The sequence below is a fragment of the Pseudomonas turukhanskensis genome, from assembly GCF_027922365.1.
GTDB classification, from domain to species: domain Bacteria; phylum Pseudomonadota; class Gammaproteobacteria; order Pseudomonadales; family Pseudomonadaceae; genus Aquipseudomonas; species Aquipseudomonas turukhanskensis.
This window is the reverse complement of the sequence record NZ_BSFN01000018.1, coordinates 1-57,671: the sequence shown is the minus strand read 5'-3', so window position 1 is coordinate 57,671 and position 57,671 is coordinate 1. Positions and strand designations below refer to the sequence as shown.

General features: G+C 62.3%; 44 protein-coding genes (1 of these 44 running past the window's edge). 23 read left to right on the top strand and 21 right to left on the bottom strand.

The genetic code is table 11. The features are described 5' to 3' along the window. Positions 1-3,150, bottom strand: partial view of an NAD-glutamate dehydrogenase gene (locus PKE98_RS21640; protein ID WP_271197469.1) — the 5' portion only. The gene continues 1,692 nt to the left of window position 1, outside the view; the window shows 3,150 of its 4,842 coding nt (coding positions 1-3,150); the start codon lies at positions 3,148-3,150; its stop codon lies beyond the left edge, outside the window. Between the two features lie 858 nt (positions 3,151-4,008). Between PKE98_RS21640 and PKE98_RS21635 the strand changes: the two genes are divergently transcribed. From PKE98_RS21635 to PKE98_RS21610, 6 genes are read left to right on the top strand one after another with little or no spacing between them, the layout of a single operon-like run. Continuing rightward, on the top strand, positions 4,009-4,968 hold the full coding sequence (locus tag PKE98_RS21635; RefSeq protein ID WP_108097801.1) for an AAA family ATPase: 960 nt from the start codon (positions 4,009-4,011) through the stop codon (positions 4,966-4,968). 5 nt (positions 4,969-4,973) lie between these two features. Further along, on the top strand, positions 4,974-5,918 hold the full coding sequence (locus tag PKE98_RS21630) for a DUF58 domain-containing protein (RefSeq protein ID WP_271197467.1): 945 nt from the start codon (positions 4,974-4,976) through the stop codon (positions 5,916-5,918). Continuing rightward, entirely contained in the window at positions 5,915-6,409 is a 495-nt protein-coding gene (locus PKE98_RS21625) for a DUF4381 domain-containing protein (RefSeq protein ID WP_271197466.1), read from the top strand. The genes PKE98_RS21630 and PKE98_RS21625 overlap by 4 nt, the downstream gene beginning before the upstream one ends. Continuing rightward, positions 6,402-7,451, top strand: a complete 1,050-nt coding sequence (locus PKE98_RS21620) for a vWA domain-containing protein (RefSeq protein ID WP_271197465.1) — start codon at positions 6,402-6,404, stop codon at positions 7,449-7,451. Before PKE98_RS21625 ends, PKE98_RS21620 begins: the two co-directional genes overlap by 8 nt. Next, on the top strand, positions 7,448-9,256 hold the full coding sequence (locus tag PKE98_RS21615) for a VWA domain-containing protein (RefSeq protein ID WP_271197464.1): 1,809 nt from the start codon (positions 7,448-7,450) through the stop codon (positions 9,254-9,256). Before PKE98_RS21620 ends, PKE98_RS21615 begins: the two co-directional genes overlap by 4 nt. Positions 9,257-9,259: 3 nt before the next feature. Beyond that, positions 9,260-10,900 (top strand): BatD family protein, encoded by a 1,641-nt coding sequence (locus PKE98_RS21610; protein WP_271197462.1) that lies wholly within the window; start codon positions 9,260-9,262, stop codon positions 10,898-10,900. Positions 10,901-11,359: 459 nt separating this feature from the next. Here PKE98_RS21610 and PKE98_RS21605 read toward each other — a convergent pair whose 3' ends face one another. The 13 genes from PKE98_RS21605 to PKE98_RS21545 all read right to left on the bottom strand — a co-directional run bounded on the left by PKE98_RS21605 (position 11,360) and on the right by PKE98_RS21545 (position 26,413). Further along, a complete protein-coding gene (locus tag PKE98_RS21605) occupies positions 11,360-12,181 on the bottom strand; it encodes a cache domain-containing protein (RefSeq protein ID WP_271197461.1) in 822 nt (273 codons plus the stop codon). Between the two features lie 7 nt (positions 12,182-12,188). Continuing rightward, positions 12,189-12,980 carry a cyclase family protein gene (locus tag PKE98_RS21600; RefSeq protein ID WP_271197460.1) on the bottom strand — a complete coding sequence of 264 codons (792 nt, stop codon included), beginning with the start codon at positions 12,978-12,980 and terminating at the stop codon, positions 12,189-12,191. Next, on the bottom strand, positions 12,967-13,962 hold the full coding sequence (locus PKE98_RS21595; protein WP_271197459.1) for an NAD-dependent epimerase/dehydratase family protein: 996 nt from the start codon (positions 13,960-13,962) through the stop codon (positions 12,967-12,969). Before PKE98_RS21595 ends, PKE98_RS21600 begins: the two co-directional genes overlap by 14 nt. A gap of 10 nt (positions 13,963-13,972) precedes the next feature. Next, positions 13,973-14,956, bottom strand: coding sequence for a fumarylacetoacetate hydrolase family protein (locus tag PKE98_RS21590; RefSeq protein ID WP_271197458.1), 984 nt, complete (start codon positions 14,954-14,956; stop codon positions 13,973-13,975). After that, on the bottom strand, positions 14,953-15,522 hold the full coding sequence (locus PKE98_RS21585) for a cupin domain-containing protein (protein WP_271197457.1): 570 nt from the start codon (positions 15,520-15,522) through the stop codon (positions 14,953-14,955). Before PKE98_RS21585 ends, PKE98_RS21590 begins: the two co-directional genes overlap by 4 nt. Positions 15,523-15,535: 13 nt before the next feature. Next, positions 15,536-16,720: an MFS transporter gene (locus tag PKE98_RS21580; protein ID WP_271197456.1), complete on the bottom strand. Its 1,185-nt coding sequence runs from the start codon at positions 16,718-16,720 to the stop codon at positions 15,536-15,538. A 137-nt stretch (positions 16,721-16,857) separates the two neighbouring features. After that, the gene (locus tag PKE98_RS21575) at positions 16,858-19,326 is read right to left on the bottom strand and encodes an efflux RND transporter permease subunit (RefSeq protein ID WP_271197455.1); all 2,469 of its coding nucleotides are present in this window, start codon (positions 19,324-19,326) and stop codon (positions 16,858-16,860) included. A gap of 4 nt (positions 19,327-19,330) precedes the next feature. Further along, the gene (locus PKE98_RS21570) at positions 19,331-20,401 is read right to left on the bottom strand and encodes a WD40/YVTN/BNR-like repeat-containing protein (RefSeq protein WP_373877896.1); all 1,071 of its coding nucleotides are present in this window, start codon (positions 20,399-20,401) and stop codon (positions 19,331-19,333) included. 67 nt (positions 20,402-20,468) lie between these two features. After that, positions 20,469-21,824 carry a DUF1329 domain-containing protein gene (locus PKE98_RS21565; RefSeq protein ID WP_271197454.1) on the bottom strand — a complete coding sequence of 452 codons (1,356 nt, stop codon included), beginning with the start codon at positions 21,822-21,824 and terminating at the stop codon, positions 20,469-20,471. Between the two features lie 10 nt (positions 21,825-21,834). Next, on the bottom strand, positions 21,835-23,505 hold the full coding sequence (locus PKE98_RS21560) for a DUF1302 domain-containing protein (protein WP_271197453.1): 1,671 nt from the start codon (positions 23,503-23,505) through the stop codon (positions 21,835-21,837). Between the two features lie 147 nt (positions 23,506-23,652). Further along, on the bottom strand, positions 23,653-24,792 hold the full coding sequence (locus tag PKE98_RS21555; protein WP_271197452.1) for an FAD-dependent oxidoreductase: 1,140 nt from the start codon (positions 24,790-24,792) through the stop codon (positions 23,653-23,655). A gap of 307 nt (positions 24,793-25,099) precedes the next feature. Further along, complete coding sequence (locus PKE98_RS21550; protein ID WP_373877897.1) at positions 25,100-25,468, bottom strand: Rieske (2Fe-2S) protein; 369 nt, start codon at positions 25,466-25,468, stop codon at positions 25,100-25,102. A 3-nt stretch (positions 25,469-25,471) separates the two neighbouring features. Continuing rightward, positions 25,472-26,413, bottom strand: a complete 942-nt coding sequence (locus PKE98_RS21545) for a VOC family protein (protein WP_271197450.1) — start codon at positions 26,411-26,413, stop codon at positions 25,472-25,474. A 278-nt stretch (positions 26,414-26,691) separates the two neighbouring features. Here PKE98_RS21545 and PKE98_RS21540 point away from each other — a divergent pair, with 278 nt between their 5' ends. Further along, positions 26,692-27,615, top strand: a complete 924-nt coding sequence (locus PKE98_RS21540) for a LysR family transcriptional regulator (RefSeq protein ID WP_271197449.1) — start codon at positions 26,692-26,694, stop codon at positions 27,613-27,615. A 7-nt stretch (positions 27,616-27,622) separates the two neighbouring features. Here the strand turns inward: PKE98_RS21540 and PKE98_RS21535 are convergent, their stop codons facing one another. After that, positions 27,623-28,855 (bottom strand): FAD-dependent oxidoreductase, encoded by a 1,233-nt coding sequence (locus PKE98_RS21535; RefSeq protein WP_271197448.1) that lies wholly within the window; start codon positions 28,853-28,855, stop codon positions 27,623-27,625. Between the two features lie 324 nt (positions 28,856-29,179). Between PKE98_RS21535 and PKE98_RS21530 the strand changes: the two genes are divergently transcribed. Next, on the top strand, positions 29,180-30,337 hold the full coding sequence (locus tag PKE98_RS21530; RefSeq protein WP_271197447.1) for an alpha/beta hydrolase family protein: 1,158 nt from the start codon (positions 29,180-29,182) through the stop codon (positions 30,335-30,337). A gap of 71 nt (positions 30,338-30,408) precedes the next feature. On the opposite strand, the gene PKE98_RS21525 is transcribed toward PKE98_RS21530, so the two are convergent. Further along, positions 30,409-30,786: a nuclear transport factor 2 family protein gene (locus PKE98_RS21525; RefSeq protein WP_271197446.1), complete on the bottom strand. Its 378-nt coding sequence runs from the start codon at positions 30,784-30,786 to the stop codon at positions 30,409-30,411. A gap of 256 nt (positions 30,787-31,042) precedes the next feature. Here PKE98_RS21525 and PKE98_RS21520 point away from each other — a divergent pair, with 256 nt between their 5' ends. Both PKE98_RS21520 and PKE98_RS21515 read left to right on the top strand, forming a co-directional pair. Beyond that, complete coding sequence (locus tag PKE98_RS21520; RefSeq protein ID WP_271197445.1) at positions 31,043-32,392, top strand: metal-dependent hydrolase family protein; 1,350 nt, start codon at positions 31,043-31,045, stop codon at positions 32,390-32,392. A gap of 2 nt (positions 32,393-32,394) precedes the next feature. Then, the gene (locus PKE98_RS21515; protein WP_271197444.1) at positions 32,395-32,841 is read left to right on the top strand and encodes a GlcG/HbpS family heme-binding protein; all 447 of its coding nucleotides are present in this window, start codon (positions 32,395-32,397) and stop codon (positions 32,839-32,841) included. 116 nt (positions 32,842-32,957) lie between these two features. On the opposite strand, the gene PKE98_RS21510 is transcribed toward PKE98_RS21515, so the two are convergent. Further along, a complete protein-coding gene (locus PKE98_RS21510; protein ID WP_271197443.1) occupies positions 32,958-33,938 on the bottom strand; it encodes a LysR family transcriptional regulator in 981 nt (326 codons plus the stop codon). 219 nt (positions 33,939-34,157) lie between these two features. Between PKE98_RS21510 and PKE98_RS21505 the strand changes: the two genes are divergently transcribed. Then, on the top strand, positions 34,158-34,634 hold the full coding sequence (locus PKE98_RS21505; protein WP_271197442.1) for a VOC family protein: 477 nt from the start codon (positions 34,158-34,160) through the stop codon (positions 34,632-34,634). Continuing rightward, positions 34,627-35,490, top strand: a complete 864-nt coding sequence (locus PKE98_RS21500; RefSeq protein WP_271197441.1) for a glycine betaine ABC transporter substrate-binding protein — start codon at positions 34,627-34,629, stop codon at positions 35,488-35,490. The genes PKE98_RS21505 and PKE98_RS21500 overlap by 8 nt, the downstream gene beginning before the upstream one ends. Before the next feature lie 47 nt (positions 35,491-35,537). Here PKE98_RS21500 and PKE98_RS21495 read toward each other — a convergent pair whose 3' ends face one another. Beyond that, positions 35,538-36,758, bottom strand: a complete 1,221-nt coding sequence (locus PKE98_RS21495; RefSeq protein WP_271197440.1) for an MFS transporter — start codon at positions 36,756-36,758, stop codon at positions 35,538-35,540. Positions 36,759-36,924: 166 nt separating this feature from the next. Here PKE98_RS21495 and PKE98_RS21490 point away from each other — a divergent pair, with 166 nt between their 5' ends. Then, the gene (locus tag PKE98_RS21490) at positions 36,925-37,698 is read left to right on the top strand and encodes an AraC family transcriptional regulator (protein WP_271197439.1); all 774 of its coding nucleotides are present in this window, start codon (positions 36,925-36,927) and stop codon (positions 37,696-37,698) included. Between the two features lie 244 nt (positions 37,699-37,942). On the opposite strand, the gene PKE98_RS21485 is transcribed toward PKE98_RS21490, so the two are convergent. From PKE98_RS21485 to nirB, 3 genes are all read right to left on the bottom strand, one after another. Beyond that, on the bottom strand, positions 37,943-38,629 hold the full coding sequence (locus PKE98_RS21485; RefSeq protein ID WP_271197438.1) for a substrate-binding periplasmic protein: 687 nt from the start codon (positions 38,627-38,629) through the stop codon (positions 37,943-37,945). A 253-nt stretch (positions 38,630-38,882) separates the two neighbouring features. Next, positions 38,883-39,236, bottom strand: coding sequence for a nitrite reductase small subunit NirD (gene nirD, locus PKE98_RS21480; protein WP_271197437.1), 354 nt, complete (start codon positions 39,234-39,236; stop codon positions 38,883-38,885). Continuing rightward, a complete protein-coding gene (gene nirB, locus PKE98_RS21475; protein ID WP_271197436.1) occupies positions 39,236-41,800 on the bottom strand; it encodes a nitrite reductase large subunit NirB in 2,565 nt (854 codons plus the stop codon). Before nirB ends, nirD begins: the two co-directional genes overlap by 1 nt. 615 nt (positions 41,801-42,415) lie before the next feature. Here nirB and PKE98_RS21470 point away from each other — a divergent pair. The 10 genes from PKE98_RS21470 to PKE98_RS21425 all read left to right on the top strand — a co-directional run bounded on the left by PKE98_RS21470 (position 42,416) and on the right by PKE98_RS21425 (position 57,063). After that, a complete protein-coding gene (locus PKE98_RS21470; RefSeq protein WP_271197435.1) occupies positions 42,416-46,447 on the top strand; it encodes a bifunctional nitrate reductase/sulfite reductase flavoprotein subunit alpha in 4,032 nt (1,343 codons plus the stop codon). 259 nt (positions 46,448-46,706) lie between these two features. Beyond that, positions 46,707-47,906, top strand: coding sequence for a CmpA/NrtA family ABC transporter substrate-binding protein (locus PKE98_RS21465; RefSeq protein WP_271197434.1), 1,200 nt, complete (start codon positions 46,707-46,709; stop codon positions 47,904-47,906). 13 nt (positions 47,907-47,919) lie between these two features. After that, positions 47,920-48,495, top strand: a complete 576-nt coding sequence (locus PKE98_RS21460) for an ANTAR domain-containing response regulator (protein WP_271197433.1) — start codon at positions 47,920-47,922, stop codon at positions 48,493-48,495. Between the two features lie 694 nt (positions 48,496-49,189). Further along, positions 49,190-50,404: a nitrate/nitrite transporter gene (locus PKE98_RS21455; RefSeq protein ID WP_271197432.1), complete on the top strand. Its 1,215-nt coding sequence runs from the start codon at positions 49,190-49,192 to the stop codon at positions 50,402-50,404. Between the two features lie 9 nt (positions 50,405-50,413). Continuing rightward, complete coding sequence (locus PKE98_RS21450; RefSeq protein ID WP_271197431.1) at positions 50,414-52,081, top strand: bifunctional protein-serine/threonine kinase/phosphatase; 1,668 nt, start codon at positions 50,414-50,416, stop codon at positions 52,079-52,081. Positions 52,082-52,211: 130 nt separating this feature from the next. After that, entirely contained in the window at positions 52,212-52,955 is a 744-nt protein-coding gene (gene cobA / locus PKE98_RS21445) for a uroporphyrinogen-III C-methyltransferase (protein ID WP_271197430.1), read from the top strand. 196 nt (positions 52,956-53,151) lie between these two features. Beyond that, positions 53,152-54,072 carry a DUF72 domain-containing protein gene (locus tag PKE98_RS21440; protein WP_271197429.1) on the top strand — a complete coding sequence of 307 codons (921 nt, stop codon included), beginning with the start codon at positions 53,152-53,154 and terminating at the stop codon, positions 54,070-54,072. Further along, positions 54,069-54,857 carry an endonuclease/exonuclease/phosphatase family protein gene (locus PKE98_RS21435; RefSeq protein ID WP_271197428.1) on the top strand — a complete coding sequence of 263 codons (789 nt, stop codon included), beginning with the start codon at positions 54,069-54,071 and terminating at the stop codon, positions 54,855-54,857. Before PKE98_RS21440 ends, PKE98_RS21435 begins: the two co-directional genes overlap by 4 nt. Continuing rightward, complete coding sequence (gene clsB, locus PKE98_RS21430) at positions 54,854-56,089, top strand: cardiolipin synthase ClsB (RefSeq protein WP_271197427.1); 1,236 nt, start codon at positions 54,854-54,856, stop codon at positions 56,087-56,089. The genes PKE98_RS21435 and clsB overlap by 4 nt, the downstream gene beginning before the upstream one ends. Then, positions 56,086-57,063 (top strand): lysylphosphatidylglycerol synthase domain-containing protein, encoded by a 978-nt coding sequence (locus tag PKE98_RS21425; protein WP_271197426.1) that lies wholly within the window; start codon positions 56,086-56,088, stop codon positions 57,061-57,063. The genes clsB and PKE98_RS21425 overlap by 4 nt, the downstream gene beginning before the upstream one ends. Positions 57,064-57,671 lie beyond the last annotated feature (608 nt).

The following is a 57,671-nucleotide window of genomic DNA, read 5'->3' as shown; positions in this document are numbered from 1 at the left end:
GGAAATCAGCGATGCGTCGTAGTCGGCCCAGCTGGAGCGCGGCAGGTCGAACAGGCGCTTGCGCTCGACAAAGCTGCTCGCTGCATCGGGGTTGGGGTCGATAAAAATATGCAGGTGGTTAAAGGCGGCCACCATTTGCAGTTTGTCCGACAGCAGCAGACCGTTGCCGAAGACGTCGCCGGCCATGTCGCCGATGCCGATCACGGTTGTCAGGTCTTTTTGCACGTCAATGCCGCGTTCGCGGAAGTGGCGCTGCACCGAAACCCAGCCGCCCTTGGCGGTGATGCCCATGCCTTTGTGGTCATAACCGGCCGAGCCGCCGGAGGCGAAGGCGTCGCCCAGCCAGAAGCCGTATTCGCCGGCAATACCATTGGCGATATCGGAGAAGGTGGCGGTGCCTTTGTCGGCGGCCACTACCAGGTACGGGTCGTCTTCGTCGTGGCGTACCACGTTTTGCGGCGGCACCACGTCGCCTTCTTTCAGGTTGTCGGTGATGTCCAACAGGCCGGAAATAAAGATGCGGTAGCAGGCGATGCCTTCTGCCAGCACTTCATCGCGGCTGCCGCCAATCGGCATACGGCGTGGCACAAAACCACCCTTGGCGCCCACCGGCACAATCACCGCGTTTTTCACTTGCTGGGCTTTTACCAGGCCCAGCACTTCGGTGCGGTAGTCCTCTTCACGGTCGGACCAGCGCAAGCCGCCGCGGGCCACTTTGCCGCCGCGCAGGTGCACGCCTTCTACCCGAGGCGAGTACACGAAAATTTCGAACAACGGCACGGGTTTGGGCAGGTCAGCGATGGTTCGCGAGTTGAATTTGAAGCTGAAGTACGACTTGGCCTTACCCTCGGCATCGGTCTGGTAGAAGTTGGTGCGCAGGGTGGCTTTGATCAGGTCCAGGTAGCGACGCAGGATGCGGTCTTCGTTCAGTACCGCCACGTCGTCCAGGGCGGTCAGAATTGCCTGTTCCAGACGCAGTTGTTTGTCTGCCAGGTCGTCAGCCGTGAGCTTGCGCGCCAGGTAGAAACGGGTTTTGAACAGGCGCACCAGCTCCTTGGCGATATCGACGTGGTTCAGCAAGGCGCTGGCGATATAGCTGAGGTCGAAACCCAGGCGAATCTGTTTCAGGTAACGGGCGTAGGCACGAAGCAGCGCCACGTCGCGCCATGGCATGGCGGCGGTGAGCACCAGGCGGTTGAAGGCATCGTTTTCGGCAGCGCCGCCGACGATCTGCACGAAGGCGTCTTGGAGGGTGTCGTTGAGCTGCTGGATATCCAGGTCCAGGCCTTCGGCGTAGGTAAAGGCGAAGTCGTGAATCCAGAATTCGCGGCCGTTCTGGTGGTGCAGGCGATACGGAAATTCACCCAGCACGCGCAGGCCGAGGTTTTCCAGAATAGGCAGCACGTCGGAGAGCGCCAGTGGCGTGTCGGCGTGGTAGAGCTTGCAGTGCAGTTCCTGGCCGCCTGCGCTCAGCGGCTGGTAGAAACTCATCACCAGCGGACGCTCGTCCGACAGGCTCAGCAGGTGCTGCATATCCACCACGGCCGAGTGCGGCGCAAAGCGCTCGCGGTAACCGGCAGGGAAGCTTTTCGGGAAGTCGGCCAGCACGCGGGTGCCTTTGGCTTCGCCCAGGCTTTCCACGACTAAACCGGCGTAATCGTCTTTCCACGAACGGCAGGCTTGAATGACCTCGCGCTCGATCTGCGCCTGGTCGATGTTCAGCTTGGTTTTCGGGTCGATGCGCAGAATAAATTGCACACGGGCCAGCACGGATTCGGAGAAATAGGTCCAGAACTCGCAGTCGGTGGCTTGCAGACGATCAACCAGTACTTGCTGAATGCGAATGCGGCTTTCGGTGGAGTACACGTCGCGCGGCACATAGGCCAGTGCGTAGACAAAACGGCCATAAGGGTCGGCACGCAGGAACAGGCGGATCTTGTTGCGTTCCTGAATCTGCACAATGGCCAGCGAGGTGTTGTACAGCTCGTCTACCGGGGTTTGAAACAGGTCATCGCGCGGCAGCACTTCCAGCACTTTTACCAGCTCTTTGCCCAGGTGCCCCTGCGCGGTAAAGCCCGAACGCTGCTCGACCTCAGCCACTTTGCGGCGGATGTACGGAATGCTGCGCACGCTCTCGCTGTAGGCGATGGAGGTGTAAATGCCCATAAAACGGCACTCCTTCACAACCTTGCCTTTGGCATCCAGCTCACGAATCGAAACGAAATCCGGGTACGCCGGGCGGTGCACGCGGCTCGGTTGCGCGGCCTTGGCAAACGACAGCAGCACCGGCTCGCGCAGGTATTTCACCGCGTATTCTTCGATATGCAAGTCAGCGCTGGAAAGCCCAGTGCGCAGGCGCTTGGACAGGCCGAGCAGGCTCGACTCGTCGTAAGTGATATGGCCACCTTCGGCTTCGTCGGCCACGGTGAATTCTTCGTAGCCCAGGAACGTGAAGTGGTTCTCCATCAGCCACTGCAGGAACACTTTGATTTCGGCAAGCTCGGCAGCGTCAACCTTAAGCTTGGCTTTGCCCAGCCAGGTGAGCAGCTCGGTGACCTTGTTGCGCATCGGCTGGAAGTCGGCAACGGTGATGCGTACTTCTTCCAATACTTCCTGTAGCGCGTTTTCCAGGGTGCGCATATCGGTGGCGTTGGCGCTGCGGTCAATCTCCAGAAAGATCAACGACTCTTGCAGCACGTCTTTGCCGGTGCTGCCTTTGGGCAACACTTCCAGCAGCTCGCCTTTCTTGTTGCGACGGGTGCTGATCACGCTGTTTTGCAGGGTATGGATGCTGTAACCGCGGCGGTTCAGTTCCATGCGTACCGAGTCCACCAGAAACGGCACGTCGGGGTGCAACACTTCCACGGCGGTGTGGGTGGATTGCCAACCATGTTTTTCGTAATCGGGATTAAAGACTCGTACCTGCGGCTTGGCGCTGTCGAAGCGCTCCAGCAAACGCCAGGCTGACAAGGTGCAGCCGACTAGGTCGGAGAGGCGACGCTGGGTCAGTTCCTCGAGGGCGATGATGCCGAAAAATTGCTCGGCGAACAGGGCTACTTGTGACAACGCCTGTTCGCTAACGTGCTGCGCCAGTGCCGCTTGCAGTTGATGCTGAAAATCGGCTTTGCTGGCCGCCGTAAAGAACGCCATGGTTGTGCTCCGCGGGGGTTGTTATTCGTGGAAGAGCTCGCTGAATTCATACATGACTGAACGCGCCGTATGCCGGTGCCGACAATTACCTGGGCAGGACACCTTGCCAATCGAGTTGCACAACAGTCTAGGCCATTGTTGAAACCCGCCAGTGCACACGACGACCATCAAGTCACGCGTAGCTTAACGATAGGCTGTGACCGCTGGATTGCGATGGGGCGACATATTCGGTCAACAGATGCGGGGCTCTATTCCGGCGTTTGAACACCACTTGGAAAAAATCATTGTTGTCTCAGCGAAGGCTGGGACCCAGAATCTCGGAGCGATCACCACTTTCCTGAAAGATTCTGGATTCCTGCCTTCGCAGGAATGACGGTGAAAAAATCCCAAACCTCCGTCGTCCCAGCGAAGGCTGGGACCCAGAATTTCAGAGCGATCACCGCTTTCCTAAAGACTCTGGATTCCTCCCTTCGCCGGAATGACGGTGAAACAACCCCAAACCTCCGTCGTCCCAGCGAAGGCTGGGACCCAGAATCTCGGAGCGATCACCACTTTCCTGAAAGACTCTGGATTCCTGCCTGCGCAGGAATGACGGTGAAACAACCCCAAACCTCCGTCGTCCCAGCGAAGGCGGGGACCCAGAATTTCGGAGGGATCACCATTCTCCGGAAGACTCAAGATTCCCGCCTGCGCAACAACGCCGGAATCATGCGTGACCCGCCGCTCATTCCCCTACCCGCGATAGCCGCCACTCCACGTTATGCATTAAAGTGTCACGCCATTCGCAGCCACCCCGCAGGCCTATGCCGCTGGCTGTGAGCCGTTGCACCTCGTCAATCCGCCAGGAAACCTTCCACGATGGAACACCGCGAAGCGCTAGTCGCCCTGCGTCAATTTCTCTCCACGCAGATTCTGGGCCAGGAAAAACTCATCGAGCGGCTGCTAATCGCCCTCCTCGCCGATGGCCATATGTTGGTTGAAGGTGCGCCAGGTCTGGCCAAGACCAAGGCGATCAAGGAACTGGCCGAGGGCATCGAGGCGGAGTTCCACCGCATTCAGTTCACCCCCGACTTGCTGCCTGCCGACATCACCGGCACGGAAATCTATCGCCCGGAAACCGGCAGCTTTGTGTTCCAGCAAGGCCCGATTTTTCACAACCTGGTGCTGGCGGACGAAATCAACCGGGCCCCGGCCAAGGTGCAATCGGCGTTGCTCGAAGCCATGGCCGAGCGCCAGGTGAGCGTGGGACGCAGCACCTACGATCTGTCGCCGCTGTTTCTGGTAATGGCCACGCAAAACCCGATTGAGCAGGAAGGCACTTATCCGTTGCCCGAGGCTCAGCTCGACCGCTTTCTCATGTACGTAAAAATCGGTTTCCCCGACGCCTCGGTGGAACGCAAGATTCTCCAGCAAGCCCGCGGTGAAGCCCTGAACGGCGAAACCAAGCCAGAACATAAAGTCAGCCAGCAAGCCATCTTCGCCGCGCGCAAGGAAGTACTTGGCTTGTATATGGCCGACGCCGTGGAGGAGTACCTGGTGCAGTTGGTCATGGCCACGCGCACCCCGGCCAAGTTCGACCCGGAACTGGCCGAGTGGATTTCCTACGGCGCCAGCCCGCGCGGTTCCATTTCCCTCGACCGTTGCGCCCGTGCACATGCCTGGTTGGCCGGCCGCGATTTTGTATCGCCGGAAGATATTCAGGCCGTGCTGTTCGACGTGCTGCGTCACCGCATCATTCTGTCGTTCGAGGCCGAGGCCGCCGGTATCGACCAGGACCGGGTGCTGCAACGCATCCTCGATGTGGTTGCCGTGGCCTGATCGCCATGCAACCCATTGCCGCCAGCGAACCGGGCATTCGCGTCAGCCTTGCCGAACTGATCGACATGCGTCACCGCATTCGCGAAGTGCAGCTGTTTTCCACGCCGGCACGGCGCAGCCCGTTGGTGGGTTTGCATCACTCGAAATTGCGCGGCCGTGGCGTGGACTTCGACCAGGTGCGCGTTTACCAGCCCGGTGATGACGTGCGCACCATCGACTGGCGCGTAACCGCTCGTACGCAAGAGCCACACACCAAGCTGTTCCATGAAGAACGCGAGCGGCCGATTTTTATTTTGGTGGAGCAAAGTCAGCGGCTGTTTTTTGGCTCGGGCCTGGCGTTTAAGTCGGTGCTGGCGGCGCAAGTTGCGGCGCTCATTGGCTGGGCCGCGCTGAGCCACAACGACCGCGTTGGCGGGCTGGTGTTTGGCGACAACGAACACCACGAAATCAAACCGCGGCGCAGCAAGATGAGCCTGTTGCAATTGCTCAACCGTCTGGTGCGCGCCAACCAGAACCTCAACAGCGAAATCCCCGCCGGCCGCGATACATTCGGCCTCGCCCTGCGCCGCGCCCGCGAAGTGCTGCGCCCTGGGAGCCTCGCGGTGGTGCTGTGTGATGAACGCGCGCTGAACGACAGCGCCGAACAGCAGCTCACCCTGCTCGCCCGTCATACCGATCTGCTGTTGCTGCCGTTGTCCGACCCGCTGGATCACGCGCTACCCGCCGCGGGCCTTCTGCAGTTCAGCCAACGCAGCGCCTTGTTGGAATTGGATACCCACAACAGCGAACTGCGCGAGACGTATCACGCCTTGGGCGAGGCGCGGCAAGCACGCTGGCAAGTGTTGGCGCAAAAGCTTGGCGTGCCGTTGTTTCCGCTGACCACCCTGAACGACCCGATTGAACAGTTGCGCGACCACCTGCAAGGCCAGCGGCCGAGAAAGAAACAATGAATGCCCTCGACCAACTGCAACCGCTGATTGCTCCGCCACCCATTTCCTGGTGGCCGCCGGCGCCTGGCTGGTGGTTACTGGCAGCGCTGATTCCGGTGCTGCTTTGGGGGTTGTGGCGCCTGCGTAAACGCCTGCCGCAACGCAATAAAAAGACCGGCACCGACGCGCCGCTCGACCCCTTGCGCCTGGCCGCCCTGCAAGAACTCGCGCAGCTTAGAAAGCCCTACGACGGTGTAAACGCAGGCCCCTGGCTGCAACAGTTGAATGCGCTGCTCAAACGCCTGTGCCGCAGCCATTATCCCAACAGCCAAAGCCACACCATGAGCGGGCGCGCCTGGTTGGCGTACCTGGACAACCGCTGCCCGGCGGCCGGCCTTACCCGCTGGATGATTCTGGTGGAAGGTGGCTACCGGCCGGAACCCAAACTTGACGACAAGGCCGTTGATGGCCTGAACCAGGCCGTCGAAACCTGGATTCGCAAACATGTTTGAGTTCACCTGGCCCTGGCTCTTCGTGCTGCTGCCGCTGCCTTGGTTGCTGCGCCTGGTCTTGCCCGCTGCTGACAGTGGCGAAGCCGCACTCAAAGTCAGCTTTCTCAACGAACTTGAAGGCCTGGCCGGTCGCCGTGCTCGCGCCAACCTGCCGGCCTGGCGGCAACAGGCTCCATTCGCCTTGCTGTGGCTGCTACTGCTATGTGCAGCCGCGCGCCCGGCGTGGGTGGGTGAACCGTTGCCGGTGTCGGCCAGTGGCCGCGACCTGCTGTTGGCAGTGGATGTGTCTGGCTCCATGGCCTACCAAGACATGCAATGGAACGGCAACGACGTCAGCCGCCTGACCCTGGTGAAAAACCTGCTCGGCGACTTCGTCGAAGGCCGCAAAGGCGACCGCGTCGGCCTTATTCTGTTTGGCAGCCAAGCCTACCTGCAGGCACCGCTGACCTTCGACCGTCGCACCGTGCGCATTTGGCTGGATGAATCCTTGATCGGCATCGCCGGGAAAAACACGGCTATTGGCGATGCCATTGGCCTGGCAGTAAAACGCCTGCGCCAACGCCCGGCTAACAGCCGCGTGCTGGTGTTGGTCACCGATGGCGCCAGCAACGGTGGGCAGATCGACCCGCTGACCGCCGCACGCCTGGCCGCTGAAGAACAGGTGAAGGTGTACACCATCGGTATCGGTGCCGACCCGGAACGCGGCGCCTTCGGCATGCTTGGGTTAAACCCAGGCCTGGACCTGGATGAACCTACCCTGCAGAAAATCGCCGACATGACCGGTGGCCAGTACTTCCGCGCCCGCGACAGCGACGAACTCACCCTGATCGAAGCCAGCCTGGACAAACTCGAACCCGTGGCCCAGCAACCCACCATCGCCCGCCCTGCCCTCGAGCTGTATGCCTGGCCTTTGGCCGGCGCGTTGTTGATGAGCCTGATTCTGGTGATCAACTCGCTGTGGCCGCACCTGCTGCAAAGCCGCCTGCAACAAGCCCTGCCAGCGCGGCCTAAATGGCGCCCACGCATGAGCAAGCGCCAATGATTGCCCTCTGGCCCCACTGGTTACGCCCCTTCTGGCTGGTATTGCTGCCGCTGCTGCTGTGGCTGCTTTGGCAACTCTGGCATCGCCAACGCCGTGCCGGGCGCTGGCAAATGCTGCTGCCACCGGCCTTCCATAAAGTGCTGCTCAGTGGCGGCAACCGCCGCGTCAGCCGCTTGCCGTGGATTGCCCTCGGCCTTTCGTGGCTGTTGTGCCTACTGGCCCTGCTGGGCCCGAGCTGGCAGCACGTAGAACAAAGCACGCAAAAACGCGCCGACCCATTGGTGGTGATGCTCGACATGACGCCCTCGATGCTCGCCGGCGACGTCCAGCCCAACCGCCTCGAACACGCCAAACGCAAGGTGCTCGACCTGCTGGAAGCGCGCCACGATGCGCAGACCGGCATCGTGCTGTATGCCGGCAGTGCGCACACCCTGGTGCCGCTGTCGGACGACTTGGGCACTGCGCGCAACCTGCTGGAATCGGTCAAGCCGGCGATCATGCCGGAGGCCGGTCGCCGTGCCGATCTGGCGGTGGCCAAGGCCCTGGCACTGCTCGACCAAGGCTCGCAAGGCAAAGGCCGGCTGCTGCTCATTACCTCGGCGCTGGATGATCAAGAGCGCCAAGGCATTCGTCAGGCCCTGGGCAAAAACAGCAACCGCCTGGAAATTCTCGGCGTCGGCTCCGCCCAGGGGGCGCCCATCGCCCAGGAAGGCGGTGGTTTCCTCAAAGACGCCCAGGGCGGTATTTTGCTGCCGCGCCTGGACAGTGGCGGCCTGCGGCGTTTCGCCAACGAACTGGGCGGCAATTACCTGCGCTCGCGCCTGGACGAAACCGACCTGCGCGACCTCGGCCTGCTGCAAGACACCGAGAGCCTGCGCGACAGCGAACCCACGCAGCTCGAAACCTGGGCCGACCAGGGTTACTGGCTGCTCTTGCCGCTTTTGCTGCTGGCTGCCTGTGCCGGGCGGCGTGGCTGGCTATTCTGCATACCGCTACTGCTGATGATGGGCCCTCGGCCCAGCTACGCGTTTGAGTTCAACGACCTGTGGCTGCGCGCCGACCAGCAGGGCGAACGCCTGCTCAAACAGCACAAGGCCGCAGAAGCGGCCGACACCTTCAGCGACCCGAAATGGCAAGGCCAGGCGCTGTACCAGGCTGGGGACTACGCCGGCGCCGCCAACCGCTTTGCCACCGGTAACAGCGCAGCCGATCACTACAACCGTGGCAACGCCCTGGCCCGCAGCGGGGAGCTGGAAGCAGCACTGGACGCCTACGACCAGGCGCTGGAACGCCAACCCGAACTGGCGCAGGCGCTGAAAAACAAAGCCCTGGTGGAAGAGCTGCTCAAACAACAGCAGCAACAAGAAAAAGAGCAGCAACAAAAAGACAAACAGCAGCAAAAACAGCAAGGCAAAAAGGGGCAGCAACAGCAACCGGAACGAAGCCCCGGCGACGACGCGGACAAAACCCAACAGCCCCAGGCACCGCAGAACCAAGCGAACAAACAAGACGAACAGAACAAACCGCAAGACCCACAGCAAGCCGGCCAGCAAGGTGGCAAGCAAGACGCCAAAGCCGACCACCAGAGTGACCAGGCTGGCGGCGAAGGCGACAGCAAGGCCGAGAAAGCCGAGCAAAAGGAAGGCGGCAAACCCCAGGCCGATGATGGCCAACAGCAGCACCTGGGCGCCGAACAGCGCCAAGCCATGGAACAGTGGCTGCGGCAGATCCCCGACGACCCGGGTGAACTGCTGCGCCGCAAATTCTGGTACGAACAGCAACAACGCCAAGAGCCTAGGAACTAGTTGATGACCCGTCTGTTTTGCGCCTTTTTGCTGAGCCTGCTGGCCATGCAGGCCAGCGCCGCAAACTTCACCGCCTCGGTGGACCGCAGCCGCCTGAGCGAAGGGGAAACCCTGGAGCTGTCGCTGGAGTCCGACGATGCCACGCTGTTCGGCAAGCCCGACCTGGCGCCGCTGGATGAAGCCTTCGACGTGCTCGGCACCAGGCAGATCAACCGCCTGACCACCATCGACGGTTCGGCCCGCGCCACAACTCGCTGGATCATTACCCTGCAACCCAAAGACGCGGGCACTGTGGTCATTCCCTCCATTGCCCTGGGCGACAACAAAAGCCAGCCCATCACCCTGCAAGTGATCAAGACCGAGCAGAACAGCGACAGCGAAACCGTGGCGCCGGTGTTTATCGACGCCAGCCTCGATTCCGACAGCGTCTATGTGCAGGCTCAGACCATTCTGACGTTGCGCATCTACCACTCCGTTTCGCTCTACGACGACAGCGCCCTCACCCCGCTGCAAATCGGCAATGCCCGTATCGAATCCCTTGGCGACCCGCGCACCTACGAAAAAGAAATCAACGGCGTGCGCCATGGCGTGATCGAACTGCGTTACGCCATCTACCCGCAGCAAAGCGGCGAGCTGGAGATTCCCTCGCTGGTGTTCAGCGCCACCGTTGCCGACCGCAGCCAGAACAACAACACCTATCAACCGTTCGGCCCACGCCCCGGGCGATTGATGCGGGTTAAATCGCCGGTGATTCCGTTGCAGGTAAAAGCCAAGCCCGACGGCTATCCGGCCGACGCTCCATGGCTGCCCGCCCGTGCCGTAGCGCTTAACGAAGGCTGGAGCCCGGAGCCGGACAAAGCCCAGGTAGGCGACTCGCTAACCCGCAGCCTGACCTTGAAAGTAGACGGCCTTTCTAGCGCCCAACTGCCGCCGCTGCCCGCTACCTCGGTACCGGGCTTGCGCCGCTACCCGGACCAGCCGCAGCTGAGCAACAGCACCAACGACCGTGGCCTGATCGGCAGCCGTGAAGAACGCGAAGCGCTGGTGCCCAACCGCAGTGGACGCATTGAGTTGCCTGCCGTAGACCTGGTGTGGTGGAACACCAAAGAAGATCGTCTGGAACACACCAGCGTGCCGGCGCGCACCTTGATGGTCGCCGACAACCCGGCCATGGACGTGGAAGCGCCGGTGAACACTGACAGCGCCGAACCGTTGATAGAAGGCCCGCCGTTGTGGCCGTGGCAGTTGGCAACGCTGGTTCTGGCGCTGACCACCCTGCTCGGCTTCGGCCTGTGGTGGCACGCTCGGCGCCAACCGGCCGTTTCGCGCACCACGCAACCGGGCCCAAGCCCGCGCAGCTTGCTCGACGACCTCAAGCGCGCGTGCCTGGCCAACGACTCGCAAGCCACACGCCAGGCGCTCGATGCCTGGGCCAGGCAGCAGCCGGAAACCCTGGCCGATATGGCCGCGCGGTTTGTGCCGTTGTCCGAAAGCCTGGATGGATTGAACGGCGCGCTTTACAGCGAAAGCGGCCAATATTGGCAAGGCGAAGAGCTGTGGAAAGCCATCCGCGCCCTGCCTGCCGCCGAAGCGCCAGCGGCCGCGCAGGAAACCAGCCCGTTGCCGCCGTTGTACCCGCGTTAACCAAGATCAGCCGCGAGTGGCCAGCCCCGTACGTTGGGTTGCGCCCCGCGAAGCTCAACGGATGCGCACGACAGCTCGAATACGCAGGTCCCGCTTGCGAGTGCTGGGCTGAGCGGAGGGTGTAACAGGTAGAGATTGCAATGTTGGGCTTCGCTTTGCTCAACCCAACCGACCCGCTACCCGCCAGAGCCAAGAGCGACCCTCACCCCAACCCTCTCCCGCACGCGGGAGAGGGAGCTGATGGGGTTTGCCCGACGAGCGTGGTCGAGTCCGCTGTCCCGCACGCGGGAGAGGAGTCTGATGGCGTTGGCCCGGCGAGCGTGGTCGATTCCCCTCTCCCGCACGCGGGAAAGGAGCCTTATGGCGTTGGCCCGGCGATTGTGGTCGGTTCCCCTCTCCCGCTCGCGGGAGAGGGGCTAGGGGTGAGGGTTAGCCGTTATACGGTTTGACCATCGTACGTCACGGTTTGTAATACCCCACCGCCACCAGATAGTTGCCCACCCTGCGCAACAACGCATGCTTGGCTTCCACCTTGCCGGTCACCGGGTTTTTCCAGCGATAGTCGTAGCCGCCCTCCTTCTGCTTGGCCATCAGCGCCAGTATCGGCGCGCCCACAGGCTTGCGCTGCGGGTCGTGAATGGTGGCGAAGTCCACGCCCAGCAGGCGCAGGTTGTAGCCGTGGGCGACATAGCGATGTGTATCCATATCCACTACAAACACATACAGATCATCTTCGTGGAAGTCGGCAGACAACCCATTGATGGCCTTGAAGCTCGCCGTCGGGTCTTTTTCAATGGCCTGCACCGCATGTTCCAGCAAGGCTTGCGCCTGCTCCGGTGTTGCCCGCGGAACGTACTCGCCCACGGCCAGAATGCGGTCGCCCACGCGCTGGAAGTACGCACGCTTGCGCTCGACCTTGCCATTGGCCCAGCTTTTCCAGCGATAGTCGGCGGTCTGCACGCCGGCAGTGGCGTCGGTTTTCAGCGCCGTCTCAAACGCACTGTGCAACTCCGGCGGCAATACGCTGGATACGTTACGGCCAATCAGCACGGCGGAGGCCCCACCGCTGGCCAGCATGGTGCCGTGCGTATCCACCACAAACACGTAGCGTTCGGTGGTGGTGAATTCACCCTGACGGCTGAACGCGGCCAGCGCTGCGTCGCCTTGCACCTGGTAGTACTCCACGGCTCGTTGCAACAAGGCCTGGGCCGTTTCGGCAGCGCTTGCCGAATAGGCACATACCAGCAGCACAAACACCACTACCGCTTTGATCGATTTCATGACGGGCTCACTCGTTAAAAATCGCCACCGCCCGCACGAACCCGGCCGAGGCATGTTTGATCTTGTAGGGGAAGCACGACACCACAAACCCGGTCGCCGGCAGGCTATCGAGGTTGGCGAGTTTTTCCATTTGCCCGTAGCCGATATCGCGTCCGGCCTTGTGCCCTTCCCAGATCAGCGATGCATCACCCGAAGCGGCAAACCGCTCGCGGGTGTATTTGAACGGCGCGTCCCAGCTCCAGGCATCGGTGCCCACCACGCGCACGCCGCGCTCGAGCAAATACAGCGTGGCCTCGCGGCCCATGCCGATACCGGCGTCCAGATACCCCGGCTGCCCGAACAAGGCGCCGGCACGGGTGTTGATCAGCACAATATCCAAGGGTTGCAGCTGATGGTCGATGCGAGCCAGTTCAGCTTCGACCTCGGCGGCCGTTACCACGTGGCCATCGGGCAGGTGGCGAAAGTCCAGCTTCACGCCCGGCTGCAAGCACCAGTCCAGCGGCAGCTCGTCGATGCCAAAGGCCGGCTTGCCGCCGTCGGTGGTCGAGGCATAGTGCCAGGGCGCGTCCATATGGGTGCCGCTGTGGGTGGTGATCTGCAAGCGCTCGGCGGCCCAGCTTTCGTTGCCCGGCATTTGCTCAAGCTGAAGGCCGGGGAACATCGCGGCCATTTCCGGCCAGCCTTGTTGGTGGTCCATGTAGTCGATCTTGGGTAGCAAGGGTGGTGGGTCGGTGTAGGGGTTGTTGTCGAGGGTTACCGACAGGTCGACCAGGCGGCGCGAGGGTTTAACGGCGGGCATGGGCAAGCGCTCCAGATAAGGACAAAGGCCGCGGTGCGGCAGGGTTCAAGGCGTTGCGGATCAGCGTGGCGGCATTGCCGTCGTGGCTGAAACCGAGGGCGCGTGCACGGGGTGTTTTCAATGGCGGCAGGCTGCCGAACAAGGCTTGCAGGTGCTCATCGGCCGCATAGCTGACCAGCGCGCGGCGTTCATCGCCGTAGGCAACGGCCAAGGCATCCATTACCTGGGCAACGGACAGGTGCAGCACAGGCAGTTGCCACACCCGTTGCGTGCCCAATTCAAGGCCGTCCACTTCGGCAGCGCGAATCAGGTTGTTCACGCAACAGCGCGCCGACATCCACCAGCACGTCGCCTCCGGCCCCACCGGGCAGCTATAACGCTCACCGGCGGCAACGGCGCGCAGCAGGTCGCTCATAAACGCCGAGCGCAAGCCATTGGGTTCACGCGGGCGGGCGACGATGCCGGGCAGGCGCAGCGCGCGGCCATCCACTTCGCCCCGCCGCGCCAGGTCGGCTACCAACGACTCGACCATGGCCTTGTGGGTGCCATAGGACAGTTGCGGATTCAGCTCGGCCTGCTCGGTCATCCGCGCCGGCAGGTCGCCGCCGTACACCGCCACGCTGCTGGCGTACACCAGCACCGGGGGGCGCGCTTTGTCGCGCAGTTGGTTGAGCAATTCGAGGCTGGCCAAGAGGTTCACCTGATAGCCCAGCTCGTACTGTGTTTCCGCCGCCCCACCCGGCACACTCACCAGGTGAAACACCACGTCCACGCCATCGGCCAGCACCCGGCGCAGCAAGGCGGCGTCGGTTATGCTGCCCGCTTGCTGGCGTACCCGAGGGTCGCTGGCCGGGCCTTCAAACTCGCGGTCTAGCAGCAACAACGAGTCGATGGCCTGGCCACGCAGGCTGCCGCGCGCCAACAGGCAGCGCACCAGTTCGCGGCCGACAAAGCCGTTGGCGCCGGTGATCAGTACACGCATACGCAGCTCCTCATGGACGAGCCTGCACGACGCGCTGGTCGATGCCGCCAAACAGCGATTGGCCGTCACTGTTGAGCACCTCCATCTGCACCCGGTCACCGAAGCGCATAAAAGCGGTTTGCGCACTGCCCTGCTCGATCATCTCGATGGCCCGACGCTCGGCAATGCATGCCGAGCCCACGCTGCGGTCGGCATTGGACACGGTGCCCGAACCAATCACCGTGCCGGCGCGCAACCGGCGGGTAAGCGCAGCGTGGGCAATCAATTGGCCGAAGTGAAAGTTCATCGCGCCGCCGTGCGGATGGCCAAACCATTGGCCGTTCCACTGCACCTGCAACGGCAGTTGCACGGCGCCATCGCGCCAGGCGTCACCCAGTTCTTCCGGCGTCAGCGCCAGGGGTGCAAAGCTGCTGGAAGGCTTGGCTTGCAGAAAACCGAAGCCGGTCACCATTTCCCGTGGTGCCAGGGCGCGCAGGCTGACGTCATTGATCTGCACAATCAGCTTGATGTGCTGCAAGGCCTGCTCGGCGCTGCACCCCATCGGCACCTCGTCAACGATCACGCCGAACTCGCCTTCAAAGTCGATGCCCTGGGCTTCGCTGGGCAGGGCAACGTCCTCGCGGCCGCCGAGAAAATCATCGCCCGCGCCCTGGTACATCAGCGGCGTGTGCTCGGCGCCGTCGATGGGTTTGAGGTTGAAGGCCTTTTGCATCAGCGCACCGTGGCTCATATAGGCCGAGCCATCGCACCACTGGTAGGCACGTGGCAACGGCGCCATGGCGTGTGCTGCATCAAACGAAAAGGCGCCCACTGCCCGGCCCGCATTCAGCTCATCGGACAGCAGACGCAAACGCGGTTCGGCGCTGGCCCAGTTTTCCAGCGCCACTTGCAAGGTGGGCGCGACCGGGGTGACATCCAGCGCCCATTGGTTATCGCGCGAAACCAGCACGAGCTGGCCGTCGCGGCCGCCGTTTTTCAACGTGGCAAGTTTCATTGGCCACCTCCCAGTTCAGGTGCAAAGCGGCCGTCGAGCAGAATAAACACCATGCGCGCCATCGCTTCGGTGCGGTTGCTCCAGGCATGGTTGGTGCCGCGCTGCACCACCACATCGCCACGTTTGAGGTGCACCTCTTCGTCGTCCAGTACCAGCCACACCTCGCCCTCGGTGACGATGCCGTAGTCGAGGGTTTCGGTGCGGTGCATCAATTTGTGTTTGGAATCAGCCTTGCCGGTACCGGCATGGGCTTGGCCAATTTCGGCAAAGGCTGCGGCAGCGGCATCGCTGCTGATCTGGTTTTGCAGACTGTCCGGCGGAATATCCACCACGCGAATCACGCTGCCCAATGGCCCCGGGCTCAACTGCAAGGGTTTGGCGGTCGGGTCGCTGGCGTTATCGAGCACGGCCGGGCTGGCGCTGCTGTTCCAGATTTCGTAGAACACCGTGCCGGGCACAGCAGCTAACGGAAAGACGTTGGGCGTCGGCCCGCTGCTGGCGACCACGGCCTGGCCGTTGGCGTTATGGCCGGTAACGACACGTTTGAACGATGGTAATTCGTGCATAAAAACTCCTCGCTCAGAGCGACGCAGCAGCAATCGGGGCGGTTTTGGGCAGGCCCAGGCAGGCCAGGGCAATCAACAGTTGGGCCACGGCGAGCACACCAAGGGCAGTGGGCAGTTGCCCGGGCTCGCCGGCGGTGATGGCCAGCACCACCAGGGGGCTTACAAATTCACCGGCAAAGATCGCGGCGGTAAAACCACCGGCAGCGCGGCCGCGCAATTGGAAGTCGACCTGGCTCATGATCCAGGTGATCAGCGTCGGCAGCATCAAGCCAATACCCAGGCCGTTAACCAACACCGCAATCACCACCAGCGCATGGTTGCCCGCTATCGCCATCAGCAGCCCGCCAATGCCGGCGAGCAGAAAGGCCAGCACCATCTGCTTGTGCGGGCTCACCCCGCTGAGCACGCGAAAGCCCAGGGCACCGGCCAGCACGCCGAGTTGGTTGGCGCCCATGGTCATGCCGATTTGTTGCGGCCCGTCGACGTGCATCAGGCTCAGCAGATAACCGGCCTGCACCGGCACCACAAACAGGCTGACGCCGGCCAGCACGGTAAGCACATACAAGGGCGCCAACCGCCGCCACGGGAATGCGCCAGCGTTGGCAGCGACAGGCGTGTCGATATCGCCCTGCGGCTCCCACAGCAACTTGGCCATCAACGGCAGAAACAGCAGGCCCACCGCGTACAGGGCAAAGGGTGTGCGCCAGCCGTTCTCACCCAGCGCACCGCCGACGGCCATAAAGATCGCCGCCGATAACGAGGTGGCCACCATCTGCAAGGCAAACAGCCGTTCACGCCGGGCGCCGCTGTAGTAGTCGCCCATCAGCGTGGTGCAGCCGGTCATGATGGCGGCTTCGGCCAGGCCGATGCCGGCGCGGCTGGCGACGATGGCGGTCAGCGAGTCCAGCCACAGCGGCAGCAGGCCACACAGGCTGTAGAGCGCCATGGCCCAGAGCAGTAACGGCTTGCGCCCTACCCGGTCGGCAATCAGGCCGGCGAAGGGGGCGACCAGGGCGATAACCAACGCAGGTAACGTCAGGGCGATGGGCACCAAAACGGTGGCACCCGGGGTGTCGGCAAAGTGGGCCTGCATGCGCGGCAACACCGGGGCCAACAGCACGGCGCCCAGTACGGGTAAGCAGCTGCCCAGCAGCAGAAGCAGGGATTGTGGTAAGCCTGCCTGGCGATCAACGCTCATCGAACACCTCCAGCGGAGTGCCGCAAAACGCTGCACCGAAGACCGCACAAGCGGAACAAAGCTGATGGAGAAACAGGGTCGGGCTACGCATGGCATTTCTCTCTTGTTGTTGTTCTGGCTTGTTGTTGTTCTGGTTATTAGCGAATAGCCGCGTGCAGCGGCGGCTTGGTAGCAGGCTCTGGCAGGGTTTCCCGTAAGGTCTGGGGCTTAACAACGGCTTGGCTGACCACAGGTTTTTGCGGCAACAGGAAGTAGGCCAACGCCGGCAGCAGAATCAGGGCTCCGACCATGTTCCACACGAACATAAAGGCCAGCAGCACGCCCATGTCGGCCTGGAATTTGATCGGCGAAAATATCCAGGTGCCCACGCCAATGGCCAGCGTCACGCCGGTGAGCATCACCACTTTGCCGGTGAACAGCAGCGCCTGGTAATAGGCCTGCGACAGGCTCGCGCCTTGGCGCAACTGGGCCAGCACAATGCTCATTACATACAGCGCATAGTCCACGCCGATGCCCACGCCCAGGGCAATTACCGGCAAGGTGGCCACCTTGACGCCGATACCCAGCCAGACCATCAGCGCCTCACACAAAATGGAAGTGAGCACCAATGGCAGCACTGCGCAGAGCACCGCGCGCCATGAACGGAAGGTCACAAGGCACAGCACAATGACCGCGCCATACACCCACCAGAGCATCTCGTGGCTGGCCTGTTTCACCACGATATTGGTGGCCGCCTCGATGCCGGCACTGCCGGCCGCCAGCAGAAATTGCGCCTGCTCGCTGTCGTTGTCTTTGGCAAAGGCCTGCACGCTGTCAACCACCCGGCCCAGGGTGTCGGCCTTGTGGTCGGTGAGGTAGGCGTACAGGGTCAGCAGACTGCAGTCCTCGTTGTACAAACCGCGTGGTGCACCGGCGGTGACCATGTTCAAGGTGGCCTGGTTGTTCACCAGTTCGTACCACTTGGGGTTGCCCTCGGAGAGGCCGACCAGCACGCGGCGGTTCAGCAAGGCCAGCGAGTTGGTTGCGTCCACGCCGGGCAAACCGCGCAGTTGCCAGTCGAGGTTGTCCACCCGCTGCAAGGTGTCGTAGCTGGAACAGCCGCCGGCCGGGGTTTTGACCATCACCGCAAAGATGTCGCTGCTGGCGCCGTAGTGTTGGGTCAGGTAGGCGTTGTCGAGGTTGTAGCGCGAGTCGGCACGCAGCTCGGGGGCACCGGCATCCAGATCGCCGATCTTCAGGTGCAGGCTGACCCAATAGCCGCCGCCGGCCAACACCGCGGCAAGCAGCACGCAAACGGTAGCCCAGCGACGCTGGGTAAACAGGTCGAGAAAGCGCCAGATGGCTTGTTTGCCGGCACCGTCGATTTCAGCCTGTTCGCTGCGCAAGCTGCGCACCGCCGCTGCAGGCGTCACGCCGACATAAGACAGCAACACCGGCAGCAGAATCAGGTTGGTGAAAATCAGGACCGCCACACCGATGCTGGCGATCACCGCCAGGTCCTGAATCACCTGGATCTTGATGATCATCAGCACGGCAAAACCCACGGCGTCGCACAGCAGCGCGGTAAGCCCGGCGAGAAACAGACGGCGAAAGGTAAAGCGCGCGGCCACCAGGCGGTGCATGCCGCGCCCGATGTCTTGCATGATGCCGTTCATTTTCTGCGCGCCATGGCTCATGCCAATGGCGAACACCAGAAACGGCACCAGAACCGAGTATGGGTCCAGCTGATAGCCAAGCAACGGCAGCAAACCCAGCTGCCAGACCACCGCCACCAGCGAGCACGCCATCACCAGCGTGGTGCTGCGCAGGCAACGGGTGTACCAGTAGAGGACCACCGCCGTGATGACAATGGCAGCGGCGAAGAACAGCAGAATCTGCCGCAGGCCATCGATCAGGTCGCCCACCACCTTGGCGAACCCGGTGATGCGAATTTCGATGCCCTGCTGCTGGTATTTACCGCGCAGGCTTTCCAGTTGCTGGGCCAGGGCACTGTAGTCCAGCGGTTTGCCGTCGGCGTCTTTGGCCAGCAGCGGCAGGTAGATAATGCTCGACTGCTGGTCGAACGCCACCAGCTGACCGATCTCGTTGGAGCGTTCAATATTGCGTTGCAGCGCTTCCAGGCTCTGCGCCGAGCCGTCGTAGCCATCGGGAATGACCGGGCCGCCTTCCAGGCCTTCTTCGGTCACACCCACCCAGCGGGTTGAGGGCGTCCACAGCGATTTCATAAAGGCGCGGTCCACGCCCGGCAGCAGGTACACCTCGTCATTGAGTTGCTGCAGGGTTTGCAGGTACGCCGCGTCGTAGATGCTGCCTTTTTTGTTGATCACCGCAATGCGCACAGCATTGCCCAGGCCGCTGAGTTCCTGGCGATGCTCCAGGTAGTTGGCAATAAAGGGATGATCGTTGGGGATCATCTTTTCAAAGCTGGCGTTGAGTTCCAGGCGCGTGGCTTGCCAGCCCAGCAGCGCGGTCACCAGCAGGCATATCAGCAACACCAGGCGCCGATGGTTGAACAGCGCGCGTTCCAGCAGGGAGCCGGAGCGGCTGTCGAAGTCCTCCAGGGTGCTGTGAATCGGCGTCGCCGCGGATGAACTCGGAACGTGCATGGGGTTACTCCGCAATCGATGTGTGTGGCGCCGTAGCACCCGCTGCCAGGCGCTGCGGCCCGGCAAAACCAACGCCTACCAGGGCGCCATCGGCCGCCTTGGCAACGGCCAATAACGGTGCGCCGGGTGGCAACGCTACCGGGCGCAGGGCATCGCTGCCGACGGCGCCTTGCAGCAAACCGCCGGCCTGATTGACCAGCAGCAATTGGCGGTCGGCAACCACGGCCGCGTTGATGGAAATGGGAATGGGATTGGTGAGGGCCTGAAAGCTCACACCCTGGTCCACCGAGCGAAACAGATTGCCGCGCAGGCCACCGACGACCACGCCGCCAGCAGGCTCCAACGCCAGACTGAAATAGCTACCCTCATAAGGGCTGGTAAGCGCGCTGAATTGCCCGCCACCATCGTGCGAGCCGAGCAGCAAGCCCTGCTCGCCAGCCAGATAAAGCTGCTGGCCTTGTTGCGCCACGGCATACAGGTGCAAGCCGCGTGGATTGGGCAGACGGTCCATCCATGACGTCCAGGTCTGGCCGCCATCGTCCGTGTGCAGGGCCAGCCCGTATGCGCCTACCACCAGGCCTTCACGGCCATTGGCAAAGCTCAGGGCCAGCAACGGTTTGTCCGCGCCATCGGCTACCAGCCGTTCAGCGTTGGCTTGGCGGGGAGCATCCGCAGCCGCTTGCGCCGCCGCCAGTTCCACGGCCGCTGCACGCTTACCGTCCAGTTGCAGGTTCCAGCTTTCGCCACCGTCGCCGCTGTGCAGCACCACACCGGCATGGCCCACGGCCCAGCCCTGTTTGCTGTCGACAAACTGCACCGCCGTCAGCGTGCTGCTGACCGGCACACCGGCCTGGCGCCAGGTGGCACCGTTGTCGTCGGACAGCAGCACAATGCCCCGCTCACCCACCGCTACCAGTCGCTCGCCGGCACGGGTTATGCCCAGTAATACAGCGTGTTGCGCCTGCGCGCCCTGCACCGCCGGCAGGCTCAGCACGTCCAGCGGTGCCACGGCACCGGCAGATGCGCTGGCCATCGCCAGTACCAACAGCGCCAGTGCTTTGCGGTTTTTATTCATGACTACTGCCTCGTAAAAAACGGGCAGCGGGTGTTGCACCGCTGCCCTTTACACCTACAGCGGGTGCCTAGCGAATACCTTCACCGGCCAATGAATCGGGGGTGAATACCGACTCGGGGTAAGGCGCGACGATGCGGTATTGCTCGTTCTTGCCAGCGAAGATGTCGCCGGCGAACCAGGCCCCGGACAGCAAGTCGTAGAAGCCGTTGGTCACGGTGACGACGCCAGGCAGATCGGGCACCACCACAGGCGTGGTCCACAGCACTTTGGCCAACTGGTTTTTGCTGTCGTAGCGCTCGCCCAGCACGGCGGCCCAGGTGTCTTCGTCGAGGTAGTAGGTGCTTTTTGGCAACACATGGCGCTTGCCGCTTTTCAGCGTTGCCTCCACTACCCACACGCGGTGCAGTTCCCAGCGCAGCACGTCGGGGTTGAGGTGGTGATCACTCAACAACTCGTCGGGCCCTTTGGCGGTCAGCACGCGGTTGGAGTTGTACGGGATATACAGCTCCTTCTTGCCGACCAGCTTCCAGTCAAAGCGGTCGATACGGCCGTTGAACACGTAGAGTTCGTCAAAACTCATCACCCCGGCGGTGGCCGGTGTCGGCGTGTCGCAGCAGGCGTTGGGCAACCGGCGCACACGGCGCTGGCCGGGCAGATAGGTCCAGGCGCCGGCTTTGTCGGCATCGAGGTTTTCACGCCCCAGAATGGCTTCGCCGGCGCGCAAAGGTGGTCCGTCGTTGATCAACCGAATCGCCCAGAACACCCCGTCTTTCTCAGCGCCACCGGGGAGGTAGAACGGCATCTGCATGTCGGCCCGCGAATCGTTGGTCAGCACATGCTTGCCATCGGTGGTGGTCAAATACTGGGTGAACGTGGTGTGCCAGGACGCCCCGCGCCAGCGCAGCAGATGGTTCCAGATGGCTTCGGCGCCATTCTGTGGCAGCGGAAATGGAATGCCGCCCTGAGCGTTCTGCGGCGTCGGGCCGGAGGCGCCGTCCACCAGTTTGGCGCTGCTGGCGTTGGCCGCCGTGGCGTCATACACGGCTTGCGGCGCGGCGGCAGTGCGGTGGGTGGGGTACACGTCCAGGCGATAGGAATCGGGGTACTTTTTCAGCATCGCCAGGGTGCCCACGCTGAGCTTGTCGGCGTACTGCGCGGCGTTCTGCGCGTTGATGCTGAACAGCGGTTTTTCGCCAGCGAACGGGTCGCTGCGTTTACCGCCGTCTTTGTAGGCCGGGTCGGCTTTGGTCAAGCCGCCATCCCAGGCCGGAATGCTGCCATCGGCGTTGGCAGCGCGCTCGGCACCCAGCGGCGTCAGGGTGGTTTTCAGGCTGGCGGCATCGGCGGCCATCGCCCCCTGGGCGAACAGCAGGGAGGCAGCCAAGGCAGTCAGCAAGGCTGTGAAGTGGTTACGAGTCTGCATCAGTAGCTCCTCAGAACGTGCGGCTAACGCTGACGGCGACAAAGTCGCGGTCTTTCAGCGATTGCTCGAACGTGTAGTTGTTATTGGCATCGAGGAAGGTGTCTTCCGGACCGTAGTAGTGCGTGTAGGTCAGGCCCAGGCTCCAGGTATTGAGGTAGTTGCCCTTGATGCCGATGTTGATATCGCCGCCGCGGTCAGCACCGAACGCGGTGCCCAGGGATTCGGACTTGCCATGGGTAAAGCTCATGCCCATCGGCACGCTGATATCCATGCCGGCGAACGCCTGGCGGTACATCGGCTCGTACACAGCGCGCACGCTCCAGGCGTCGCGGTCGGCGTTGGGGTCTACGGCGTCCGGGTTACGGGTGACGCTCAAGGTGCGGTTCCAGGCGATCTCGCCAATAAAGCTGGCTTCGGGCGCAATAAACGAAGGCTCCAGGCTGGCCAGCCACGACAGGTTGGCGTGCAGCGTGCGGCCGGTGGCGTAAATCGCATCGTCGGGGTCATTGCTGATGCTTTCGTCTACAGCCAGCGAGTGCTGGTTGGTGGAGGCCAGCGGTTGGTTCCAGCGGGTGGAAAGCTCACCGGCAATGTTGAATTGCTCAACCGTGGTGGAGAAGCTGGCGCCCACCGACTCGATGCCTTCGGGGTACACCCAGTAGTACTCGCCGGCCTTGCCAGTAAACGGATCGAGCGCGGCAAAGTTGGGGCGCACATTCAGCTGCGGCGACTTGTCGTGGAAACGGATAGCGTAGAAACCCCAGTCCACGGTTTCGGTGCGCCAGCGCAGTTGCATACCGCCCTGCCCGGAGTCTTTCGCGTCTTTGTCTTTGCCGTGGTAGAAGGCCAGCGGCTGGGCACCGGGGAACAGCGGCGCACCGACGTACAAGCGTTCGTTACCATCGCCAAAGAAGTCATCGCTGGAGAAGTAGCTGCCCGCGGCCGGCAGGCGGTTGGCTTCCCACTCGAACTGGTAGTAAGCGCCGAGGGTAACGTCGGGCGTCAGTTGCAACTGGCCGGACACTTGCTCCACCGGGCGGATCAGTTCCTTGAACTGGGTGTTGGGTACCGACAGGGCCTTGACCACATCGATAGGTGCCATGCCCCCGGCAATGCCGTTCATGCCGTAAAACAGGCTTTCACCCCATTGCATTGCGTATTGGCCAATGCGCCCGGACACCGGCATATCGCCGATTTCGCTGCGGCCAAAGAGGAACGCATCCAGCAGCTCGCCCTGTCGGCCGTGCAGCTTGCGGGTGTCGTCGGTGAAGTGGTCGGGGTCTACCGAATAGCTGTTTACGCCGCCATCGGCATCGTTGTCGTTGGGCTTGTTATAGACATCGTCATACCAGGCTGCGCCGCTGACGCGGGCACCGACGTTCTTATAGGTGATGTCCATTTCCGACAGCACATCGAGGCGGTTGGAGATCAGCCCCTTGTCCAGGTTGTTGTCGCCGTCATTGAGGTTTTGCGCCTCGCTGAGCTTGTCGGACTTGCCCTCGGTGCGCCACGCGGCGCTGTACTTGAGGGTGTTGTCCCACCGGGCCCGCAGGTCCGGATTACCGGTGTCGAACTCAAATGCCTGAGCATTTGCCGAGAGCACGCCAACCAGTAGCCCGGCCAAACTGAGGGCAAAGGGAGGGCGTCCGCCGCGCAAGGCAGCAGTGTGAAAACGAGCCATGGAGAAACCTCGCTATTGTTCTTCTTTTAGTTTCGCCGGCACCTTCAGGCGCCAGTCGCACGCAGGTCTTACGGTTACAACTCAGGGTTACTGAGCATCAGCTCCACCGAGCGCGCCCGCCGAGCGCCTCGGTGCGGATCTGTTTCCTCAGATTGGTTCAGCGGTCCGGGCGAGCATTTGCTTGACCAGGCCGATACGGTCGAACTCACGGTCGTGCGCCATCTCTTTGTCGCCGGCCAGCACCGAGCTTTCGCTGATGTACTTGCAGCGCTCGAAACGCCGCGCCATAAAGCGCTGCAGCTGCTGGGCGATATCACCGCCAGCGGTGAGTTCTTCGCTGAGCACCACGGCATCTTCAATGGCCATACCGGCGCCCTGCCCCAGGTGCGGCGTGGTGGCGTGGGCGGCATCGCCAATCAACAGCACTCGGCCGCGGTACCAGGGCTCGTTGACGAACACCACTTCCATCGGCTTGTAGACCACCTGCGCGCTGTCGGTGATTTGCTCACGCAGCTCGCCGATCAGGCCGGTAAAGCCCTGCAGGCGCACGCGCATCTGCTCGGCCAGGGTGGCGGTATCCATCCAGGGGTTGTCGGGTTCGTGGGAGGTGAGGAAGAGGTACATCAGGTCACCGGCCAACGGCACCAGGCCGGCGTTGCCTTCGGCACTCTGAAAATTGGCCAGGTGGTCGATCTGCGGCGCGCGGGGGAAGTTGTAGCGCCATACCGCCTGGCCGGTGAAACGTGGCGTGTATTTATCACCGAACACCAGGCTACGTACTTTGGAATACAGGCCATCGGCACCGACCACCAGGTCGTAATCGCCGCTGCTGCCATCGGTAAACAGCGCGCTGACGCTATCGGCCTGTTCAGTAAGGGTTTCCACGCTCAGGCCAAGGCGCACCTTGGCACCCAGCTCCAGCGCGGTGTTGCACAGCACGTTGTGCAGTGCCAGGCGCGAGATACCGACGTTGGCCGGGTACTCCGGACCTGCCAGGCGCTGACCGGGAATGCGCGCCAGGAGCTGGCCGCCAGGCCCGTAGATAGCCACATCCTCGAAGGCGTAGGCCGCGTCGAGGTAGCCGTCGAGTACGCCCAGCTTGGCCATCTCACGCACGACGTTGCTTTGCTGGATGATGCCGACGCCGTAAACGGTCCATTCGGCCTTGAGTTCGATCAGATCAACCGCGATGCCCTTGCGGCGCAGCGCGATGGCAGCGCACAGACCGCCGATGCCACCACCTACGATGAGGACCTTCTTCACGGCTGAAGCGTTGACTGCATTCATGGCATGTCTCACTTATTATTTTTGTTCATCGAACGGCGCAGGCGCCGCTTCGTTGTGGGCCACTTTCCCGGCAAACCAGGAAGATGACTAATCGCTTATAGGGATGGGATGTATCGCGGCGCGAGATACCAAACCAACTCAACTGCTCTGCTCCCCTCTCCCGCGCTCGCAAAGGGCCGGGGGTGAGGGCATAACAAACTCAACTGCTGTTCACCCCTCTCCCGCGTGCGGGAGAGGGGCCGGGGGTGAGGGCAAACTGCGCGCACGTTCCACAATCGCCGCACACGCCAAAACCGCTGCCCTCACCCTAACCCTCTCGCGCACGCGGGAGAGGGGATTCAATTTGCGTGGTGTCCAACACCACCCAACCACCCTCTTCCCACCACTGCACCGCCTGCAACCGCTCCCCCAGACAAGGCCCGTAAATGCACTCCCCCGTCGCCGGTAAAAACTGCGCGCCGTGGGCGTAACACATGATCAGTTGGCCATCGGCCGACATGAATCGGTCCTTGCGGTACTCAAGGCGCACATCGAGGTGCGGGCAGCTGTTGCGGTAAATGCGGATCTGGCCGTCGTGGCGCAGGGCAAAAATGCTGTCTCTGCCACGCTGCTCGGGGTCGAATCCGCGCGCCTGGCCCTCAACTATTTCGTCACTGCGACACAGGGAAAAACCCACCACTCAACCCTGCTTCGGTGGCGGACCACCCGGCGCCCATTTTTCTTTCGAGGTAAACAGGAACAGCTGCGAGTTATCGGCGCTCATTGGCGCCACACGGGCTTCCCATTCGTCGTCATGCTTGTCCATGTCGGCGTCGTATTCGATGTGGCAACCCAGCGGGCTGTTGAAGTACCAGAACCAGTTGGAACCAAACAGGTGGCGGCCCGGGCCCCAGAAACTGGTCCAGCCCTTTTGCTCAAAGCGTCGGCCGGCCAGCAGCACTTCAGTGCCGCTGCCCATATGGAAGGTGAAGTGTTCACAGCCCTTCATATGCGGCGGGGTCTGGATCATGAACAGGCAGTGGTGATCGTCGGAGCCGGCCGGGCGCATAAAGGGGCCGGCGCCGATAAAGGTGTCGGTGGTTTTGAAACCCAGGCGGTTGGCGTAGAACGCTTCGCCTTTGGCCGCATCCGGCACGAAATACACCACGTGGGACAGCGTGCGTGGCACAGCGGCCATGTCCAGGGTGATACCAGGCTGGTTCAGCGGGCGCTGCGGTGCATGGCCGGGAGCGTTGCTCAAATCGTTCGGTGCGGTGAAGGGCTTGCGCACGGTGAGCTGGAAGCCGATGGCAAAACCCAGGTCGTCGACGCTGTGCAACACGCCCTGCTCGTCGCGGGTTACCAGGCGATCGCGGGCCAGTTCGTCTTCGATCGCATCGAGGTCGGCGGCGCTGGCGACGCCATAGACAGTTTCACGAATCGAGGGCGCTGGACCCATGGCCGCCGGCAAGGTGGCGTCATCAGCGCGGCGGATGATGATTGCGGTGCCATCCAGGGCTTCGAAGCGCCCGCCGTTGGCATCTACGCCCACAGGGTGCAAACCGTAATCACGCAGGCAATCGGTACAGGCTTGGATGTCATCGACACCAAAGATCAGGGCGTCAAGGCCAATGATATTCATGGCTACCACTCCATTGAAATTATGATCCGGCGGTTGATTGGAACGCCGGTGGTGGTGTCGGTCACGGCCGACTGCGGCGAACTGTGCCGCCGGTGGTGGCAGCTGACTAATCGCGTGTTGGGATGTGACCTATCAGCAAACGCGATACCTGTTGGCACAGCAGTACTCGTGCGGAAATGACTGAAAACGGAGAAGGAGATTTCTTAGGAAGGGTTGACGCGCTGATACTTTGTCCGGAATGTATCGCGAAAATAAATACAACAAAGAGATTGGCCGCCATGCGATTCAACCACCTGGACCTGAACCTCCTGGTGGCGCTGGATGTGTTGCTCGAAGAGCAGAACATCACTCGCGCCGCTGAACGTCTGCACATGACCCAATCCGCCACCAGCGGTGTGCTCGGGCGGTTGCGCACCTATTTCGAAGACGAACTGCTGGTGCAGGTAGGCCGCAAAATGCAGCCCACGCCCTACGCCCTGGAGTTGATGGCGCCGGTACGCGAAGTGCTGCTGACCATTCAGAGCTCCATCACCGCCAAGCCGGTGTTCGACCCGGCGACCAGCAAGCGCCATTTCCGCCTGATGACCTCCGACTACCTGATCAGCGTGCTGTTCGCCCAGGTCATCGAGCGCATCCATCAGGAAGCGCCGCATATCACGTTCGAAATGATTGGCCCCAGCGACAACTCGGGCGAGCTGCTGATGCGCGGTGAAGTCGACCTGATGATCGTTCCCGACCGCTACACCCTTGAAGGTCATCCCTCGCAATTGCTGTTCGAGGAAGAGCACGTGTGCGTGGTGTGGAATGGCAACACCCAGGTCGGTGATCACCTGACACTGGAAAAATACATGGAGATGGGCCATGTGTCGGTGGGGTTTGGGCGAACCCGCCATATGAGCATCGAGGAATGGTTTATCACCCAGTACGGCTTCAACCGGCGCCTGGAAGTGATCACCAACGACTTCAACACGCTGCCGCAATTGGTGGTGGGCACTCAACGCATCGCCACCATGCATCAGCGCCTGGCGCGGCTGTATGCCGCCCATTTGCCCCTACGGATTTTGCCGCCACCGGTAAAGATCCCGGTGATGCGCGAAGTGATGTTGTGGCACCGCAGCGTGGACGGCGATCCGATGCACCGCTGGTTACGCGATCGGATCACCGCCTTTGTTCACAGCGTGGAACAGATGCAGGCGGCCTGACCGGCGATCAATCCACCGGCTCCAGCACCGCCCGCAACAACGCCTGGGCCTCGCCAGTCACGCCTTTGCTGATCATTTTTGCCGGCAGGCTGGAGTGGTCGAGAAACAAGTCGCGCAAGCGGTTAAGCGGTGCGGGAATGCCGTGGTACAGCCGCCCGAGGAAACGTGCAAACGCCGTGGTCTGGTTGGTGTAGTCCACCCGCTGCTCGTCATAACGCTGCAAGCCGGCCTGCAGCGCGGCACTGTCACTCAGGTCGCGGCCACGCAGGTATTTGGCGAGGAAGAATCCGTCTTCAATGGCCATGCCCGCGCCATACGCGGCATACGGCGATGTCGGGTGCGCCGCGTCGCCCATGATAGTCACGCGCCCCTTGGACCACTGTTTGAGCGGCTCACGGTATTTCACCACCCAGCGGAACAGGTTATGGGCTGTGTCAGTGGCGGCCAGAATCTCGGGCATCGGATAACTGAAGTGGCCAATGCGCTCGCGCACGTACGCGGCGGGGTCGCTAGGCTCGATCTGGTTTTCAGCGCATTTTTCCACGAACCACCATTCGAAGCAGTCCTTGTCCTGATAGCGCAACGGGGCGTAGCCCATTTGATAGGCATGGTCATGGCTAATGACGATTTTCTTGCGCTCCGGCCCTTGCAGCTCGCACCACCCCAACCACACGGCAATGCCCAGGTGCTTGAGTTCTGAGGCGCCCCAGAGCTGTTCGCGCACCTTGGACTGAATGCCGTCGGCACCGATCACCAGGTCACATTCGTACTGCTGCCCCTCGGCAAAATGCACGGTGGTAACGCCCTCTTTTTCCACATAGTGGGTAAAGCTGTGGCTGGTGCTGATCAGGTTGGCGGGCGCGGCGGCGAGCAGGCGTTTGTACAGCTCCGAGCGCATCATGCCGGACTGCCAACCGGTCACACCGGCTTGCTCCATCAGTGCCATATCGATATCGAAATTGACCCGCACACGGCCGTCATAGCGGCGAAATTCCGGCAGGCCAGCCGAGAAAATATCGTCCACCTGCACACCCAGACTGCGCAGAATCACGATGCCGGTGGCATTGAGAATGATGGCGCCGCCAAGCGGACGCAGTTCGGGGTTACGCTCAAACACCGTAACGGCAAAACCGGCCTGGTGCAGTGCCACGCCAGCAGCAATACCGCCGGGGCCTGCGCCAATGATCGCGATGCGTTTGCCCTTGGCACCGTTACTGATAGCTGCAATGTTGTCGCTCATTTATGCGGTTCCTTTTTTGTTGTTATCGAACACCTTGGACGCACGCCAAGAAGTGAGGCTACCGTACAAGCGCAATCATCATTTCAACCAATCGCATGATTTGTTATGAGGCATCGTCAAACGCGATACAAGGTATCTGGATTTACACCTTGAACTGTGCACACGACGCTCTTGTTCCAGGCATCGATATCGCGGTGCCCACCTATCGCGCGCTGTGATACCTCGCATCCCCACTCACGATTGGCCAAATACCTGCCTGCTCCTTACCGTGCGCAAAGGGCCTGCCTGGCCCGCCTTTTTTCGCCCGCAAAAGGACAATAAAAAATGTTCCGCTACTTCCCCACCAACTACGTCTGGAACCTGTCGGTCGACCTGGCCATTGAAATGGGCGCCCGCATGGGCGAGATCGAGGAAATGTGCGCGCCGCTGCAAGAAGCCGCCAAGCAGCCCGATGCCGCCGGTACCAAAGCCTTTCGCGAAACCTGGCAGAAAATGGCCGACAAACTCTGCGGCCTGGCCGAAGAAGATGAAGCCGCCGGCCGCCTGCTTTCGGCCGGGGAAAAATACAACCGCGCCGCCACCTACTACCTCACCTGCGAACGCCTGCAAGCCCATGGTGCCGAAGGCCGTACGGCGCTTTACCAGACCTTTCTGCACACCTTTGCCCGCGGCATCGAGCTGTCCAGAGAAAACTGCGAGCGCGTGGAAATCCCCTACGAAGGCAGCGTGATTTCCGGGCTGCTGGTGCGTGCCGAAGGCGTCACCGGTCCGCAGCCGATTCTGGTGCAGGTCAACGGCCTGGATTCGACCAAGGAAATGAAATACCGCGTCGGTCTCCCCGCCTGGTTGGCCAAGCGTGGCGTGGCCTCGCTGATCATCGACCAGCCCGGCACGGGTGAAGCGTTGCGCCTGCATAACCTCACTGCCCGCTACGATAGCGAGCACTGGGCCAGCCGTGTGGTGGACTGGCTGGAAACCCGCAGCGAATTCGACGCCAAACGTATTGGCCTGGAAGGTGTATCGCTCGGTGGCTACTACTGCCCGCGGGCCGTCGCATTCGAGCCGCGTTTTGCCTGCGGCGTGGTGTGGGGCGCCAACCACGACTGGCGCGATGTGCAAAAACGTCGGCTGGAAAAAGAGGGCAGCTTCCCGGTGCCGCATTACTGGGCGCATGTGCGCTGGGTGTGGGGTGCCAAAGACCAGGACGACTTTATGGCCATTGCCGAGAACGTGCATCTGGATGGCGTGCTTGACCGCATCAAGGTGCCGTTCCTGGTCACCCATGGCGAGAAAGACTCGCAGATCCCCCTCAAGTGGGCCCATCGCACTTACGAGCAACTGGTAAACAGCCCCAAACGTGAGCTGAAAATCTTCACCGAGCGTGAAGGCGGCGTGCAGCATTCGAGCTTTGATAACAGCATTAATGCCGGGCAGTACATTGCCGACTGGATTGCCGAAACCTTGGGTGGGCGTACGGCCTGATACCGCTATCGCGGCTCAAGCCGCTCCTACGGTTTGTGCAACCTTGTAGGAGCGGCTTGAGCCGCGATGCGTTATGCCGGCGAGCGCGTGGCGTGGAACGACGCTATCTGCCAGCCCTGCTCCCCTAACGCCCACACCTGGGTGGCGAACCCCTCCCCTCTGATCGGCTGATCACCACCGCGCTTTTGCAGCGTGTTGCATTGCGGCCCGGTCATTACCGCCAAGCCTTCACCATAAAACCGCACCTGCAACTCGCCGCGTTCGATGGCCAGGTATTGCACAGCCGTGCGCGCGTAGTCGAGGTAGTCGGCCTTGCCTTGCACCAGGCCCGTGGTGTGCACGTACACCAGGTCATCGGCAAACAGCTGGGCCACGCGGGCGTGGTCTTCTTCCACCAGGGCACGGCGGCGTTCTTGTTCCAGGTCCAGCAGGTGTTGAGTGGTGCTCATGGGTGCAGCTCCTTGGTTAAGAGCGCGCACCTTAGGCGCTGCCACACACGCCGAAAAAATCGCCGATGACGATGCCACCCATCGCCACTTGCGATACCTCCGGGCGCGTTCGCTTGAAGCGGCGTGGGGCCCGGCCGCGCTGACGCTGCGCCGGTATTGAGGCCGTCGATACCTGGCCATCGATGCAATCTGTTGGTGCTCGCCGGCACTGCCCGGCAGCCTGCCCGCACAACCATAAACACAGTGACCAACTGCTATGAGCACCCTGCACCTGCACTGCCAAACCCTGTTCGACGGCGCCAGCCTGAACACCCGCCAGCAGCAAACCCTGGTGGTGGAAAACGGCCTGCTCACCTATGTGGGCCCGCGCAGCAGCGCCCCTGCTCCCCAACCTGGCGCTCAGGTGGTGGATGCCGCCGATAACTTCGTAATGCCCGGCCTGGTGGACGTGCATACCCACTTGGCATTCGGCAATGCCCAAAGCGAAGAAGACATCGATATCTGGACCACCGATGAATTTCGCGCCCTGCGCGGCCTGTTCTTCGCTCAGCATGTGCTGGCCGCCGGCGTCACCAGCATGGTGTGCCCTGGCGACAGCGGCCAGTTGAGCATTGCTGTGCGCAACTCGATTGCCGCCGGCATGTTCGACGGCCCGCGTATCGCCGCCAGCAGCCGAGTGATCACCAATAGGCAAAGCCTGAACGACTGGTTCCCGAGCCGCGTGGGCGCCCCCGAATATTTCACCGCACGCCTGGTGACCAGCCGCAGCGAAGCCATCGCCGAAGTGCGCAAGCAAGCCAAAGACGGCGTGGACCTGATCAAGATCGCCATGGACGGCACCCACCGCCGCCCCAATGGCGAAATCATTGCCGCCTTCACCGCTGACGAAACCAAGGAGATGGTCGACGAAGCCCATCGCCTGGGCTGCAAAGTGGCCACCCACGCCTACGGCCGCGAGGCGGTGATGTACGCCGCCAAGGCCGGCGTCGACCTGGTGTTTCACGCCTTCTATATGGACGACGCCTGTATCGAAGCGCTGCTGCAAGCCGGCAGCATTCTGGCGCCGACCATGACCTTTCCGCAGAACACCGTGGACTTCTGCCAACCCCACGACCCGGCCATTACCACCGGTTACGCCGGCTACTGCGCACGCACCCTCGAAGTGGGCAGCCAGGTTCTCAAACGCGCCAAGGCCGCCGGCATTCCGTTCGCCTGTGGCAGCGACAGCGGCTTTGCCGTCACGCCCTACGGCGAATGGCATGCACGCGAGCTGGAACTGCTGGTGACGCGCCTGGGCTTTACCCCGGCCGAAGCCCTGTTTGCCGCCACCAACGTCGGCGCCCGCTGCATGCCTCGAGGCGAAACCCTCGGCACCCTGGAAGTGGGCAAGCAAGCGGACTTTCTGCTGCTCGACGGCTCGCCGCTGGACGACATTTGCGTGCTGCAAGACCGCAGCAAACTCAAGGCCGTGTACAAGGCCGGGCAGCCGGTGCGGATGGAGCGCAGCCCCTACAACCCCAAGCAGGTGTCGGACTTCAACTCCCTGAAATGGACCGACCTCTACACCCGCGACCGTGTCGCGCAACTGGGCAAATGGAGCGTATGAGCATGGCCGAACTGACCTTTACCACCGCCGCACTTATCGCCAGCACCGCCCTGCAAACAGCGCGCGAGCTGGGGTTGAAACCCATGGCCGCTGCCGTGCTCGACAGCGCCGGACACCCGCTGGCGGTGTTGCGCGATGAACACGCCAGCTTTCTGCGTCCGCAGATCGCCACCGGCAAAGCCCGCGGCTGTCTGGGCATGGGTTTTGGTGGTCGCGAGCTGGCCCGCCGCGCGCAGGCCATGCCGGCGTTTTTCGATGCCATTAACAGTTTGACCGGGGGTGAGGTAATTCCGGTGGCCGGCGGTGTGCTGATTCGCTCGGCGACCGGGCAGGTGCTGGGGGCGATTGGTTTGAGCGGGGATACCTCGGATAACGACGAGCGCTGTGCGTTGGAGGGGATTGCGGCGGTGGGGTTGCAGGCGGACTGTGGTGACCCGCAGGTTGCTTGAGTGCTTCAACCCCTCACCCTAACCCTCTCCCCAAGGGGCGAGGGGACTAGACCGAGGCGCGCCCGAGCTCCCCTCTCCCGCCTGTGGGAGAGCGGCGGGCGGTGAGGCAAACGAACTCAACGGCTCTGCTCCCCTCTCCCGCGTGCGGGAGAGGGGCCGGGGGTGAGGGAGAATGCACCCACAATCTCCGCCTGCTCCAGCAACACCCCCCGAAACCACGCCAGCGCCGGGTCCCGATCCTGATACGGATGCCACTGCACCACCTGCATCGCCGTTGGAAACGCCAACGGCGCCGCCACCACCCGCAGTGGATAGCGCTGGGCAAACAGCTCAGCCTGGCGCCGAAATAAGGTAGCCACCCGTTTGGTGCCGACAATAAAATCTGGCATCAAGGCAAAACTCTCCAGCGCCACCGCCACCCGCCGCTGGATGCCCAACTCCTCCAGATGCGCCGCATCCAGCGCCAAATGCCTGCCATCGGCAAACTCGCGCACCACATGCTCGGCATCGCAGTAAGCGGCCAAGCTCAGGCCATGGGCGTAGTCAGGCTGTTCGGCACTGACCAGGCAGCACAGCTCATCGCTGAGCAACGGCTGATGGGGATAACTGGTATTCAGCCGGCGCTGGGGCACCACCACGCAATCACTGCGCCGATAGTCCAACGCTTCGCTCACCACATCGCCATCGCGCGGCAACGGCAGGTCGCGCAGGGTAAGACGCACCTGCGGCGCAACCTGGGCCAACGCGCGGCTGACGGCAGGCAGCAACACCGCCGCCACGTAATCGGAGGCCACCAGGGTAAAGCGTCGGTCACAGGTGGCCGGCTCGAACAGCACCGGGGCGTCGGTAATTTCCCGCGTCAGGGCCAGGGCCTCGCGCACCTTGGGCAATAACGACAGCCCCAGCGTAGTGGGCTGCAGGCTGCGGCCAACCTGCACAAGCAATGGGTCATTGAAATGCTCACGCAAGCGCCCCAGCGCCGAACTGGTGGCCGACTGGCCCAGGCACAAACGCTCGGCGGCGCGGGTGACACTGCATTCGCTCAGCAGGGCATCCAGGGCAATCAGCAGGTTGAGGTCAAGGCGGCGGTAACGCATGGGTTCAGCTCACAGACAGCGGCGGTAGCTGACCCTAGAGCGCAGCGTGTGAATAGACCAATCGCAATTGACGCTGGCACCTATCGCCATTGGCCATACACCGTGGCAAACCTTCAACAAAATGACGAAAGTGCTAATGGGCACCGCTGGTTTTTCAAACCTGGGAAAAACAGCAGCATCAGCTCACGTAAACCGACCGCAGCAAACGGAGCTGACACCATGAACATCGAACGCCTGGACCACTTCACCATCCGCACCGAACACTGGGAAGAAACCGCCGCGTTTTTTAGCGAGGTGGTGGGCTTGCAAATGGGCCCACGCCCGGCCTTTAGCTTCCGCGGGTATTGGCTGTACGCCAGCGGCAAGCCGATTTTGCACATCGTTTCCCTGACCCACCTGAGCAGCGAGCTGGAAGCCTACCTGGGCGTCAAACCTGCCCAGCGCGGGGGTGGCGCCATCGACCACGTGTCCTTGCGGTGCCAGGGTTTGGCCGAGATGCAGACGCACTTTGTGAAGTTGGGCATCAGCTTTCGTGAGCGCGTGATTCCCGAAGTGGGTGAGCACCAGTTGTTTCTCGAAGACCCCAACGGCATCACCGTGGAAATGATCTTCCCCTGCTCAGCCGATGACCGCATCGTTGGCCAGGCCATGCCGGCATTGGACGTTTCTGCACAGTGGGAGCCGCGCTATGAATAAGCCCACGCCTCTACCGCGGACGTTGCGCCTGGGCGTGACCGACCTGTCTTTTCACCGGGCCACCGCGGCCATCATCACCCAGGTGTTGCAACGCATCGGCGTTGACGTAGTGCGCAGTTATGCCTTGCACCAGGACAACTTCGCGCAATTGCGTGCCGGGGCTATCGACATGCTCGCCTCGGCCTGGCTGCCCGATAGCCACGGCGGTTACAAGGCGATGGTGGAAGAAACGGTTGCCACCCGCGAGTTGGGCCTGCATTACCAGCCCTATGCCCTCTGGGGCGTACCCGACTACGTGCCCGAGGCAGCGGTTTTCAGCATCGAGGACCTGCTTAAACCCACCGTGCTGGCGCGTATGCAACGCACCATTCAAGGTATTGGCCCCGGGGCCGGCATCAGCCGTTTTTCGCAGCAAATCATGCTGGACTATGGCCTACAGGCCGCCGGCTATGCGTTTCGTACCGGCAGCCAAGCAGACTGCATCGCCGCGTTTGAACGCCTGATTGCCCACGGCGAATGGGGCGTGGTGCCGCTCTGGCACCCGCAATTTCTGCACCACCGCCACCACATCCGCGAACTGCAAGATCCCAAAGGCCTGCTCGGAGGCGTGGACCGCGCCGTGCTGCTGGCCCGCGAAGATCGCATGGGCATATTGGCGCCGGCACAGATTCAGGTGCTGGCCAGTATTTGCCTGTCCAATGCCATCGTCGCCGAACTGGATTACGCCGTAAACCGGCAGCAAAAATCGCCCGACCAGGCTGCCGGTGAGTGGCTTGACCAACACCCCGAGACCCTCGCCCAGTGGCTGGCGCCCCTTAGCGCACCAAAGCTGCCCGCCAAGGCATTGGGCAGCTAGACAGCGGGCGTTCACCGCGCGGCCAGGGTTGCCCTGGCCGCGGCGCTTCAAACGCCTTTGGTCGACGGCAACAGCACCGTCAAAACGCCCAGCAGCGGCAGAAAAGCGCACAGGCGAAAGACATATTCAATGCCATGGATATCGGCCATATAGCCAAGCAGCGCGCCGCCGATACCGCCAAAACCGAACATCAAGCCGAAGAAAATCCCGGCAATCATGCCCACGTTGCCCGGCACCAGCTCCTGGGCAAACACCACGATGGCAGAGAACGCCGAGGCCAGAATAAAGCCGATGATCACGCTCAGTACGCTGGTCCAGAACAGGTCCACGTAGGGCAGCATCAAGGTGAACGGCGCCGCGCCCAGAATCGAAAACCAGATCACTTTCTTGCGCCCGATCCGGTCGCCAATCGGCCCGCCGAAAAAGGTGCCGGCCGCCACAGCGCCGAGAAACAGGAACAGGTACAGCTGCGAGCTGGCAATGGAGATATCAAACTTCTCGATCAGGAAAAACGTGAAGTAGCTGGTCAGGCTCGACATATAGAAGTACTTGGAGAACACCAGCAGCGCCAACACCACCAACGCGCCGATCACACGTTGCTTCGACAAACCATGGGTAGCCACGCCGCCGCTTTTCAGCTTGAACAGGTTCAGGTGGTTGCGGTACCAGCGGCTCAGGCCGTAGAGCACGCCAATGGCGAACACGGCAAATACCCCAAACCAGGCCACATGCCCCTGGCCATACGGAATCACAATGGCGGCGGCGAGCAACGGGCCGAACGCGGTGCCAGCGTTACCGCCTACCTGAAAGGTGGACTGCGCCAGGCCATACCGACCGCCCGAGGCCAGACGGGCAATGCGCGAGGCTTCCGGGTGGAAGGTCGAGGAGCCAATGCCCACCAACCCCGAGGCCAGCAAAATCGCCGGAAAACTGCCGACAAACGCCAGCAGCAAAATGCCCACCAAGGTGCACAGCGAACCCACCGGCAGCAGCCAGGGTTTGGGGTGGCGGTCGGTGTGGTAACCGACCCAGGGTTGTAGCAAGGAAGCCGTCAGCTGGAAGGTCAGGGTAATCAGGCCCACCTGGGCGAAGGTCAGGCCGTAGTTGGCCTTGAGCATCGGGTAGATGGAGGGCAGCACGGCCTGGATCAGGTCGTTGACCAGGTGCGCCAGGGCGCAGGCGCCGATCACGCGCATAACCAAGGGGCTGGCGTGTTGGGCTACCGACGGGGCGGCAGCCGAGGGTGAAGCGGTGGCACTGATAGACATAGGGCAGCTTCCTGACAGTCAAGACACGCCACAAAGGCCAGGCGCAGAAACATGCGCTGGCAATTTCGTGGGTCGGCGCTATCCTACGGGCCAACAAAAGCGCCTGTCTCGCGAAATGCAGACAACAACTATCGCAAAACAGACAATGTTCTATCCCAAGCAAACAATGTTCAGATCGATTGATGAACACGTGCGGGAAATCGACGCTGCGCCTTGGCGCGTCAGCAGTAGCGCCAACGACTACCCGGCCGATTGGCACATCCCGCCCCACAGCCACAACAAGCACCAACTGATCTACGCCATCGCCGGCGTGATGGTCGTGCATGCCGCGTTGCACCAGTGGACCGTGCCACCGAGTCGTGGCATCTGGATGCCCAGCGGCCAGGAGCACGCCATTCGCTGTATCGGCCAGGTGAAAATGCGCAGCGTATTTGTGCAACCCGACGCGTCCCTCGACCTGCCCAACGACCCCAAGGCCGTGAGCATTTCGCCGCTGCTGAGCGAACTGATCCAGGCTTCCATCGGCATCGCCGAGCCCTACCCCGACAACTCGCGAGAAGCGCGGGTGATGAACCTGATTCTCGACGAACTGAAAATCCTCCCCACCCTGCCCCTGCACCTGCCGCAACCGGCCGACCCGCGTGTGGCGATTATCTGCGCCAGCCTGCAAGAAAATCCCGGCGACCACGCCACCCTCGCCGACTGGAGCGGGCGCCTGCACCTGGACGAGAAAACCATTCAACGGCTGTTCCAGAAAGGCACCGGCATGACGTTTGGCCAGTGGCGTCAGCAAGCGCGGTTGTTGCAGGCGCTGGAGCGGATTGCCGTAGGCGAACGCATCATCGATGTGGCCGGCGCGCTCGGCTACGAAAGCCCGAGTGCGTTTGCCACGATGTTTAAAAAGCAGTTCGGGGTAACGCCGAGTCAGTTTTTCAAATGAGCCTATGCGGATGGGCTGGAGCGCATTGCTGACAGCGTTGGATGCGTTGGCCTGAAGAAGATCAAAGGCCCCTCACCCCCGGCCCCTCTCCCGCAAGCGGGCGAGGGGTGACGTATGCCAACCGCCTCACTCCGATCCGCCCCCTGGAGCGACGACGGAGTGAGGGACCTGGAGCGAAGCGGAAAGCCCAGGTAAGGTCAAGCAGCGCGTGCAGAGGGGACGACAGTCCCCTTTCTACAGGCAACTAGTTATCCACCGTCACCCCATGGCGCTCAGCAATCGCCTTATAAACACCATTGCGCCGCAACTTGGCCAACGCCTGATTAAAACGCTCCAACAGTTGCTCGGTTTGCGGATAGTTACGCGAGGTCATCAGAAAGTTGTGCCCCACCGCCAACGGTGTTTTCAGGGTGTGAAAACCCTGCTGTTCATCGACGGAAAAGTGTTTGCGAATCACATCCCAACCCACCCCCTCCACCGCCGCCACCATGTCCACCCGGCCGGCACGCAGCTTCTTGAAGCTGGACTCCTCGCTGGTAGCCAAATCCAGGCTAAGCCCGGCTTCGGCAAACATCGCTTCGTAGTAGTAACCGCGCACACCGCCCATTTTGTAGGGTTGCAACTCGCTCAGCGCGGTAAAAGTCTGCGGGTACTCGCGCTCGTCCTGCTGGTAATAAAACAGCAGGGTTTTCTTGGCGTACAAGGGCTGCGAGAACAGAAACTTCGCCTCGCGCTCGGGCGTAGGCACATAGGGCATGGTGGCCCAGGCTTGCAGGTCTTGCACGGCGAGTTCGCAGCGCGGCCAGGGCAGAAAACGGAATTTAAACTTCACGCCCATTTCCTTGCCCACCTCTGGCAACAGCTCGGTAAGAAAGCTGCGCGCCGGGTTGCTGCTGACGTAGGGCGGCAGCTCGCTGGTGGCGATGGTCAAAACCGGCGTCGCGGCGTTGGCCTGGCTGCCGAGGGCGGCCAGGCAGAGAACGGCGCACAGGAGGTGTCTGATAGTATTGTCCGCCTGAAAGATCGGTTGAGTCGGTTATAGCACTCTAGACAACCCTGGCTCGCCAGACATTCTGTATTTTCCTGCACGAGCCTGGGTCCCAGCCTGCGCTGGGACGATGGGGGCCAGCAACCCCTCCGTCATTCCGGCGCAGGCCGGAATCCAGAATCTCTGGTCAAGCGCCTCACCCGCCTAAATACACCTCCACCACATCCCCACTCACCCGCACCGGCCACACCTTCAACACCTGTTCGGGGTATTCCAGGCACGTGCCGTCCTGCAACCGGAAGTGCTGCTTGTACAACGGCGCCGCCACCACCAGGTCACCGGCCAGGCTACCCACGATGCCCCGCCCGATCACATTGGCCCCCGACAAGGGGTCGCGGTTTTCCACGGCAAATACCTGCTCGCCGTCCGGCAGATAAAACAGCGCCACCTGCACGCCTTCCACCCACGCCACCACCCCGGAATTGGCCACCAGGTCGCTACGCGCGCAGGCGACGGTCCAGCCCTGTTGTTCGATTGCCATGGCCTGCATCACACCACCTCCACTGCGCTGATGAGCTTGAGTTCGTCGAGCTGCATCGGGCGGATCTGCCCGCGTTCTTTGACGAAATGAATATCCGGATCGCCGCCCTTGGCGTTGACGAAGGTGCGGAAGCGTTTGAGTTTTTCCGGGTCGTTAAGGGCGTTGGCCCATTCGCATTCGTAGCGGTCGACCACCAGTTGCATCTGCGCTTCCAGCTCGGCGCCCAGGCCCAGGCTGTCGTCAATGATCACGGCCTTGAGGTAGTCGAGGCCGCCTTCCAGGGTTTCGCGCCACACCGAGGTGCGTTGCAGTTTGTCGGCGGTGCGGATGTACAGCATCAGAAAGCGGTCGATGTAACGGATGAGTGTTTGGTCATCCAGGTCGGTGGCAAACAGTTCGGCGTGGCGCGGGCGCATGCCGCCGTTGCCGCTTACGTACAGGTTCCAGCCCTTCTCGGTGGCGATGACGCCTACGTCTTTGCTCTGGGCCTCGGCGCATTCACGGGTGCAGCCAGACACCGCGAACTTGAGCTTGTGCGGCGAGCGCAGGCCCTTGTAGCGGTCTTCAATAAACAGCGCCATTTTCACGCTGTCTTGCACGCCGTAGCGGCACCAGGTACTGCCCACGCAGCTTTTTACCGTGCGCGTGGACTTGCCGTAGGCGTGGCCGGTTTCAAAGCCGGCGGCAATCAGCTCGCCCCAGATATCCGGCAACTCGTGCAGTTGTGCGCCGAACAGGTCGATGCGCTGGCCGCCGGTAATCTTGGTGTACAGGTCGTATTTTTTAGCCACTGCGCCGATAGCAATCAGGCCATCCGGAGTGATTTCACCACCGGGTATGCGCGGTACCACCGAGTAGGTGCCGTTCTTCTGCATATTGGCCATAAAGGTGTCGTTGGTGTCTTGCAGCGGCACCAGCCACGGCTCCTGAATGGGCCGGTTCCAGCACGAGGCCAGAATGGAGCCGATGGCCGGTTTGCAGATATCGCAGCCGACATGGCCTTTGCCATGACGGGCGAGCATGTCCTCGAAGGTCTCGATGCCGCCGACGCGCACCAGTGAATAGAGCTCTTGGCGGGTATAGGCAAAGTGTTCGCACAGGCTCTTGTCCACCGCCACGCCACGGGCGCTGAGTTCGTGTTCGAACACCTGCTTGAGCAAGCCCGCACAGCCGCCGCAACCGGTGGCGGCTTTGGTGCTGGTTTTGAGGGCGGCCAGGTCGCTGCAGCCGCTGTCGATGGCGCAGCAGATTGCGCCTTTGCTGACGTTATGACACGAGCACACGGTGGCGGTGGCCGGCAATGCGTCCACGCCCAGCGCCGGTGCGGCGCTGCCTTGCGGCAGAATCAACGTCGCCGGGTCGGCCGGCAGGGCAATGCCGTTCTGCACGTATTGCAGCAGCGTGTCGTAGTAGCTGTTGTCGCCTACCAACACGGCGCCGAGGGCTTGTTTGCCGTCGGCAGAAACGATCAGGCGGCGGTAGGTGGAGGTGGCTTCGTCGATAAACCGGTAGCTGCGCGCACCCGCCGTAGCGCCGTGGGCATCGCCAATGGAGCCAACGTCCACGCCCAGCAGCTTGAGTTTGGTGGACATATCGGCACCGAGAAACGGCACCGCGCTGTCATCGCTCAAGCCCACCGCATCGCACAGTTGCGCAGCCACGCTGCGGGCCATCTGATAACCCGGTGCAACCAGGCCGAAGATGCTGCCGTTCCAGGCCGCGCATTCGCCGATGGCAAAAATGCGCGCATCGCTGGTGCGGCATTGGCTGTCGATGGCGATGCCGCCACGGGCTCCCAGGTCCAGCTCGCAGGCTTTGGCCAGGGCGTCCTGCGGGCGGATGCCGGCGGAGAAAACGATCAGGTCGGTTTCCAGAAACTCATCGTTGGCGAAATTCATGCGGTAGCGGTAGTCGCTGCCGGGCGTGATCGACTGAGTGCCGCTTGACAGGTGCACGCTGACGCCCAGCGCCTCGATTCGCGCCTTCAGGGCCTGGCCGCCGTTGTCGTCCAGCTGCACGGGCATCAAGCGCGGCGCAAACTCCACCACATGGGCTTCGAGGCCCAGGGACTTGAGGGCGTTGGCTGCTTCCAGACCGAGCAGGCCGCCGCCGACCACCACGCCACGGCGGGCGTTTTTTGCGGCGGCCTGAATGGTGTCCAGGTCCGCCAGGGTGCGGTACACCAAGCGCGAGTCGCCGGCAGCACCTTCAATAGGCGGCACAAAGGGATAAGACCCGGTGGCCAACACCAGATGGTCGTAGGGTACGCAGCCGTTGGCGGTGATCACCTCGTTTCGAGCGCGATCGATTTCCAGCACCGGCACGCCCAGGTGCAAGGTCACGCCCGGCGTCTGATACAGCCCCGCCTCGCCCAGGGCCAGCGACTCGGCATCGCGACCGCCGAAGTATTCGGAAAGGTGCACACGGTCATAGGCACGCAGCGGCTCTTCGCTGAACACCTCAATGCGGTAATGCGCCAGGGCGCCCCGCTCCACCAACTGCTCCACGCAGTGATGGCCCACCATGCCGTTGCCGATTACCACCAGGGTTTGCCGCTCATTTGTGCTGTTCATGTGTGCACCCGCAAGGTCTATCCGGTTTTTGTAAACAAAAAATCGAAGCAAAAAAAAACGCCTGGAACCAAAAGGTTCCAGGCGCCTTTGCCTGTTCGTGCTGCCGGCCCATAAGCCCGACGCAGTCATGTAGTACCCGGGCCGTTTGCGGCCAGATGATCGCCATTGATCAACAGGGCATCCCACACGCGACGACGCGGCGGGTTGCTGGGGTGTATGCAGTGGTTGTGCCAGAAGGCTTTGAATGCACCTGAGCAGCCGTTGTTGGCGGGTTCAAGGTGCAGTGGTTGTGCATTGCCTGTTGAACGATTCGGGACCAAAACAGTGCGAACTCGGTGCACGGCGCCCCAACGTGACGCGAATAGTGCGGGCAAAAATAGCGGCGCACCTGGATTCCCGCCTGCGCGGGAATGACGGTGAACGCCGGAAAAACCGCCGTCATCCCCCGAAGGCCGGGTTCCAGAATGAGGCGGCGAACACATTGGCCCAGCCATTGCTACACACAGGCAAAGGCCATCAACGACGATGGCCGCATTTAGAGGCAAAGGCGCCATGCAGCTCCCGTTGAAAAACGGCCCGGCTGCATGGCGCCTTTTTCGTTTCGGCGGGAAAACCATGGTCGACACACAGGCAGCCACCAGCAGCAAAACCGTACGCAGCGTATGCCCCTATTGCGGGGTGGGCTGCGGCATTGTCATGCAGGTGGAAAACAACCTGATCGTCAAAGTCTCGGGCGACAAACAGCACCCCAGCAATGCGGGTCGCTTATGCACCAAAGGCACCACGTGCGGCCAGGCGGTGGCCAACAGCGGCCGCATGGAGCACGCCTTTATGCGCCAGGAGCGCAACCGCGACCCGGTGCGTGTAGGCATCGACCAGGCCGTTGAAGCCACTGCCGGCCGCCTGCGCGCGATCATTGATAAGCACGGGCCGGATGCCGTAGCGCTCTATGTGTCCGGGCAAATGTCGCTGGAAGCGCAGTACCTGGCCAACAAGCTGGCCAAGGGGTTTATCCGCACCCGCCATATCGAGTCCAACTCGCGGCTGTGCATGGCCAGCGCGGGAAGCGGCTACAAGCTGTCGCTCGGCGCCGATGGCCCGCCAGGCTCCTACGATGACTTCGACCACAGCGACCTGTTTGTGGTGATCGGCGCCAATATGGCCGACTGTCACCCGATTCTGTTTTTACGCTTGCTCGACCGGGTAAAGGCCGGCGCCAGGCTGGTGGTGATCGACCCACGGCGCAGCGCCACCGCCGACAAGGCCGATCTGTTTCTGCAGATACGCCCTGGCACCGACCTCGCGCTGCTCAATGGCCTGCTGCACCTACTGGTGAAAAACGGCCATACCGACCCGGCGTTTATCCAGGCCTTTACCGAAGGCTGGGAGGTAATGGAGGACTTTCTTGCCGTCTATACGCCCGAGCATGTCGCCGAAATTACCGGCCTCAGCGAAGCCGATATTCGCCAGACCGCGCAGTGGATCGGTACTGCCCACAACTGGATGAGCTGCTGGACCATGGGCCTGAACCAGAGCGTGCACGGTACCTGGCACACCAACGCGCTGTGCAACTTGCACCTGGCCACCGGCGCCATTTGCCGCCCCGGCAGCGGGCCGTTTTCCCTGACCGGCCAACCCAACGCCATGGGCGGTCGCGAGATGGGTTACATGGGGCCGGGCTTGCCGGGCCAGCGCTCGGCATTGGTGCAGGAGGACCGTGCCTTTATCGAGCAGATGTGGAATCTGCCAAGCGGCAGCCTGCGCAGCGAGGCCGGCGACGGCACCGTGGCGATGTTTGAGCAGATGCGCGCCGGCGTCATCAAGGCCTGCTGGATTATCTGCACCAACCCGGTGGCCAGCGCGCCCAATCGGCAAACCGTAATCGAGGCGCTGCAAACCGCCGAGCTGGTGATTACCCAGGACGCCTACCTGGACACCGAAACCAATCGCTACGCCGACATTCTGCTGCCCGGCGCGCTCTGGGCCGAGGCCGAAGGCGTGATGATCAATTCCGAGCGCAACCTGACCCTGATGCAACCGGCGGTGCAGGCGCCCGGCGACACCCTGCCCGACTGGCAACTGATTGCCCGCGTGGCCTGCGCCCTGGGCTTTAGCGAGGCCTTTGGCTACGACACTGCCGAGCAGGTGTTCGAAGAACTCAAACAGGCCGCCAACCCGAAAACCGGCTACGACATCCGCGGTGCCAGTTACGCCCGCTTGCACCAGGCACCGCTGCAATGGCCCTGCACCGATGCCGGCGGTAGCGTGCGCAACCCCATCCGCTACCGCGACGCACACACCACCCGCTTTGCCACCGACAGCGGCAAAGCGCAGTTCTTTGCCCGGCCCTATCTGCCACCGGCCGAACTGCCCGACGACGACTTCCCACTGGTGCTCAACACCGGCCGCGTACAGCACCAGTGGCACACGCTGACCAAGACCGGCAAGGTGCCAACGCTGAACAAACTCAACCCCGGTCCGTTTGTGGAAATTCACCCCGGCGACGCCGCACGCCTGGGCATTGTCGAGCGCAGCCAGGTGGAAATCCGCTCGCGGCGCGGCCGGGCGGTTTTACCGGCCGTGCTCAGCGAACGGGTGCGCCCCGGCAACTGTTTTGCACCGTTTCATTGGAACGATGTGTTTGGCGACCACCTGGCCATCAACGCCGTTACCAGCGATGCCATTGACCCGATCTCCCTGCAACCGGCGTTCAAGTTCTGCGCCGTAGCCCTGCTCCCGATCAGCCCGCCCGCACCGCCAGCCGCCAAGGAATCTGTCCCGATGACACTCGATGCGCTCGCCCGTCAGCTCAACCTCGACGCTCCGGCCCCGCTGGCGTTGACCGCCGACGAGCAGCGGTATATGCAGGGTTTTCTACTGGGCTTGCGACACGCCGAGGCGCGCCAGGCCGGTGTGCCGACGCTGCCAGCCAGCGCGCCGATTGCCGCGGCTAAACGCCTGCTGGTGGATGGGTTGCTGGCCGGCATGTTTTCCCGCGCGGACAATGACGTCGCACCGCTGCCCCTGGTTGAAAACACTGAACCGCAATGGCTGGTGCTCTGGGCCTCGCAAACTGGCAATAGCGAAACCCTCGCCGCCACCTGCGCCGACCGCTTGAGCAACGCCGGCCAAAGCGCGCGCTTGCAGCCGATGGACGAGGCCAAGCTCGATGATTTGCGCAACGCTGCTGGCGTGCTACTGGTCACCAGTACCTTTGGCGACGGCGACCCACCGGACAACGCCAGCGACTTCTGGCACAGCCTGCAAAACGCCGAAGCGCAGGCTCTGGCCAACAGCCGTTTTAGCGTGTTGGCCCTGGGCGATTCCAGCTACCAGCAGTTCTGTGGCTTTGGCCGCAAGCTCGATGAGCGCCTGGCCGCCCTGGGTGCAGAGCGCTTGCAGCCGCGCCTGGACTGCGAGCCGGACTATGAGGCACCGGCGCAGACGTGGCTTGACGCGTTGTGCAGCCGCGTCAGTGCCAGCCCTGAACCCGCGGCGCTGTTACGCCCAACGCCGGTAGAAAGCAGCACCTACAACCGCGCCAACCCGCTGCGCACCACACTCTTGCACAACCAGGTGCTGAACCGCCCGGGCGCCGCCAAGGAAACCCGCCACCTGGCCTTCGACCTCACGGGGCACGACTTCCCCTATCAGGCCGGCGATGCCCTCGGCGTGTGGCCGAGCAACGACGCGGCGCTGGTAGACGAGTTGCTCACCACCCTGCGCCTGGACGGCGACAGCCCGGTTGAACTGGTCACTCAACCACACATGCCGCTGCGCGAAGCACTCACCGAACACCTCGAAATCGCCCGTATCAGCCCGGACCTGCTGCGCCGTGTGGCCGGGCACAATGGCAGCCCGTTCCTCGACGAGTTGCTGCACGAAGGCAATCAAACGGCGCTTCAGGATTGGCTCTGGGGCCGGCAAGTGCCGACGCTGCTGCGCGAATACCCCATTGCCCTGGATGCCCAGCAACTGGCCAGCCTGCTCAAGCCGCTGCAACCGCGCCTGTACTCCATCAGCTCCAGCCCCAGGGTGACGGCCAATGAAGTGCACCTGACGGTTGCCATCGTTCGTTATCAGCACCAAGGCCAGGCGCGCGGCGGCGTGTGTTCGACCTTTCTGGCCGACCGCGCAGTCAATACGGGTGTGCGCATCTTTCTGCAACGCTCCACCCACTTTCGCCCGCCGCAAGAACCCACTACGCCGCTGATCATGATCGGCCCCGGCACAGGCATCGCACCGTTTCGCGCCTTTTTGCAGGAGCGTCAGGCGCGAGGGGGCGGCGGCAAGAACTGGCTGTTCTTTGGCGAACAGCGTGCGGCAACCGACTTCTACTACCACGACGAATTGCGCGCCTGGCAACGCAGCGGCCTGCTGACGCGCCTGGACACCGCGTTTTCCCGCGACCAGCACGAGAAAATCTACGTGCAGCAGCGCATGCTCGAAGAAGGCGCGGCGATCTGGCAGTGGCTGGAGCAAGGCGCCTACGTGTGCGTGTGCGGTGATGCCAGCCGTATGGCCAAGGACGTGGACGCGGCGCTGAAGAAAATCGTGCAAGTGCACGGCAAGATGAGCGCCGGGGCGGCGACGTTGTATGTGAGTGGCATGAGCAAAGACCGGCGCTACCTGCGCGATGTGTATTGACGTTCGATTCTGGATCCCAGCCTGCGCTGGGATGACGGGTGGGTTGGGCGTGCACCGTCGCCCCAGCGCAGGCTGGGGCCCAGAATGTTGCAGGCTGCCGCCAATCACCCGGCACAGCATTTGCTCATCAAACCCAAGGGCCGACGTCCATTGCTGGAACCCGGCCACCACTGACATGACAATGGCGTCGTGCGCGACTGGCAACAGGCCGGGAGACACGTCGCTTTTTTTTTGCAAAAACGGTTTGGGACTACGCGGCATGAGCGATCACAGCAACTCCCTGGATGCCCTCCACGCCCTGGCCTGGGTGGCCGGCAGTGACGCACCGGAAAAGAATGTGCTGAACCTGGGCTTCATGCCACTGAGCGACTGCGCCTCGGTGGTGGTGGCCGCCACTCAAGGCTTTGCCCAGCCTTACGGCCTGACCCTGAACCTCAAACGCCAAAGCTCCTGGGCCGGCCTGAGCGACAAATTGCTCAGCGGCGAACTCGACGCGGCCCATGCCCTGTACGGCATGGTCTATGCCATTCAACTGGGCATCAGCGGCGCGCCGGCCACCGATATGGCGGTGCTGATGGGCCTGAACCAGAACGGCCAGAGCATCAACCTGTCGCAGCCGCTCAAGGACGCCGGAGTGACCAGCGGCGGTGCACTGCAACAACGCGCGCACCAAAGCGGCTCGCCGCTGACCTTCGCCCAGACCTTCCCCACCGGCACCCACGCCATGTGGTTGTACTACTGGCTGGCCAGCCACGGCATTCACCCGCTCAACGATGTAAACAGCGTGGTGGTGCCGCCGCCGCAAATGCTTGCGCACCTGCAAGCCGGGCGGATTGACGGGTTTTGTGTAGGCGAGCCGTGGGGCGCGCACGCCATTGCCGAGGGCCAGGGCTTTACCGTCAGCACCAGCCAGGCGTTGTGGCCGGACCACCCGGAAAAGGTCTTGGCCTGTACCCGCGAGTTTGTCGAAAACTACCCCAACACCGCCCGTGCCCTGGTGATGGCCGTGCTGGAGGCCAGCCGCTTTATCGAACAAAGCCCGGAGAACCGGCGCAGCACCGCACAGCTGTTGAGCGCCAGCGAATTTCTGGATGCCCCGGTGGCGAGTATCGAGCCGCGTTTGCTGGGCCGTTACAGCGATGGCCTGGGCAACGCCTGGCAAGACGACCACGCCCTGCGCTTGCATGCCAACGGCGCGGCCAATTACCCGTACTTGTCAGACGGCATGTGGTTTATGACCCAGTTCCGCCGTTGGGGTTTGCTGCGTGAAGAGCCGGATTACCTGGCTGTAGCGCAACAGGTGCAGCAGCTTGAACTCTACGGCCGCGCCGCTGGCAGCCTGGAAATCGCCCTGCCCGCCTCGCCGCTGCGCAGCAGCACCTTGCTCGATGGCAGTGTGTGGGACGGCAGCGACCCGGCCGCCTACGCCCGCAGCTTTGCCCTGCATGCGTTGCAGTAAGGAGCCGCTGACCATGTTGCGAATCCTGCTGATCAACGACACCTCGAAGAAGGTCGGGCGCCTGCGCGCGGCCTTGAGTGAGGCGGGTTTTGAAGTGATAGACGAGTCCGGCCTGACCATCGATCTGCCCGCACGCGTGGAAGCCGTGCGCCCGGATGTGGTGCTCATCGACACCGAGTCCCCCAGCCGCGATGTGATGGAACAGGTGGTGTTGGTGAGTCGCGACCAGCCACGGCCCATCGTGATGTTCACCGACGAGCACAACCCAGACGTGATGCGCCAGGCGATCAAATCCGGGGTGAGTGCCTATATCGTCGAAGGCATCCACGCCCAGCGTTTGCAGCCGATCATGGACGTAGCCATGGCCCGGTTTGAAAGCGATCAGGTGCTGCGCGCTCAACTGCACGCCCGCGACCAGCAACTGGCCGAGCGCAAACGGGTGGAGTTGGCCAAGGGCCTGTTGATGAAGATGAAAGACTGCAACGAAGAAGAGGCCTATACCCTGATGCGCCGCCAAGCCATGAGCCGGCAGCAGAAGTTGATTCAGGTGGCTGAGCAGATTATTGCGATGAGTGAGATGTTGAATTAGCGGGTCGCGGGCGAGCGTCTGGTTCGACATTCTGGGTCCCAGCCTGCGCTGGGACGACGGAGTTTTTTCCAAGTACACCGTCATCCCAGCGAACGCTGGGATCCAGATTCTCTAGGCCTGCACAACGGTGCGCACAACGCACCTCGCATCACATGGCGTTTTTTTCAAGTACGCCGTCATCCCAGCGAAGGCTGGGATCCAGAATCTCCAGGCCTACACGACAGTGCGCACAACGCACCTCGCATCACACAGCGTTTTTTCAAGTACGCCGTCATCCCAGCGCAGGCTGGGATCCAGAATCTCTAGGCCTACACGACAGTGCGCACAACACACCTGGCATCACACGGAGTTTTTTCAAGTACGCCGTCATCCCAGCGCAGGCTGGGATCCAGAATCCCCAGGAGTACACGACGGTGCGCAGAACGCCCTCCACGCGCCATAACGCAGCACAGCCACTCCAACCACCCACGCCATAAACACCAGAACCCCCGCCCTAGAGCCTCCCACCGAACCTGGCACACAACCTGCTCATACATTTACACAGGTAGCCAACGGCGGTTGCCCCACCCCGACAAAGACGTCGCTATTCCCTGAGCCAAAAGCCCAGTGGAGTGCGGCGTTTTTTGCGTTTTGGTGGAGCAGCCGCCGGGCTGCCCACCTGCAAATACCACTCTTTTTGCAGATGAGGTGTTGAATGAATAACAACAGTTTCTGGAAAGCCGGGCATACCCCCACGCTGTTTGCTGCCTTCCTGTATTTCGACCTGAGCTTTATGGTCTGGTACCTGCTCGGCCCGATGGCCGTGCAGATTGCCACCGACCTGCAACTGACCACCCAGCAACGCGGCTTTATGGTGGCCACGCCGATTCTGGCCGGCGCCTTTCTGCGTTTTCTGATGGGCATGCTGGCCGATCAGGTGTCGCCGAAAACCGCCGGCATCATTGGCCAGGTGATCGTGATCGCGGCCCTGGCAGCCGCCTGGCAATTGGGCATCCACAGTTATGAGCAGGCGCTGCTGCTCGGTGTGTTCCTTGGCATGGCCGGCGCTTCGTTTGCCGTCGCCTTGCCGCTCGCCTCGCAGTGGTACCCGGCCGAACACCAGGGCAAAGCCATGGGCATTGCCGGGGCTGGCAACTCGGGCACGGTGATCGCGGCCCTGGCTGCACCGGTGCTGGCGGTCGCCTTTGGCTGGACTAACGTGTTTGGCCTGGCGTTGATTCCACTGGTCATCACCCTGGCGGTGTTCGGCCTCCTGGCCCGCAATGCCCCCAACCGCGCCAAGCCCAAATCCATGGCCGATTACTTCAAGGCCTTGGGTGACCGCGACAGCTGGTGGTTTATGTTTTTCTACAGCGTCACGTTTGGCGGTTTCATCGGCCTGGCCAGCGCCCTGCCCGGCTATTTCCATGACCAGTACGGTCTCAGCCCGGTGACTGCCGGCTACTACACCGCCGCCTGCGTGTTTGGCGGCAGCCTGATGCGCCCGCTGGGTGGCGCGCTGGCCGACCGCTTCGGCGGCATTCGCACCCTGCTCGGCATGTATGCGCTGGCGGCTATCTGCATTGCGGCGGTGGGTTTCCACCTGTCCAGTTCGGTTGCCGCACTGGCGCTCTTCGTGGCCGCCATGCTCGGCCTTGGCGCTGGCAACGGCGCCGTGTTCCAGCTGGTGCCGCAGCGCTTTCGTAAAGAGATCGGGGTTATGACCGGGCTGATTGGTATGGCCGGCGGCATCGGCGGCTTTCTGCTGGCGGCGGGTCTTGGCGCCATCAAGCAAAACACGGGCGACTACCAGCTCGGCCTGTGGCTGTTCGCCAGCCTCGGCGTGGTGGCCTGGTTTGGTCTGCACGGGGTTAAACGCCGCTGGAGAACCACCTGGGGTTCGGCTGCCTTCACTGCTGCACGCGTGTAAGGCCGCCCCATGAGCCTGCAGTTGAGCTACGCCGAAGCCAGCGCCAGCGGCCCTCGGGAGCAAAACCAGGACGCCGTGCGCCTGGTAACCCCCGCCCCGCCGCTGGCCGCCAGCAAGGGCTACCTGTTTGCCCTGGCCGACGGCGTGAGCCAATGCGCCGACGGCGGTCTGGCCGCGCGCTCAACCTTGCAGGCACTGGCCTCGGACTATTACGCCACACCGCAAACCTGGGGCGTGGCGCAGGCTCTGGATCGGTTGCTGCTGGCGCAAAACCGCTGGTTGCACGCCAACGGCGGTGGGCAACCGCTGCTCACCACGCTCAGTGCCTTGGTGGTGCGCGGCAGGCACTTTACCCTCGCCCATATCGGTGATTGCCGGGTGTACCGCTGGTTTGCCGGGCAGTTGCAACGCATAAGCGAAGACCATGTCTGGGGCCAGCCGGGCATGCAGCATGTGCTCAAGCGCGCCATGGGCCTGGAGCAACACCTGGTGGTGGATTACCTGGACGGCGACTTGCGCCAGGGCGAGAGTTTTTTGCTGGTCAGTGATGGCATCTGGGCCACGCTCAGTGAAGCCTCCATTGCCGGCATTCTGCGCGATGAGCCCCAGCTGCAAGCGGCCAGCCACGCGTTGGTACGCGCCGCTCACCAGGCCGGTAGCCAGGACAACGCCAGTGCAGTGCTGGTGCGTGTTGATGAACTCGGCGAGGCCAGCCTGGGCGATGTATTGGGGCAGATCGAACAATGGCCCCTGCCACCGCTGCTCAAGCCGGGCCAACAGTTTGAAGGCTGGCAGGTGGAGGCCTTGCTTAGCCACACGCGCCAGTCGTTGGTTTACCGCGTAAGCGACCCCCAGCAACAAAACTGGCTGCTCAAAACCCTGCCAGCCAGCCGGGAAACAGACAGCAACGCCGGCCAGGCGCTGTTGCAGGAAGAATGGTTTCTGCGCCGGGTAGCCGGTCGTTACTTTCCCGAGGTGCACCACGCCAATCAGCGTCAGCACCTGTACTACCTGATGCGCGAACACCAAGGCATCACCTTGGCCGAGCACTACCAACTGCACGGCAACGTCGGCCTAAACCAATGGCTCGACATCGCCCAGCGCCTGCTTCGGGCGCTGGGCATGCTGCACCGGCGCAATATCCTGCACCGGGACATCAAACCGCAAAACCTGCTGCTGGGCAGCGATGGCGAACTGCGGGTGCTGGATTTCGGCCTTGCCTTTTGCCCTGGCCTGTCGCGCCAGGACGAAGGCGAGCTACCCGGCACCCCCAGTTTTATCGCCCCGGAAGCTTATGCAGGCACAGCGCCGAGTGTGGCGCAGGACCTCTACAGCGCCGGTGTGACGCTCTACTTTCTGCTCAGCGGCCACTACCCCCACGGCGAAATCGAAGCCTTTCAACGTCCGCGCTTCGGTGCCCCGGTGGCCGTCAGCCGGTATCGGCCCGATGTGCCGCAATGGCTGGTGCACAACCTGGACAAGGCACTGGCCAACGACCCGACGCAACGCTATGAGACGGCGGAAGAATGGTTATTGGCGTTGCAACAGGGCGAACACCAACCGCTCGCGCGACCACGGCCGTTGCTGGAGCGGGAACCATTGAAAGTCTGGCGCGGGCTGGCCCTCGTCTCGCTGCTGATAAACATGCTGCTGCTCGCGTGGCTATTACACACATGAATGAGCCAATCGATTGCCGTAGGCGCGAGCTTGCTCGCCAAGGCGCTGCCAGCCCCCCGCCAATGGCGCAGGCCGAAGCACGCTTGGCCAGCAAGCTGGCGGCTTCAACCCCTATTTCGGAGGATCTGCAATGAGCGCAAAAGTCTGGCTGGTGGGCGCCGGCCCCGGTGACCCGGAACTGATGACCCTCAAAGCCGTGCGCGCGCTGAATGCCGCGCAGGTGGTAATGATCGACGACCTGGTCAACCCGGCTGTGCTTGAGCATTGCCCCAACGCCAAGGTCATTCCCGTCGGTAAACGCGGCGGCTGCCGTTCCACCCCGCAGGCCTTTATTCATCGGCTGATGCTGCGCTACGCCCGCCAGGGGTATTGCGTGGTGCGGCTCAAAGGCGGCGACCCGTGCATATTTGGCCGAGGCAGTGAGGAAGCGGACTGGCTGCAGGCCCACGGCATTGAAGTGGAGCTGGTGAACGGCATCACCGCGGGGTTGGCGGGTGCGACCCAGTGCGGCATTCCGCTAACGCTGCGCGGCGTGGCCCGTGGTGTAACGCTGGTGACGGCGCACACGCAAGATGACAGCAGCCTGAATTGGCGGGCGCTGGCCCAGAGCGGCACCACATTGGTGATTTATATGGGCGTGGCGAAACTGGAAGAGGTTCAGCAAGAGTTGCTGGCCGGTGGCCTGCCGGCAGGCACGCCAGTGGCGATGATCGAAAACGCCTCGTTGCCCCAGCAGCGCGAGTGCCGCAGTGATTTGGCGGGAATGCGGGAAGCGGCGTTGGCATTTGAGCTCAAGGCGCCGGCGGTGATGGTAATCGGCGAGGTAGCAGCTTTGGGCGTCAAGGCGGCAGTGGATAGGCAAGCCACGGCGTAGGCGTTGCTCTTGCCCAACAATGACCCATAACAGGGCCCCGACTTACCCCGACCAAAAAACCTGAACCGCCCCCTGGCACCTTAAGTCCGAACTAGTACTGGGCGCGCCGTGCGCCCGTCTAACTTACTAGGGAGGACTACCCATGCTTACTGTCGTGAAAGGAAACCCCAGCCACCTCAGAAAGCCCTGCTAGCCCATGGCCGCCATTCGAATCGGGATATCCGGCTGGCGTTACGGCCCCTGGCGCGGCGAGTTCTACCCCAAGGGCCTAGTGCAGAAAAAAGAGCTCAAGTTCGCCTCGCGTGCGGTCAACAGTATCGAAATCAACGGCTCGTTTTACGCCCTGCAAACCCCGGAACGCTATCGCAACTGGGCCGCAGATACGCCGGACGACTTTGTTTTCAGCATCAAGGCGCCGCGCCTGATTACCCACATCAAGCGTCTGCGCGATGTTGAAAAACCGCTGGCCAATTTCTTCGCCTCCGGCCTTGGCCAGTTAAATGGCCGGCTTGGGCCAATTCTTTGGCAATTTCCGCCCAGCTTTAAATTCGACGCGGCGCTGATTGAAGACTTTTTCCAGCAACTGCCCAGCAGCCGCCGCGCCGCCAAGCGCCTGGCCAGCCACAGCGATGAGCGCCGCCAGGTAGAGGGCTATATGGATTGGCCCGGCCAAGAGCCACTGCGCCACGCCATGGAAATTCGCCACGACAGTTTTGTCGACGACGCCTTTGTCAGCCTGCTACGCGAACACAACGTCGCGCTGGTGATAGCTGATGCCGCGAAGAAATGGCCGTACGCCGAAGACCTCACCAGCGACTTCGTTTATATGCGCCTGCACGGCGACAAGAAGCTTTATAGCAGCGGCTATTCGGCGGCCGCGCTGGAGCGCTGGCATGAGCGCATCGACGCCTGGACCCACGGCAAACAGCCCTCCGACGCTCACCTGATCAGCCCGGACAGCAAACCCACACGCGGTGCACGGGACGTGTACTGCTACTTCGACAACGACATCAAAACCCGCGCGCCCTTCGATGCGCACGCATTGCTGCAGTCGTTCGACCTCACCGCCGCGCTGGCCACACGGCCCGGTGTGTTACCGCAAGGAATCGAGTTATGAGTACCGTCACCTCCGTGCCTCTGCCCGTCAATCAGTTACGGCCAGCTGTGCACAGCCTGCGCATTCTCACGGTGAACATGCACAAGGGTTTTACCGTGTTCAACCGGCGCTTCATCCTGCCGGAGCTGCGCGATGCGGTGCGCACCATGGAAGCCGACCTAGTGTTTTTGCAGGAGGTGCACGGCACCCATCAAACCCATGCCAAGCGCTACAGCAACTGGCCACCGACGCCGCAGTACGAGTTTCTGGCCGACAGCATGTGGCCGCAGTTCGCCTACGGGCGCAACGCGGTGTACCCCGACGGCGACCATGGCAACGCACTGCTGTCCAAATTCCCGATTCTGCGCCACGACAACCTCGATGTGTCGGTCGGTGTGCACGAGCAACGCGGCCTGCTCCACAGCGTGCTGGATGTACCGGGCCATCGCGAAGTGCACGCCATTTGCGTGCACTTGGGCCTGCGTGAAGCGCACCGGCAAAAGCAGTTGGAGCTGCTCTGTGCCCTGCTTGATGCTCTGCCCCAGGACGCCCCAGTGATCGTGGCCGGCGACTTCAATGACTGGCGCCTGCGCGCCGATAGCGTGCTGGCCAAAGCTGGCATGCAGGAAGTGTTCATGCAGCATTACGGCATGCCGGCGCGCAGCTTTCCGGCGCGTTGGCCGCTGTTGTGCCTGGACCGTATTTATATCCGCAACGCCAAGAGCCATGAGCCGCAGGTGTTGTCGACCCGGCCGTGGTCGCACTTGTCCGACCACGCCCCCCTGGCTGTGGAGGTACGCCTATGAACTACGAGTGGCGCGAAGGCAATGAAGTACAGCTGCTGATCAACGGCGAGGCGTTTTTTCCCCGTGTGTTTGCTTGCATTCAGGCGGCACGCAAAGAGGTACTGCTGGAGACCTTTATCATTTATGAAGACAAGGTCGGCAAGGAGCTGCAGAAGGTTTTGATTGCCGCTGCCAAACGCGGCGTCCACGTGGAAGTGACGGTGGATGGCTACGGCACCGCCGACCTGGGTGCGCCCTATGTGGCCGCGCTTACCGAGGCTGGGGTCAAGCTCAATGTCTTTGACCCGCGTCCGCGCGTCCTGGGCATGCGCACCAACCTGTTTCGCCGCCTGCACCGCAAGATTGTGGTGGTGGATGCGGAGACGGCGTTTGTAGGGGGCATCAACTTCTGCGCCGATCACCTGGCTGACTTCGGCCCCATGGCCAAGCAGGACTACGCCGTGCAAGTGCGCGGCCCCATTGTCACCGACGTGCACCGCGCCGCCCTTGAACTGCTGGCCGTGCGCCGTGGCGAGCGGCCCGGCAAGCAGCCGTTGTCACCGGCCAACCATTTTCGCGGCAATGTGCGCATGCGCATGTCGCTGCGCGACAACGATCAGTACCCCAACTGCATCGAAGCTGAATATATGCAGGCCATACGCTCGGCCAACTACCGGCTGGTGGTGGCCAATGCGTACTTTTTCCCGGGCTACCGGCTGTTGCGCGAGCTGCGTAATGCGGCGCGCCGTGGCGTGAAGGTCACCCTGGTGATGCAAGGTATGCCCGATATGCCAATCGTGCGCCTGTGCACTCGCCTGCTTTACAACTACTTGCTGCGTGACGGCGTGGTGATTCACGAGTACTGCCAGCGCCCCCTGCACGGCAAGGTGGCCCTGGCAGACCATGAATGGGCCACGGTGGGTTCCAGCAACCTCGACCCGCTGAGCCTGTCGCTGAACCTGGAGGCCAACCTCATCATTCGCGACCACACCTTCAACCAGCAACTGCACGACCACCTCACCGACCTTGGCGCCAACAAATGCAAGAAGGTCACGCTGGAACGCGTGATGCGCGGCTACTGGTGGCGCGCGCCGATCATCTTCTTAACCTTTCACTTTCTGCGCCACTTCCCTGCCATTGCCGGGTGGTTTCCCGCGCATTCGCCACGGCTAAAACCGCTGACCGTGGACGACGCCGTGGGTGTTGTCGAGGAACCCGTCGCATCTGCCTGTAACGCCGAGGAAAGCCGATGACCTCCGACAGCGTGACCGCCGAGCAAAGCCAACCGCAGCCGGCCTGGAAGGTGTGGGGCAAACGCCTGCTGAATATTTTCTTCTTCTGCCTGGTGCCGGTGTTGCTGTACCTGCTGGTGCGCAACCTCAACTGGCAGGAAGTGAAAACCGCGCTGCACGCCTACAGCGCGCAGACGCTGTTGCTGGCGCTGGCTGCCAGCGCCGCCAGTTACGCGGTGTACAGCTGCTTCGACTTGATTGGCAGCCACTACACCGAACACAAGCTGCCGGCGCGGCAAACCATCCCCGTCACCTTCGTGTGCTACGCCTTCAACCTCAACCTGAGTTCCTGGGTGGGTGGCATTGCCATGCGCTACCGCCTGTATTCGCGGTTGGGGCTGGATGTACCGACCATCACCAAGGTCATCAGCATCAGCCTGCTGACCAACTGGTTGGGCTATATCCTGCTGGCCGGCGGGGTGTTTTCCCTGCGGCTGGTGGATTTGCCCGCGCACTGGAAAATAGGCGAGACCACCCTGCAATACATTGGTTTTGGGTTATTGGTGGCCGCGTTCGTTTACCTGTTCGCCTGCAAATTCAGCAAGCGGCGTAACTGGCATTTCGGCAAACAGGAAATCACCTTGCCGAGTCTGCGCATGGCGTCTGCGCAGATCGTATTGGGCACGCTGAATTGGGGGTTGATGGCGGCGATGATCTTTATTCTGCTGCCGGACAAGGTGTCGTATTGGGACATTCTCGGCATCCTGCTGATCAGCAGCATTGCCGGGGTGGTTACCCATATTCCGGCCGGGCTCGGGGTGCTGGAGGCAGTGTTTTTGGCGTTGCTGCAGCATCAGGTGGACAAGGGCAGTATCGTTGCAGCGTTGATTGGGTATCGGGTGATTTACTTTTTGATTCCGTTGGCGGTGGCGGTGGTGGTGTATGCGGTGCTTGAGAAGCGGGCGAAGCATATTCGGACTTCGCAGGATGAGTAGGGGCGTGCGTGAAAACTCCCTCGCTGCGTCGTTGCTCCAGGCCGAGCTGAAGGCGACTATTCGCGCAACGGCTATCCGCCGAATCGGCGCGGTTTTTGTGGGAGAGGCTTCAGCCTCGATGCTTTTTAAGCGGTATTTTGGCTATCGTTGTTCTTCTTCGTTACCGCGTGTGCTGAACGTTTTGTTTCGCGCCTTACGCGCGAGTTTCTTTTTCCAATCGTTGGAATGCCGCACCATAAAAAAGAAACCAAAAAATCTTGCCCCTACCTGGGCCCTACGCTTCGCTTCGGGTCCCCTCCCTCCGTCGTCGCTCCAGGGGCCGGGCTGAAGGGCCATCCATGGCCCTCATCCCTCTGCGCGTCTCCCGGCCGCTACGACCCCTTACACAACGACTCCGCTCGGCCTGGCGCTCAAGGGGCGGGTAGATCACAAGCGATAGATCACAAGCCAGATCAACAGCCCCTCACCCCCGGCCCCTCTCCCGCACGCGGGCGAGGGGTGACTTATGGCGACGATCGCATTTGATTTTGTAGGAGCCAGCTTGCTGGCGAACCCTGCAAACGCAGGTCGCGAATCACCTTTTCCAGGGTTCGCCAGCAAGCTGGCTC

What these genes read in the sequence shown, in the direction of transcription:
- clsB (WP_271197427.1), top strand. Translation starts at nt 54,854, where the DNA reads ATGAACTACGAGTGGCGCGAAGGCAATGAAGTACAGCTGCTGATCAAC.
- PKE98_RS21470 (WP_271197435.1), top strand. Translation starts at nt 42,416, where the DNA reads ATGGTCGACACACAGGCAGCCACCAGCAGCAAAACCGTACGCAGCGTA.
- PKE98_RS21495 (WP_271197440.1), bottom strand. Translation starts at nt 36,758, where the DNA reads ATGTCTATCAGTGCCACCGCTTCACCCTCGGCTGCCGCCCCGTCGGTA.
- PKE98_RS21440 (WP_271197429.1), top strand. Translation starts at nt 53,152, where the DNA reads ATGGCCGCCATTCGAATCGGGATATCCGGCTGGCGTTACGGCCCCTGG.
- PKE98_RS21605 (WP_271197461.1), bottom strand. Translation starts at nt 12,181, where the DNA reads ATGAAATCGATCAAAGCGGTAGTGGTGTTTGTGCTGCTGGTATGTGCC.
- PKE98_RS21520 (WP_271197445.1), top strand. Translation starts at nt 31,043, where the DNA reads ATGAGCACCCTGCACCTGCACTGCCAAACCCTGTTCGACGGCGCCAGC.
- PKE98_RS21530 (WP_271197447.1), top strand. Translation starts at nt 29,180, where the DNA reads ATGTTCCGCTACTTCCCCACCAACTACGTCTGGAACCTGTCGGTCGAC.
- PKE98_RS21610 (WP_271197462.1), top strand. Translation starts at nt 9,260, where the DNA reads ATGACCCGTCTGTTTTGCGCCTTTTTGCTGAGCCTGCTGGCCATGCAG.
- PKE98_RS21585 (WP_271197457.1), bottom strand. Translation starts at nt 15,522, where the DNA reads ATGCACGAATTACCATCGTTCAAACGTGTCGTTACCGGCCATAACGCC.
- PKE98_RS21540 (WP_271197449.1), top strand. Translation starts at nt 26,692, where the DNA reads ATGCGATTCAACCACCTGGACCTGAACCTCCTGGTGGCGCTGGATGTG.
- PKE98_RS21555 (WP_271197452.1), bottom strand. Translation starts at nt 24,792, where the DNA reads ATGAATGCAGTCAACGCTTCAGCCGTGAAGAAGGTCCTCATCGTAGGT.
- PKE98_RS21490 (WP_271197439.1), top strand. Translation starts at nt 36,925, where the DNA reads ATGTTCAGATCGATTGATGAACACGTGCGGGAAATCGACGCTGCGCCT.
- PKE98_RS21460 (WP_271197433.1), top strand. Translation starts at nt 47,920, where the DNA reads ATGTTGCGAATCCTGCTGATCAACGACACCTCGAAGAAGGTCGGGCGC.
- PKE98_RS21590 (WP_271197458.1), bottom strand. Translation starts at nt 14,956, where the DNA reads ATGAAACTTGCCACGTTGAAAAACGGCGGCCGCGACGGCCAGCTCGTG.
- PKE98_RS21500 (WP_271197441.1), top strand. Translation starts at nt 34,627, where the DNA reads ATGAATAAGCCCACGCCTCTACCGCGGACGTTGCGCCTGGGCGTGACC.
- PKE98_RS21615 (WP_271197464.1), top strand. Translation starts at nt 7,448, where the DNA reads ATGATTGCCCTCTGGCCCCACTGGTTACGCCCCTTCTGGCTGGTATTG.
- PKE98_RS21505 (WP_271197442.1), top strand. Translation starts at nt 34,158, where the DNA reads ATGAACATCGAACGCCTGGACCACTTCACCATCCGCACCGAACACTGG.
- PKE98_RS21450 (WP_271197431.1), top strand. Translation starts at nt 50,414, where the DNA reads ATGAGCCTGCAGTTGAGCTACGCCGAAGCCAGCGCCAGCGGCCCTCGG.
- PKE98_RS21525 (WP_271197446.1), bottom strand. Translation starts at nt 30,786, where the DNA reads ATGAGCACCACTCAACACCTGCTGGACCTGGAACAAGAACGCCGCCGT.
- PKE98_RS21435 (WP_271197428.1), top strand. Translation starts at nt 54,069, where the DNA reads ATGAGTACCGTCACCTCCGTGCCTCTGCCCGTCAATCAGTTACGGCCA.
- PKE98_RS21455 (WP_271197432.1), top strand. Translation starts at nt 49,190, where the DNA reads ATGAATAACAACAGTTTCTGGAAAGCCGGGCATACCCCCACGCTGTTT.
- PKE98_RS21595 (WP_271197459.1), bottom strand. Translation starts at nt 13,962, where the DNA reads ATGCGTGTACTGATCACCGGCGCCAACGGCTTTGTCGGCCGCGAACTG.
- PKE98_RS21625 (WP_271197466.1), top strand. Translation starts at nt 5,915, where the DNA reads ATGAATGCCCTCGACCAACTGCAACCGCTGATTGCTCCGCCACCCATT.
- PKE98_RS21425 (WP_271197426.1), top strand. Translation starts at nt 56,086, where the DNA reads ATGACCTCCGACAGCGTGACCGCCGAGCAAAGCCAACCGCAGCCGGCC.
- PKE98_RS21465 (WP_271197434.1), top strand. Translation starts at nt 46,707, where the DNA reads ATGAGCGATCACAGCAACTCCCTGGATGCCCTCCACGCCCTGGCCTGG.
- PKE98_RS21635 (WP_108097801.1), top strand. Translation starts at nt 4,009, where the DNA reads ATGGAACACCGCGAAGCGCTAGTCGCCCTGCGTCAATTTCTCTCCACG.
- PKE98_RS21580 (WP_271197456.1), bottom strand. Translation starts at nt 16,720, where the DNA reads ATGAGCGTTGATCGCCAGGCAGGCTTACCACAATCCCTGCTTCTGCTG.
- PKE98_RS21510 (WP_271197443.1), bottom strand. Translation starts at nt 33,938, where the DNA reads ATGCGTTACCGCCGCCTTGACCTCAACCTGCTGATTGCCCTGGATGCC.
- PKE98_RS21600 (WP_271197460.1), bottom strand. Translation starts at nt 12,980, where the DNA reads ATGCCCGCCGTTAAACCCTCGCGCCGCCTGGTCGACCTGTCGGTAACC.
- PKE98_RS21565 (WP_271197454.1), bottom strand. Translation starts at nt 21,824, where the DNA reads ATGCAGACTCGTAACCACTTCACAGCCTTGCTGACTGCCTTGGCTGCC.
- PKE98_RS21535 (WP_271197448.1), bottom strand. Translation starts at nt 28,855, where the DNA reads ATGAGCGACAACATTGCAGCTATCAGTAACGGTGCCAAGGGCAAACGC.
- PKE98_RS21515 (WP_271197444.1), top strand. Translation starts at nt 32,395, where the DNA reads ATGGCCGAACTGACCTTTACCACCGCCGCACTTATCGCCAGCACCGCC.
- nirD (WP_271197437.1), bottom strand. Translation starts at nt 39,236, where the DNA reads ATGCAGGCCATGGCAATCGAACAACAGGGCTGGACCGTCGCCTGCGCG.
- PKE98_RS21620 (WP_271197465.1), top strand. Translation starts at nt 6,402, where the DNA reads ATGTTTGAGTTCACCTGGCCCTGGCTCTTCGTGCTGCTGCCGCTGCCT.
- cobA (WP_271197430.1), top strand. Translation starts at nt 52,212, where the DNA reads ATGAGCGCAAAAGTCTGGCTGGTGGGCGCCGGCCCCGGTGACCCGGAA.
- nirB (WP_271197436.1), bottom strand. Translation starts at nt 41,800, where the DNA reads ATGAACAGCACAAATGAGCGGCAAACCCTGGTGGTAATCGGCAACGGC.
- PKE98_RS21630 (WP_271197467.1), top strand. Translation starts at nt 4,974, where the DNA reads ATGCAACCCATTGCCGCCAGCGAACCGGGCATTCGCGTCAGCCTTGCC.
- PKE98_RS21560 (WP_271197453.1), bottom strand. Translation starts at nt 23,505, where the DNA reads ATGGCTCGTTTTCACACTGCTGCCTTGCGCGGCGGACGCCCTCCCTTT.
- PKE98_RS21545 (WP_271197450.1), bottom strand. Translation starts at nt 26,413, where the DNA reads ATGAATATCATTGGCCTTGACGCCCTGATCTTTGGTGTCGATGACATC.
- PKE98_RS21570 (WP_373877896.1), bottom strand. Translation starts at nt 20,401, where the DNA reads ATGAATAAAAACCGCAAAGCACTGGCGCTGTTGGTACTGGCGATGGCC.
- PKE98_RS21575 (WP_271197455.1), bottom strand. Translation starts at nt 19,326, where the DNA reads ATGCACGTTCCGAGTTCATCCGCGGCGACGCCGATTCACAGCACCCTG.